Source organism: Sphingopyxis sp., from assembly GCF_050725655.1.
Lineage (GTDB): Bacteria > Pseudomonadota > Alphaproteobacteria > Sphingomonadales > Sphingomonadaceae > Sphingopyxis.
Genome location: NZ_JBOHHT010000039.1, coordinates 1 through 42031, shown reverse-complemented (window position 1 = coordinate 42031; position 42031 = coordinate 1). Strand labels below are relative to the sequence as shown.

Genomic DNA, 42031 nt, shown 5'->3' with positions numbered 1-42031 from the left:
GGTGGCAGCGCGCAGCGCTGACGGAGGGGCTTTGGCGCACCGTTGTCGCCCCTCCACCACGCCCTGCGGGCGCGGTCCCCCTCCCCATGCCTGCGGCACGGGGAGGATTTATGCCCCTTCCGGTCGTCAGCGGTCATTCCCCCGGTCTGACACCTACTCCCCCGGGGTCGCGCAGAAGAAATTTCTGCACCTTCCCGGCGGCGTTCATCGGCAGCGCGTCGACGATGACCACCTGACGCGGCACCTTGTAATTCGCCATATTCTCGCGGCACCAGGCGACGATCTCTTCGGGGCTGGCGCTCGCACCGGGGCGCAGGACGACATAGGCATTGGGCACCTCGCCCAGACGTTCGTCGGGCACGCCAATGACCGCCGACTGCATGACCGCCGGGTTGGCCGCGAGCAGCCCTTCGATCTCGGCCGGATAGGCGTTGAAGCCGCCGACGATGAAGATGTCCTTGGCGCGGTCAGTGATCTTCACATTGCCGCTGGCGTCCTGCACCGCGATGTCGCCCGTGCGCAGCCAGCCTTCACCGTCGATCGCCGCTGCGGTCGCCGCCGGATCGTTGAAATAGCCCTGCATCACATTGGGTCCGCGCACGAGCAGTTCGCCCGCCCCGCCCGGCGCCACCAATTCGCCCGCCTCGTCGATCAGCTTGACCTCGATCCCGTCGAGCGGGCGGCCCGCGGTGTTGGCAATCGTCGCGGCGTCGTCGCCGGCGCCGCACATCGTCACGACGCCGCAGGTTTCGGTGAGGCCATAAGCGGTGAGCACGACGTCGATCCCGAGTTTTCCGCGCATCTCCTCGATCAAGGTGACGGGCACCGACGCCGCGCCCGTGATCGCTACACGCAGCGACGAAATGTCGAACCTGTCATAAGGACCGGCGAGCAGGCTTTGAAAGATGGTCGGCGGCCCGGGGAGCAGTGTGACGCGCTCGCGCTCGATCCGTTCGAGTATCTTGTCGGTCTGGAACACAGCGTGGGGTAGCACGGTCACCCCGCGCATCAGCGCGACCAACCAACCAGCCTTGTAGCCGAAGCTGTGGAAAAACGGGTTGATGATCAGGAAATTGTCGCCTGGCCCATAGGTCAGCGTTTCTCCATAGGCGAGATACAGCCGGACATTCTGGCCGTGCGTCGTCACCGCGCCCTTCGGATTGCCCGTCGTGCCCGAGGTAAAGAGGATGTCGCAGACCTGATCCTCGCCCAGCGCATCCATCCGCGCGCCGACCGCGGCATCGGAAAGTGCCGCGCCGCGATCGAGGAAGGTCTGCCAAGCCGTGCCACCCTTGTCGCCCTCCATCAGGACGATTCCGCGCAAATCGGGCAGATCCTCATCTGCGATCAATTCCGGATAGGCGGTGCCGAGAAAATCAGCGACGGTAAGCAGCAGCTTGGCACCGCTGGTGCGCAGGATGTACCCCGCCTCGCGCCCCTTCAGCCGAGTGTTAAGCGGTACGATCGCGGCGCCCGCCGCCTGCGCTCCGATGGCGGCGATGATCCAGTTGATCGCATTGGGCGCCCAGATCGCGATACGGTCCCCCGCCACGATCCCCGCGGCGATAAAGCCCTTGGCGGCGGCACGCACCAGCGGTTCGAGATCGCGATAGCGAATCTCGGTCCGGTCCTCGCCCCGGATCGCGACGGCATCGCCATGCGCGCGTGCCGCCGCGAAGATTTTATCGGGTATCGTGAACTTGGCTTCGGCCACGGCAGATCGTCTCCTGCGCCGGGCAGCCATGGACAAGCCGTCCATTTGCCCGATCGATTTGCTCCTCGCTGCGTTACGCGCGGGTGCGGCCGCGACAACCCCTATTCGGGGGGCGCGCGATTTGCGCTCCGCCCCTTGCCGCGCACGTCCCGACAGGTCATTGCCGGTTGGAGCCCGACTCCCCATAAATGTGGACGGCGGGACGCGAACAGGAAGCGAAGCCGGAATGCGGATCGGGAAACCTCTGGCCGAAGTCGATGAACTGGTGACCCTGCTCTATCGCGGGCCGCTCGAAGCGACGCCGTGGCTGGGCTTCCTCGAAGCGCTGAGCCGGCGGATGCGCTGCGCCAGCGCGGCGATCACGTTGCGGCTCAGCCGGCAGGGTACGCCGCCGCTGATCATCTGGGGGCCGCCTCCGGTGATCGACGAGCGCGAGGCGCGGCGGATTCATGCGGTCCATGCCGAGCTCGGCGATCTCGACCCGCTGCGCAACGCGCTGACGAAAGCCGGCGACATCTTCAGGCTGAGCGAAGTGATCTCGCCGGGCGACCTTCGCGGCAATCGCTTCTATCGCGAGATATTGCAGCCCTATGGCATCGAATATCAGCTCGGCATGTATATTTCCGAACCCGGCGGCTGGGAGGGCAATGTCGGCCTCACCAACGGCCCGGATGAAGCGGATTTCGCCGACGACGACAAGCAGGTGCTGCTCGCGCTGCGCCCGCATCTCGAACAGTCGCTCGCGCTCTTCTCGCGCATCCGCCGCGACGAAACCGAGCTGCAGGTGATGATCGACACGCTCGACCGGCTGACGCTCTGCACCTTCATCCTCGATGGCGCGGGCCGCATCCTGCGCACCAACAGCGCCGGCCGCGCGCTGATCAAATCGAGCAGCGCGCTGCGCGCCGCGGATGACCGGCTTGTGCTCGCGAGCAAGACGGGCAATGCGCAGCTCCAGCAACTGATCGGCAAGGCTCTCTCGGTGCGCCGCGACGGCGGCAGCTTCGCCGAAGGGCTGCGTGTCGAGGCGGACATCGACCGGCATCTGGGGGTGCTCGTGCGCACGATCGAGACGCCTTCGCGCTACAGTAACGAGGCCGGTCCCGCCGCGGTTGTCTATGTCTCGGGACTCGACAACAACCAGCCGCTCGAAAGACTGGTCAGCCAGATCTTCGACCTCACGCCGTCCGAAGCGCATCTGGCGGCGCTGCTCGCGACCGGGCTCAGCCTCGCCGAAGCGGCGGCCAGGCTGGAGCTCACCGAAAATACCGTGCGCAGCTATTGCAAGACGATCCTCAGCAAGACCGGGGTCAGCCGGCAGGCCGATCTCGTCCGCCTGATCCTGCGCAGCGTCGCCGTTCTCGGGTGACGCGCCCCCAAAAGGGGGTGGCGGCGCGCGGGCCAAAGCCGCAATCCGGGCGTCCTATCTAGTCCAATTGAGCGATGCGCGGCCGGGACCGGGCGATAGGGTCGATATGTACCCGCCCATCAGACGCGGCCGGATGAGGAGCAAAAAGGTTATGGCCGCCAATCCCGACGCCATCGCATATCGGAGCGCACTCGGCGCGTTCGCGACCGGGGTCACGATCGTCACGACACGGACCGGCGCGGGCGAAGATTGCGGGCTGACTGCCAACAGCTTCAACTCGGTCTCGCTCGATCCGCCGATGGTGCTGTGGAGCCTCGCGCGCACATCGCAGAGCATGAACGCGTTTCAGGGCGCCGCGCATTTCGCAGTGCATATCCTCGCCGCCGATCAGGAGGCGCTCTCCAACGGCTTCGCCAAGCGCGGCGCGGACAAGTTCGCCGGCACCAAAATCGAGCGCGGCGAAGCCGATGTACCGCTGCTCACCGGCTGCACCGCGCGTTTCCAGTGCCGCACCGCCTATCAATATGAAGGCGGCGATCACATCATCTTCGTGGGCGAAGTCATTGCCTTCGACCATGAGGACCGTGCCCCGTTGCTCTTCCATGGCGGCCGCTATGCGCTGGCCGCGCGCAAGGCCGCGATGCTCACCGCCTGCGATACCGGCACGCAGCCCGCGGGCAGCTTTGGCGAGGATTTTCTCGGCTATTTGCTCGGCCGCGCGCATTTCCAGCTCTATGGGCGAATGCAGAAAAGCCTGAGCGAACATTGCCTCGACGCCACCGATCACTTCATCCTGAGCGTGCTCGGCATCAACGATGGGCGCACGGCGGCCGGGGTCGAGGGCGTGATCGGCTATACCGGCGCGCGCATCACGCCCGATCGCATCGCATCGCTCGCGACACGCGGCATCGTCCGGATCGATCCGACCGACCGGATCTGGCTGACCGAGACCGGTCGGCGCACCCTCGTCGAACTCGCCGCCGCCGCCAAGGCCGCCGAAGAGGATGCGCTGGGCGCTTTCGACGAGAATGAAACCGCACTGCTCAAGCATCTGCTCAAGCACGTCATCCGCAGCACCGATCCCGGCCTTCCCGATCCGTGGGCAGCGCCGGAGACGCCGTAAACCACGCACAGAATGAGGGAGCGCCCGAGGATGGAGAGGATACGGACAATTGCGGGTCATGGCCCGATCCGCCAGATCGCCTGGCTGACCGAGAATCTGGATCGTGCGATCGACCAATGGCGCCTCCTCGCGGGCGTCGGCCCCTGGACCGTCTATCGCAATGTCCCGCTCGACGGCATATATCGCGGCGCGCCCGCAAGGATCGGGATCGATGTCGGGCTTGCGTATCAAGGCGAGACCCAGATCGAGCTGATCGCACCGCACGGCACCGGCCCGTCACCCTATCATGACCAAAATGGCCGCGTGCGCGTGGGTATGCATCATGTCGCCTGGCTGGTCGACGATGTCGCGGCCGCCGCGAAGGATGCCGCCGCCGCGGGCCTCGTGCCCGTGTTCAGCGCCGAGAGCGGCGGCGGTGCGACGCGCGTCGCCTATCTCGAGGCTCCCGACGAGCCCGCGATCCTGCTCGAACTGATCGAGGCGACGCCGATGATCCGCGAAGGCTTTGTGGCAGGAACAGCCGCCGCCCGCGACTGGGACGGCAGCAACCCCCTTACCGTTTTCGACTTCGCAGCCTGAGGAAGCATCATGGAAAAGATCATTTACGCTCTGTGGAAAGTCAGCGCGGAGGAAGACGCGCGCTTTACCGCGCGGCTGTTGGGCGAGATCGCGCCGCGGCTCGGCGGACTGGCGCACGCGATGCGCATCAATGTCCAGGACGACAGCGTCGCGACCGGCACCTCGCCGCGCATGACCTCGACCCGCCCGCAGATGGATGCCGTGGTCCAGCTCTGGCTGCCGAGCGCAAACGAGCCCGAGCGCGCCGCCGTCGATGCGATCATCGCGGACGCCGCGCCGCGCCATGCCGCCTGGCTGGCGAGCGAATCCACCATCATCGCCAACACGCTGCATCCGCCGACGCCCGGTGCGCGTACCGAAGGCTTTTCCCAGATTGTCTTTCTCGGCCTGCCGCCAAGGCTGAGCTGGCACGCTTGGCGCGACGCCTGGCAGCGCCAGCATTCGGCGGTCGCGGTCGATACGCAAAGCAACTTTGAATATGTCCAGAATCTGATCGTGCGGCCGCTGAGCTATGGCGCACCCGCCTATGTCGCGATGGTCGAGGAATGCTTCCCCGCCGCCGCGCTGACCGACGAGGCGGTCTATTTCGACGCGGCGGGCGACGCCGCGCGGCTGGCGGAGAACCAGCGGCTGATGATGGAAAGCTGCGCGCGCTTCATCGATTTCGACCGGATCGACTGCATCCCGACCAGCCAGTTCGATATTCGGCCGTTCCAGCCCTAGCCAATAAGTCGCGCATCGTTCGCGGCAGGAACCGAAAAGGATATAACATGCGCAACGTCGATGAATCGCTGAACTATGTCGATCCCGACGCGATCGTCCGCTCGGAGCGCGTCGAAATCGACGCCCCCGCAGCGGTGGTGTGGGAGATATTGGTCGACCTGCCCCGCTACGGCGAATGGAACCCCTTCTGCATCGCCGCGGAATCGACGCTCGAAATGGGCGCGCCGGTCCAGATGACCCTGAAAAACTATACCGACCCCGACGCGACCTTTCCCAATTGCGAATATGTCTGCGCGTTCGAACCCGAGCGTCTGCTGTCTTGGGCATTGCCGCACGACGATGCATGGCCCTATCCGGCGCGGCGCGACCAAGTCGTCGAGGTGCTGGGCGACGAGGCGTGCGCCTATCATTCGACCGACGCCTTTCTGGGGCCGAACGGCATCCATGTCATGCGCTTCGCCGGCCCGTGGGTGAAGCGCGCCTTCGACGACACCGCTTATGCGCTCAAGGCGCGCGCCGAGGCGATGCACAAGGCCAGCAACGCCGCATCATAAGACCAGCGTAGCTGCCGCCACCTTTTGGGGCGGCGCCATCATGGCAAAAAAAGAAGCCGGATGCCGATCGCTCGGTATCCGGCTCTTTCAGTTTCACCCGAACAAGGTCGGGTCAGAATTTGAGCGCCAACTCGATGCCATAGCTGCGCGGGTCGCCGTACATGACGCCGGCAAAGCCCAGCGAGCCGAAGTCGATCCCCGAAAGCAGATAATCTTCCTTCGTGAGATTCCGGCCCCAGACCGCGATCGAAGCTTTTGCGCCACCGATCGCAATGTCCGAGATCGACAGGCGCGCGTTCAGCAGGCCGACGCCGCCATCGGCGATCTCCTCATTAAACGGGTTGACCGGATGCCAATAGACCTTGCTGCGATAGCTCCAGTCGGCGCGCGCGATGAAATTGCCGAAATCGCCAAGCGCGGTTTCATATTGCGCGCCGATATTCGCGGTCGTCGCGGCCGAATATTGAAACTTGGCGACGTCCGAAATGTCGGCAGCAATGCCGGTGAACGGATCGACATACATGAATTTTTTGAACTTGCGGTCGGTATAGCCGACCGAGGCGTCGATGGTGAAGCCATCGGCGACCTGCGCCAGGATTTCCGCCTCGATCCCGGTATACGTGGCCTTCGCGGCGTTGACCGTCGTGCTCGCCGCCCCGCCCGTCCCGGCAAGGAGCTGCTGCACCTGCAGATCGTCGTAGATCGCATGGAAGGCCGCGATGTTGAGGCGGACACGACGGTCGAAGAGTTCGCTCTTGAACCCGACCTCATAGGAGGTCAGGTCCTCGGGATCGAAGCCGTTGTTGTCCGCGGCGCGTGCGTTGAAACCACCCGCCTTGTAGCCCGTGCTGGCACGGACATAGGTCATGATGTCATCGCTCCAGTCGTAAGAGATGTTCGCCAGCCAGTTGAGGCGGCTGAACTTGCGCATCAGGTCGCGCGGCGCCGGCGGCATGGGCGCCGACTGGATCAGATGCTTCCTGTCCTCGGTATAGCGCAGCCCTCCGGTGATGGTGAGCCGGCTGTCGAGCGCGGCGGGCTTCCAGCTGATCTGGCTGAACGCCGCCATCGATTTCGAAATATGACGATAGGACAGCAGCGTGCCGAGGTTGACGCCAAAGCTGTTGAGATTGACTCCCGGCGCGATCGAGATCGGCACCGGCGACGGGAGGACCAGCGTGAAGCCCTGCGGATTATCCTCGGTCGCGCGCTCGCGGAAATAATAGGCGCCAAGCACATAGTCGAACTCGTCACCGATCGAACCGATCAGGTTGAATTCCTGCGAAAATTGCTTTTGATGCCGTTCGTTGCTGGTGTGGAACAGGTCGATCGGGCCGATGCCTTCGGGAATGAAGGCGTTGGGCGGCACGAGGATCGCGGGGTTGACGAGGAAGCCGACCAGCCCGCCATTGCCGTCGATGTCCGAACTGTCGTTCACATTGTCCCACTTGCGATAGCCGGTGATCGAACGCAGCGTCGCGTCGCCAATCTCCCAGTTGATCGTCAGCGAATGGCCCTGGACCTTGTCATGAGCATTGCCGTCATTGTCGAGGCGCACCTGCGAAAGCCTGTCCTGCGACACCTGCGGCGCCGTCCCGCCGAGTGCGGGCGAGGCGTTCAGGTAATCGAGAATGTCCTGGCGAACCGCACGAAGCTGGAAGGCGTTGGCGCGGCCGTTGCGATCGCTCGAATCAAAGACATAATCGACAGTGAAGCCGGTGCCCTTGTCGAAACGGACCGCCGCGCGCACCGCGTCGGTGTTGCGCGCCCCGGGGTCGCGCTTGTCCGAAGGTTCGAGCAGGTTGTCGACCGTCCCGTCGCGCTGGCTGTGGTAATAGCCGAGCTTCAGCGCGAGCCCCGTATCGCCGAGCTCACCGGTATCGATCAGCGCCTTGACCACGCGCTCGTCGAACTTGCCATAGCCGACCTGCAACTTGCCGCCGAAATCCTTCGACGGCTTGGCCGAGATCAGGTTGACCGCGCCGCCCGTCGTGTTGCGGCCATAGAGCGTCCCCTGCGGCCCGCGCAGGATCTCGACGCGCTCGAGGTCCATCATGTCGAACAGCGCGCCCGCCGAACGGCCGACGATGACGCCGTCGACATAAAGCCCCACCGCGGGATCGGCGGTCAGGATCGGGTCGTTGTCGACGATGCCGCGGATCGAAATCGACGGGTTGGCCGTCGCCGACGGCGTTTCGGTGATGATGAGGTTGGGCGCCGCGCTGCCAAGCGCGGCGACGCTGGTGATACCGCGCTGCTCGATCGCTTCGGCGTTGATCGCGCTGATCGCAAGCGGCGTGTCCTGCAGGCTCTCCGCGCGCTTCTGCGCCGTGACGATGATTTCGCCCAGTCCTTCGGACGCGGCACCCTCGGCCTGCGGCGCCTGTTCGGCCTGCTGCGCTTGCGCGGCGCTGGCCATCCAGGGCGCGATCAGCGCAATGGCGGCCATCTGCGTGCGGCGATGTGTGCGTGCCTTCATCAGTCCCATCCCTTTCGCTTATCGATTATGGCGTATTATGTGCCACTTTTTATCAATTTTCACATGATGCGTAATATATGCAATACATACCTACGCAAGAAGGTAATTCAACACCCCCTTTTGGGGGTGGGTATACGGACAAAAAAAGGGCGGCAAAGCCGCCCCAGTTTCCGCCCCTAACGCATTTAAATTCCGGGCTGTTCTTTGGGGATATGAACCCTCAACCCGTCCAGTTCCTCGGTGATATGGATCTGGCAGCTCAGCCGGCTGCCCGGCGTGACCTCGATAAAATCGGCCAGCGCATCGAGCATGATGGCCTCCTCCTCGCCTGGCGGCCCGACTCGGTCGACCCAGGCATCGTCGACATAGACATGGCAGGTGCCGCACTGGCGGACGCCGCCGCACAAGGCATCGATTCCGTCGACCAGATTGCCGATGGCGAGGTGCATGACCGCCATGCCCTCGAAGTTGGTGCAGGTCTTTTCGCTCCCGTCGGGCTGGACATAGGTGACGCGGGCCATCAGTTCGCGCCCTTCGCGTGCATCGGGCAGCCCGCAGCGCCGGCAAGCGCATCGAGATCGGCGGCGGAACGGGCGGCGATCGTCCGCCGTTTGTAGCGCACCCGGCACGGCTGTTCGGGCCAATAGGTGCCCGCACCGGCGATCGGGCGCGGCGTGTCGATCAATTCCATGTCGTAGCGCTGGAGCAGGATGGCAATCAGCGCCTTCATCTCCATTCGCGCGAAGTTGACCCCGGCACAGCGGTGCATGCCGCCGCCAAAGCCGATCAGGCTGTTCGATTCGACCTTGCTGTCCGCCCGTTCGGTGTTGAAGCGTTCGGGATCATAGTCGTCGGGCCGGTCGAAGATCTCGCTCATCCGATGGCTGACCGAAGGCGCGAGCAATATCCAGTCGCCTTCGCGAATCTGATAGCCGTCGCGCTGGAAGTCGGCGGCCGCCTTGCGGATCATCGTGAAGGCCACCGGATGTAGCCGTTCGGTTTCGCGCAGCGCAAGGTCCATCTTCTGCATCGCGATCGCCTGTTCCCAGCTGAGATCGGCGCCCGAGGCCGAACCCAATATGGTCGCGATTTCGTCGCGGAGAACGCCCTGATACTCACGGTTCTGAAGAACATCGATCATCGCCCAGCTGACCTGCCCCGCGGTCGTCTCATGCCCCGCCCAGACGAGGAGCAGGATCATGTGGATGATCAACTCGTCGGGGATCGGCCGGCCGTCAGGATAGGTCGATGCGACCATGTCCTGGAAGAAGTCGGCGGGCTCGATCGGATGCGCGCGGCGCTGCCTGATCCAGTCGCCGAGGATCTGGTGCAGTTTTTTCTTGGCGGCCTGGCTGCGCCGCATCTTCTTCGTCGGGAGCCACAGCGGCAGGACAAATTCCATCCCGCCGGAGAAGTCGCGGAACAGTTCGAAAAATTCATGGCCCAGCTTCTGCTTGAAATCGCGCCCCATGAAGCTGTGCGCCGCGATGTCCATGACGACCGGCCCGAGGGTCGAGACGAGATCGAACTCCCCATTGTCGCCGAGCCGGTGACAGAGCGCCATCGCCTCTTCGGCCATCACCGGGACATATTGCTTCATCGCCGAAGCCTTGAAGCGCGGCATGATCACCGCGCGCTGGTTCAGATACTCCTCCATCTCGGCGAAGGAGTAGAAGTTGGGCGAGAACATCTTGTGGAAGAAGGGCATCGATTCGCGGATCGACAGCAGCTTGTCGGTTTCCTGAAAGACGAAGCGATTATTGTCGGGGCCGAGCATCACGACCATGTTCCGCCCGCCCATGCGGAACGAATAGATCGGGCCATGTTCCTGATAGCCCCTGCGCAGCAATCCGACGGGATCCTTGAAGAAGCTGGTCAGGTGGCCGAGGAACGGCATCCCTCCGCCCATCGCGGGCGGGTTCATCGCGATTGCCGACATCCTGATTCTCCTCTCAACGCCGTCTTCGCGGCCGAACGGGAAGGATCATCGCGCGCGGGCGGCCGGCGGCCGAGCGTGTCACGCCTGAATAGCGAATTTCAATCCTTTAAGGATTGTTTGGCGCGCCTTTCAGTACCGAGCGAGCCCGATCCGACGTCGCGCGCGACCATCGGCAGCGGAATCGGGGTCGACGCGATCAGCAGCCCGACGTTGGTCTTGACCGCGGGCGGCAACGGCGCGTCGCGCGCGACGAGGTCGCGGACCTCGCGGAACAGGCTGGCGAGCCGCCGTTCGAGCAGCGCGCGCGATGCGTCCGACAGCTCGCCGATCTCGAATTCCCAGATCGATCCCGGCGCCGAGAAATCATATTGCAGGAACTCCTCCTTCACGCGCCGGTCGAAAAAGCGTCGCATCGGCCCGCCTCGCCGCCAGCCGATGCTGCGCGCGGTCATCAGGCGGATCGCATTGCCGGGGAGAAGCTGGATCAGCCCGATCCGTTCGAGTTTCATGAGCGCGGGGATGAGCTGGGTCTGATCGATCGCATAGTCGGCCTCGATCCGGTCGACCGTCCAGCCGCCGAGCGCGAGGTGAAAGCAGAAGAGCGCGAGCGGCTCGTCGACCAGCGCCTGTTCCTGCGCGTCGGTCAGCGTCGCCGGCATCGCGGGCCGCATCTCGTCGGCCATCCGCGCGAGCGCGAGGAAATCGACGCCGGCCAGTTCGCAAATCTCGTCGATCCGCGCGAGCGTGAAGCTATTCTGCGCGAAGGTGCGCCGGACGCTCGCATGGCTGATGCCGAGCGCACCCGCGACATCGGCATAGGTCATCCCGCGCTCTTTCAGGATGCGCTTCAGCGCGTCGACCAGATAGATGCTTTGCGTATGCAGGGGCGCGGGCGGGGTCATCGCGCGCTTATCGCCCTAAAGGATCGACGCCTCAAGCGCGCAGAAACTGTGACAGAGCCGCGCATCGACGATGCGATCGGGGCATTCGGGGTCGAACCAGCGGTCGATCCGCGCCCAATGATAGGGGTGGAGCATATAGGGGCCGAGCAACCCCTCGATGCCGGCATATTCCTGCTCCCAGACGTGCGTCCAGCGGCGTTCGCCGACTGCCGCGTCGGCGCGGCTGAGCTGCCAGTTGCGGATCGCGGGGATGTAATGCGGCATCATCCGCGTTTCGGCTTCGAACTCGGCAACGGTTTCGGGATCGCTGCGTTCGTCCACGCTGAGCAACAGCACGCGATAGACGCCGTTCACAAGGTCGGGATCGTGCTTGCCGCCCGGTGCGCCCTGATAATCGGCGCCATCGGCCGAGGCGACAGGCGCCCGGGCGAGCAGCGGCACCAGCGCCGCGCCGAACGCATCGCGCTGCTCCGCGCTGTCGAACGCACAATGGACGATCAGGTCGCCGCCGAAATGGCTGCCGGGCAAGGTGGGGGCGACGAGCAGACGATACGCCATATGCGCGCTGCCGAGTGCGCGCGCGTCTTTGGCGAGAGACGCCAGACCGGCAGGATCGGCGAGCGTGACAAGGCGGGTCAGCTTAAACATCGCAAATGCCTTCAATATCGGCGGGATCGGCCGCGAAGAATCGCCGGCGACTGACCGCGCGCAAATCGGCCTCGGCCCACCAGGCGGCGACCGCGGGGTCGTTGCCGCCGACGAACCGCATCTGCCACCAGCCGCCCGTATCGGCAATCGACCAGCGGAAACTCAGTGTGTTGGGCTGGTCATCAAGCCACATCGGCGGACTGACGAGCACTTGTTCGAGGTGCATGCCGCGCTCACGCGCGCCGGGCGCATAGCGCGCCATATAGTCCTCCAGCAGCGCCTTGCCGTCGCCCGGCTTCGCGACGATCTCGTCGATCGCGTGGATGGTCCGCCGTTCAGCGCGCGTCATGGTCGGCCACATCGAGGATGAGCTTGCCCCGGACATGTTGCGCCTCGACCCGGCGGTGCGCCTCGGCGACCTCGCCGAGCGGCAGGGCCTCGATCGCGGGAGGCTTCACGCCGCGCGAAGCGCAGAGCATGGCGAGCCCCTTCAGATGTTCGGGCAGCCGCGCGACCGCGACCATGTTCGACAGGATGCTGATGCTCCGTGCCGCGGCCTCTGCGACCAGCGCGTTGTCCGCGCGCGACACCAGCGTCTCGATCTCGACATAACGGCCGCCGGGCGCGACGATGTCGAGCGCGGCGGGAAGCAACGTATCGAGACCGACCGCATCGAGCACCAGATCGACACCGGCCGGCGCCCATTTTCGGACCCTGTCCGCGACGTCGCCGCCGCGATAGTCGATCGCGAGTTCGGCGCCGAGCCCGCGGACATAGGCATGATTGTCCACGCCGCAGGTCACCGCGACGCGCGCTCCAAGCGCCTTCGCCACCTGGATGCCGATGCTGCCAACGCCGCCAGCGCCGCCGTTGATCAGGACGAGTTGGCCTTTGCGCAGTTCGCCGACGTCGACAATTCCGCCATAGGCAGTCGTGCCCGCGACCGGCAGCGCCGCCGCCTGCGCAAAGCTCCACCCCGGCGGCAACGGCGCAAGAAAGGCGGCATCGGCGATGCAATATTCGGCGTAGGAGCCATCGAGTCCCTGCCCTTGCCGCGACATGCCGAAGACGCGGTCGCCGGGCCGGAACGCATCGATGCCCTCGCCCACCGTCTCGACGATGCCCGCGAGATCGAAGCCGAGCACGAAGGGAAAATGATAGTCGATATAGGCGGAGAGCTTGCCCTCGCGCGTCTTCCAGTCCGCGGGATTCACCCCCGCGCAGACGACGCGCACAAGCACCTCGCCCGGCCCGGGTTCGGGCGTAGGCAATTCACTCCAGTGCAGCACGTCGGCATCGCCAAAACCGTCGATCACCATCGCACGCATTCGCATCTCCTCCCTGTCGTTCGCCAGCTCGCCTCAGCGCCGAAAGCTGAGCGTCACCGAATAACGGCGCGGATCGTTGAAATAGCCCTCGACGAAGCCGAAGCTGGACGAGGCGTCGTAACCCGCGGTCAGCACGCGCTTGTCGGTGATGTTGTCAACCGCGAGCCGCAGCGACAGCCCGCGCGCGGGCAGCGTGAATTCGGCGCTGGCGTTCAGGATCGCATGATCGGGCGCGCGCATCAGCGGCGAATTTTCGACATCGATCCAGGTGAGGCTGCGATAGGCGGCGTCGAGCCGGAAGCTCGCATCGACGCTGCCCGACAGCGCGGTCGAATAGACGATGCTGCCGCTCGCGGTGAGATCGGGCGCCTGCTTCGGATTGCGGAAGCTGACATCGGTCGGAACCCCGCCGATCACCGAGGTGTAGCGCAGATATTTCGCATCGAGATAACCGAACGAACCGCTCAGCCGAAGCTCGCGCGAAACGCGAACGTCGGCCTCCAGTTCGATCCCCTGGATCCGCGACTTGCCGGCGTTGTCGGTGCGCACCACGATCAGGCCAGTGTTTGGGCTGACCGTCGAGATCAGTAGCTGCTGATCCTTGTAATCGTTGCGGAAGGCCGAGAGGTTCAATGTCACACGCCCGCCCAGCGTGGTCTTGAGCCCTGCCTCGTACGCGGTCAGATATTCGGGATCGTAGGACCCGATTTCCTCGACCGAAGTCGGCCGCCCGTTGAAGCCGCCGCTGCGGAAGCCGCGCGACCAGGAGACATAACCGAGGATGTCTGGGGTGAATTTATACGCGAGCGAAGCGCGCGGCGTGAACGCCTTCCAGTCCTCGCTCAACCGGTACGAGGGCATGCCCGCGAGTAGCGGCTGCTGGCTGTAGAACCGCATCGCGGCCTGATCCCAGACCTTTTTCTCCCAAGTGTAGCGCGCGCCGAGTTCGAGCGTCAGCGCATCGGTAACGTCGAAGGTGGCGTTGCCGAAGAGCGCATAATTGGTCGTCTTCTGGCGGTTGGCGAAGTCGATGTTGAAATCGAGCGCGGTGGCGAGCGCGGGATCGAAACCCGCCGCGATCAACCGGGGATAGAGCCCGTCGGCGACGTAGAGCAGCGTATCGTCGCGCGATTTCTCGCGGAAATAATAGGCACCGAGCAGCAGCGTGCCACGATCGCCGAACAGGCTGGTCGCATATTGCAGTTCCTGCGAGAGCTGGCGTGCGCTCTCGTCATGGATGTCGCCCGCATAATTGACGTCCGCCGACGCATCGCCGTCGCGCCCGAAGATCGCATGGACCCAGCGATAGGCACTGATCGACTTCAACGTGCCGCCGCCCAGATCGGCCGAGAGCGTCAGCGTCGCGTTTGCCGAATCGGTATCGTCGCGGTTGAGGAAATCGGTGGTGTCGGTGCGGTTGATGCTGCCGGGAGCGGTGCAGCACGGCGCGATGAAGGTCGATTGCAGCCCCGAGAAGAAGGTCGGAGTGAAGGACAGCATGCTGTGCGGCGTGCTGTTCTGACGCCGGCGCAGCCCGTCGACGGTCAGCACCGCATCGATCGGCGACGCATCATAGTGGAGCGTCAGCCGGCCCGCCTGAACATTGCGGTTGCCGAGATTCTTGCCCGACGGCACTTTCTGCCAGCCCTCGCCCCATTCGCCGAGCGCGGCGACGCCAATCGCGAGATTGTCCGACAGCCCCGCCTCGACATTGGCGCGCAGCCGGAGATCGTTGAACGAGCCGTAGCGGATGTCGCCTTCGAGCCGGTCACCCGTCGGCACGCGCGAGACGACGCTGATCGCGCCGCCGATCGTGTTCTTGCCAAACAGCGACCCCTGCGGCCCGCGCAGCACCTCGATCCGGTCGATGCCCAGAAGCTCGGTGGTCGCGCCAAAGCTGCGCGCGACATAGACGCCGTCGATATAGAGCGCGACCGCGGGATCGGAGGTGATGATGAAATCATTCTCGCCGACACCGCGGATGAAGGCCGAGACGCCGCCGCTGTTGCCGCCCTGCCCCGGGGTGAACTGGAGATTGGGCGCGACCTGGCCGACGTCGGTGACCCCGTCGAAGCCGCGCGAGTCGAGCTGCGCACCGCCGATCGCGGTGATCGCGATCGGCACGTCCTGCAGCTTTTCCTCGCGCCGGCGCGCGGTGACGACGATCTCGGTGGATTCAGCTTCGCTCGCCATGTCCGCGGCGGCAGCGGGCGTCTGCTCCTGCGCGAAAAGGGGATGCGCCGCCGCGAGCGCTACCAGCGCGACCGACGCGCGCGCGAAATGCCTGTAATTTTTCATGATTGCCCCTCTGCGACCCGGAATATTTCCGAGATAATGCCTCTCTTATGCATCGCAATTGACACTCCATTAAACGCATTTCAACATCAAATGGTAATTATATATATATTCTGCGTTTATCAGATGGGGTTTTCTGTCATATTTCATCGCTTTATGTCGAGGTCGCCCGGCGACGTCACTCGCCGGGCCGGTACGGAAACCGCTATTGTGCGGCGACCGCGGCCTGCACCCTGAAATGCGGGATCACATGCGTTCCGATGTTGCGGATGGTTTCCAGGATCACGTCGTGCGGCACCGCGCCCATCTGGAAGAGGAAGAGTATCTCGTCGGCCCCGGCGTCGAACAGGCGCTGGACGTAGCGGATGCAATCGTCGGGGGTGCCATAGGCGTCCTGCACTTCTTCATAAGCGCCGGTATGTTCGGACCCGATGGTGATCTTTTCCTCGGATAGATAGGCGACGACCGCCTCCTTCTCTTGCTGGAGGATCGCCGCCTGCTCGTCGCCCGACAGATCCTCGACCGTCGGCTTGGGACCGCCCTGATACCAATAGCCGAGCGATTCGACGAAGAAGCGCTGGCCGCGAAGGCCAATGCGCCGCGCCTTTTCGCGATCACCCAGCACCAGCGCCGGACAAAGTGCCGCAAGATGTTCGGTCGGGCGAAAGCCTACCTGATCCTCGGCCGTGCGATTGGCCCACGCCGCGCGATAGATCGCGTTCTTCGCGGCAATGTCGTCGGGTCCGGCAAAGCCGAGCACGAGCGCACCGATCCCGCGTGATCCGGCGGTGGTCAGCGCGTCGGCGCGCGTGCACGCCATATAGAGCGGCGGGTGCGGGTCCTGATAGGGCTTGGGATGGATCGGACGGCGCGGTATCTGAATATATTCGCCGTCATGTTCGATCTCGTCCTGCACCATGATTTTCGGGATCAGGTACATCGATTCATCGATCATCGGCTGAAGTGCGCCCAGATCATAGCCGAAGGTTCCCGCTTCCTGCTGCGTGCCGCCCTTGCCCATGCCGAAATGGACGCGGCCTTTGGACAGGATGTCGAGCGTCGCAATCCGTTCGGCGACCTTGACCGGATGGTTCATCGCAGGGGGGAGGCAGACGACGCCATGGCCTATGCCGAGGCGCGTGGTCTTGCCGGCGAGGAAGGCGAGGAAGGTCTCGGGCGCCGACATATGCGCATATTGGGTGAGCGCAGTGTGCTCGACCGCCCAGACGGTGTCGAACCCCATTTCCTCGGCCAGCAGAGATTGTTCGATAATCTCGTGAAAGCAGCGCGCTTCGTTTGCACGCGATGTGTCCACCATCTGCGCTTCGTAAATAATCGAAAATTTCATGAGCGTCCGATCCTCTCCGTTATCCCGCATTTTTTGCGAGCATAAGGCGCCCGTTCGCGGCCGTTCCTCGTCCAATTGGATCAATTCGCCTGACCCCGCCGGTGCTACGAAATCGGGCAACAAGGGATGGAGAGAGGATCGAGATGGGCATGTTCGAGGGCAAGGTCGCGCTGGTAACCGGCGGCGCTTCGGGAATTGGCGTCGCGGCAGCACTCCGCTTTGCCGAAGAGGGCGCCGCGGTCGTGGTCGCCGACATCAACGAAGCCGGCGCCGAGGCGATCGCCGCGGCGATCCGCGCCAAGGGCGGCCGCGCGCGCGCTATCCGTTGCGACGTCGCCAGCGCCGCCGACAATGATGCGATGGTCGCCGCCGCAAAGCAGGATTTCGGGCGGCTCGACGCTGCTTTCCTGAATGCGGGCGCCTATGCGCAGACGGGTTTCGAAGAATCGGGCACCGCGACCTTCGACAATATGGTCGCGATCAACCTGAAGGGCGCGTGGCTGGGGCTGCAATCGGTGATGCCCGCGCTCGAAGCGGGCGGCGCGGCGGTGGTGACCGCCTCGACCTCGGGCGTCATCGGACTGAATGTCGCGGCCGCCTATAGCGCCGCCAAGCACGGCGTGATCGGGCTGGTGCGATCGACGTCACAGAGCTTCGCGGCGCGCGGCCTGCGCGTCAACGCGATCTGCCCCGGGCCGGTCGCGACCGCGATCCTCGGGGTGGCGGAGCAGGCCCCGATCCAGCCGGCCGATACGCTCGCGCTCCCCGATTATGGCGGCGTGCTGTTGCCCCAGCATATCGCGGAGGTCGCGCTGTTCCTCGCAAGCCCGCGCTCGGGCGGGATCAACGGGCAGTCGCATATCGTCGATGCGGGCTATCTGGCCAGCTATCCGCCGATGCCCGAATGAGCCGGAGGGCGCGTCAGTCACGCACGACGCGGATGCGGCTGAGCCGGGTCCTGGCGATCAGCCAGCGTCCGCGCGCCTTGCGGTAGCAATCGTGATAATGCCCGAAACCGTGGCGCGAGCGGCCTGCAAGGTCGCTTCCCTCGCCCGCCCAGAAATGATCGTCCATCGCCCAGATGCCCTCGGCGTCGCGCGCGCCGGTGAAGCGGATCTCGAAGCTGTGGACGTGATGAACCGTCGTCGCATTTTCGAGCGTGGCGGCGACCCCTGCGACAAAAGCCTCGGCACCGGTGGTCAGCAATCCTTCATCGGTTTCACCCGGCATTTCGCGAAAGTCGCCGACCATGTCGTCGGTGAGCAGGCTGCGCAACAGCACCCAGTCCTTGGTGTCGAGCGCGCGCAGATAGCGCGCCTTGAGCAACCGGATTTCCTCGATCGCAGCGAGGTTGACGGCTTCGGTCATCATCTATTCCCCTCCCAGGAAGGCGGCTCGATAGGCCGCGAAACGCTGTTCTACATCCGAGCGGTCAAGACCGAAATCTTCAAGTGCATATTTGTGCGGCGCGCGATCCTCGCGCTTGTTCGCTTCGATCCATTCGGCCATGCCCGCACGCACAGCGTCGGTGACATCGACCCCCGCGGCCGCGAGCACCCGCACGCCCTCACCGATCGGATCGCCCAGCAGATCGGCGTAGCGGACGTCGATGAAATTCTGTCCCGCGACCTGTCCGCGCACCGCCATGAAACGGTCGAGCAGATCGGCGAGCCGCGGCACCCAGAAGGCGGCGACGCTCGCCGGATCAACGCTGTCGGACACCATCCGATAAAGACTGTGCTCCATGCTGCTATAGCTCGGGACCGTAGCGACCGGATCGCGATGCGTCATCACGATCTTCGCCTCGGGAAAAACCGCGATCACGGCGTCGAGCGCCAGCAGGTGGCCGGGGGTCTTGAGCACCCATTTCGCGCCTTTGCGGCTTTGGTCCTGCCATTGCAACGACTGGAGAATCTGCTTGAGATCGCGATAGCATTGGACGCGATCATGTTCGGTCAGCCAGCGCGCGAAGCTCGGGACATAATAGGTTCCCTCGATCATCGTGCTCGAAAAGAGCTGGCCGAGGATGATGAGTTCCTCGTCGGGCTGATCGATGCTCATCGGATGGATCGACATGAGGTCGGGAATCGCCCTGAGCATATAGTCGAGGAAGCCCCGCGCCGCTTCGCGCCGCGCTTCGGGCTTGCCGCGCTCCTCTTCGGGAAAGGGGGCGTAATTCTGTGTCTCGAACCAGCGCGTCCCGGTCATCCCCGGCGCCGAGGCGAGCATGCGGTGAAGCATGGTGCTACCCGTTCGCGGCAGGCCGACGACGACCGCCGCAACCTCGACCTGCTCATCGAGGATTTCGGGGTGGCGCTTGACCAGATCGACATGGCGCAGGCGGTTGACGAGGCCATTGACGATCATTGCCGAAGCGCTCGCCACCCCCGCCTCGCTGAGCCGGGCTTCGGTATTGAGCGCGGGGATCAGTGCGTCGAGATTGGCGAAGAACCAGGTGTTGCCGAAATCCGAAAGCCCCGTCTGTTCGCACGCCCGCGCGACAAGCACGTCGCGATCCGGCACTTGGCCAATTGCCTCTTTCACGGCACATCCTCTCTGCATTATGATAGCAATTTTATATATCACATACGATATTCGTACAAGACAATGCTATCATCTACGCAGAAAGAAGCAATACCCTTAGGTGGTGGAACCACCCAATTCGGTCATTCCGGCGTGGAGCAGGTGCACAAGCTGCGACTGGCGCCGGGCGCCGGTCTTGGCGAAGATCGAGCGCAGGTGCGAGCGGGCGGTGTTGTGCGCGATGCCCAGCCGGTCGGCGGCTTCGACCAGCGAACCGCCACCCGCGAGCGCCGCGGCGAGCAGCGCCTCCATCCGCGTCAACTGGAACAGGTCGCGGATCGCTTCGGGATCGGGCGCCGCATCCTGTCCCGGATCGCTGATGAACAAAGCCAGCGCCGCGCCTTTGCCACCGCGCATGAAGGCCGGCGTCGTCACCGCCTTCGCGACCACGCCCAGATCGCGCTGCCCCGAGGGCCGCTCGATGCGGAAGCGCTGGGGCGGCGAGGCGGCGGGATCGGTCTCCGCATCGAGCATTTTAAGCAGCTTTTCGAGGGTGCGGTGAGCCGTACCCGCCGCCAGCCGGAGCCGCCCGCCCGCCAGCGTCAGCCCGTCGCCCTCGGCAAGCAGGCGCTCGGCGACCGCGTTGGTGCGGATCACCTTTCCGTCGTGGTCGAGCGTGATCGCCGCCACGCCCATCTGTTCGACAACGCCACGATAGACGCCATGTTCGGCGCCCGACGCCTGCAGCCGTTCGAACAGCTGGATGGCGTGGCGCAGATGCGGAACGAGCGCCTGCAACGCATCGCGCTCGGCGACGCCGAAATCGTGCCGGCTGCGGTCGCGCGTCACGCGCAGCCGCGCCTCGAAACCGCTGTCGAAACGCAGGTCCACCCCGAGAATCTGGTCGCCTCCCGCGGCCTCGAGGAAGTCGCGCCAAAAATCGCTCGCGCGCGCAGCGCCCTGCACAAAGTCGCTGAAGGACAAGACCTTGCCTTCGGGCAATCCCTTGAACGGGTCGCTGGCAAAGAAGCTTTCGGCATAGTCTTCGCTGGTTTGCGGATCGGCGTCGGGGGTGACGATCGTTCCCGGTTTGCGCGTGCCCGGCATCGTCAGGATCAGCGTCGCGTAAGTGCCGTCGAGATGGAGCGCGAGGCCGCGCAGAAAATCCTCCCACGGCGTGTCGGTCAGCAAGCCGCCGAACAGGTCGGTGAGCAGCTTCGAAAATTCTGCGGTCGGTCCGCCTGCCTTCGTCATCGCACCTTCATTTCCATCCATTCCATCCCACAAGCCGGAGAGTTTTGCCATGCCCATTGATCCTGCCCTCGCGCCGTTGCTCGATATGATGAACGCGCTGCCGCACATGAACGCGCCCTTCGATCCCGCCGCGCTGCGGCTGGCCGACGAGCAGCCGATGCCCGTACCCAAGGCCGGCGTCGCCGAAGTTCGCGACGTGACGCTCGATACCCGCGCGGGCGCCGTGAAGGCGCGCCTTTATCACCCGATGCCCGGGGTGACGCTGCCGCTGCTCGTCTTCGTTCACGGCGGCGGCTGGGTGTTCGGGACGCTCGACACCCATGACCCGCTGTGCCGCGCGCTCGCCGCGGCGGCCGAGATCGCGGTGCTCTCGCTCGAATATCCGCTCTCGCCCGAGCATCGTTACCCGGCCGCGCTCGACACCGTCCGCGCCGCCGTCGTCGCCGCGGTGGCGCAGGCCAGCACCCTCGGTATCGACGCCGGCCGGATCGCGATCGGCGGCGACAGCGCGGGCGGCAACTTGTCCGCGGCGCTGTGCCTCGCGGCGCGCGACGAGGGCGGGCCCGCGATCGCGCACCAGCTGCTGCTCTATCCCGTCGTCGACAATGATTTCACCCGTGCTTCCCATATCGAGAACGCCACCGGCTATATGCTGAGCAGCGAAATGATGCAGTGGTTCTGGGCGCAATATCTGGGCGATGCCGGTCGCACCGCCGGCGCCCTTGCGACCCCGATCCGCGCCGACAGCCTGGCCGGCCTGCCGTCGGCGACGATCGTCACCGCCGAGTTCGACCCGCTGCGCGACGAGGGCATCGCCTATGCCGAAGCGCTGAAGGCGGCGGGCGTGACGGTGACGCATGACCATTTCCCCGGTGTGATCCATGGCTTTGCCAGCATGCTGGGCATGCTGCCGCAGGCCGATGTCGCGGTGGGAACGGCGGCGCGGGGATTGCGGGCCGCTTTCGCGATGGAAGCCGTGGCGTAACAAGGGTGCCGGGGTCTGCGCCGTCGCGTCAGACCCCGTAACCGCCCGCGACCGCAATCTGCTGCCCCGTGATGTAGGCAGCTTTGGACGAGGCAAGGAAGACCGCGGCATGACCGATTTCTTCGGGGCGACCCCAACGCTTGAGTGCGAGATTCTTGTGGACCTCGGCGGCCCATGCGTCGTCGAACACGCCCTGTTTCGAAAGTTCGAGGAACATGCCGGCCTCGATCACGCCGACGAGGATGGAGTTGGCGCGGATGCCGTGCTTCCCCTCCTCGCGCGCGATGCCGCGGACCAGCGCTTCGTTCGCGGCCTTGGGCGCAACCGACAGGCCGTCCTTGTCGGGCCAGCGCAAGTCACCCGCCGACCCCAGATGAACGAACGAGCCGCCGCCCTGCTCGCGCATGTGCGGAAGGATGCGGTGCGTGGCGTTGAAAAAGCCGTGGACCTCGACATCGATCGCCCGGCGCCATTGTTCGGGCGTCGTGTCGGCAAGGTGGACCTGCGCGACGAGCGGGCCGGCACCCCACAGCATGGTGTGGATGCGGCCGTGTGTGGTGATCGCGTCGGCGATGGCGGCGGACAACGCCATATCGTCGGTGACGTCGCATTGGTGCAGGCTGGCATTACGCCCTCCCGATTCGACGGTTCGGGCCAGCGCTTCGGCTTCCGATCGTTTCGATCGCCATGCGATCGCCACGTCGCTCCCCGCCGCGGCGAACTCGCCGGCAACCGCCGCGCCGATGCCGCCGGTGGCGCCGAAAATCAGCGTCGCGCCTTCGGGAAACTGCGGACATGCACTCATCTTCGCCCTCCTTGATCCACAAAATATTGCATAACGTCGCAAATGATGAAATATGTTATCGAAATGCGATGAGATCGCAAGTTTTCAAAACGCATAGTGACAATGCCTGATGCGAAACCGGGCAGATGGGAGATTTCCAATGGCGACAACCGCAGACTATGGACTGGGCGACCAGGCTTTTCCGCGCGGCTGGTTCATGATCGCCGCCGCCGCCGAACTGGAAGGGACGAAACCGCTCGCCGTCCGCTTTTTCGGGCGTGACCGGGTGCTGTACCGCGGCGAGTCGGGGCAGGTTTATCTGGTCGACGCCTATTGCCCGCACATGGGCGCGCACCTGGCGAAGAACGAAACGAGCTTCGTGATCCGCGACAATGAGCATGTGCAGGGGGAATCGATCCGCTGCCCCTATCATGGCTGGCGCTTTGGCCCCGACGGCAAGTGCAACCAGATCCCCTATTCGCCGCAAAAGATCCCGGCGGCGGCGAAGCTCGAAAACTGGCCGGTGATCGAACGCGCGGGCTGCATCTGGATGTGGCACGACCCCGAGGGACTCGAACCCGAATATGAGCTGCCGCCGTTCGAGGAATATTATCAGCCGCATTGGGTGAAATGGGAACTCGACCGGTTGGGCGAACTCGCCAGCCATCCGGTCGAGATCCTCGACAATATGGCCGACCGCGCGCATTTCGAGCCTGTGCACGGCAACGAGGCCGTCGATGTGTTCGAGAATGACTTCGACGGCCATCGCATCGTTCAGCGGCTGAAGGCCGGACACCGCACGCTCCAGGGCGACGCGCCGCTCGAAACCGACACCTGGTATACCGGTCCGGGCATTCTGCAGTCGCGCATGTCGGGGCAATTCCCCTCGATCATCATGATCGCGCACACCCCCGTCGACGACGGGGTAGTGAAGGTGTGGCACGCGCTGCTGGTCAAGGTGCCCAATGCCGAGCCGACCGCCGATGATGTCGCGATGGCGCGCGCCTATCAGGCCGCGGCGTGCGCCGCCTTTGCGCAGGATTTCGAAATCTGGTCGAACAAGAAACCGTGCATCAATCCGATGGCGGTGCAGGGCGACGGCCCGATCGGCAAATTGCGTATCTGGTATCGCCAATTCTACAACAGCCGTGCTCGCGCCGAGGAATTCCAGAAGCGCGTCAACGGCACGCATGTCACCCGCGGCACCTTGTCCGCACCTTTCGAACAGAAGGTCGCCTGAGGGCGGCAGCACAGACAGAAATCAGGAGAAAATGCGTGGCAAGACTCGCAGGTAAAGTCGCGATTATTACGGGTGCGGCGCAGGGCATGGGCGCTGCGACCGCGCGGCTCTTCGCGGCCGAGGGCGCCAAGGTGGTGCTCTGCGACGTGATCGAGGACAAGGGACAGGAAACCGCGAGCGAAATCGGCGAGAGTGCCGTCTTCGAGAAGCTCGACGTGCGGTCCGAAGCCGACTGGGAACGCGTCGTCGCCGCGACGGTCCAGCGCTTCGGCAAGCTCGACATCCTGATCAACAATGCCGCGATCGTGCATTTCAGCCCGATCGAGGCGATGCCCGCCGAGGACATCGAGCGCGTCCTTGCGATCAATGTGATGGGAACGATGCTCGGCGCCAAATACGCCGCGCGCGCGATGATCGAGGCCGGGCGTGGCGTGATCGTCAACATCTCTTCGGTCGACGGCCTGCGCGGCTGCAACGGCCTGTCGGCCTACACCGCGAGCAAATGGGCGGTGCGCGGGCTGTCGAAATCGCTCGCCTATGAGCTGGGGCCGCGCGGCATTCGTGTCTGCACCGTCCATCCCGGCGGCGTGAACACCCAGATGGGCAATCCGACCGGCCTGACCGGCGACGCGGTCAATATCGGCTATGAGCGTGTGCCGCTCCAGCGCATCGGCGAACCCGAGGAGATCGCGCGCGCCAGCCTGTTCATCGCCTCCGACGATGCCAGCTATATCAGCGGCGCCGAGCTGGCGGTCGATGGTGGATGGTCGGCGGGCTATTACCAGCCCTTCCTGCCCGGCGCGCCGGCAAGCCTGACCGGGCAACCGTGATGCGCGCGAATCTCGGCTAAGGGACAGGCGGCGATGCAAACGGCCTTGGACATCATCGAAATCCAGCAATTGCTCGCCGCCTATGTCTTTGCGATCGACGCCAAGGATTATGACGCGCTCGACGCGGTGTTTACGCCAGACGCCGCGATCGACTATCGCGTCACCGGCGGCGCGCAGGGCAGTTGGGCGGAGATCAAGCCCTGGCTGGCCAAGGCGCTCGCCCCCTTCCCCCTCACCCAGCATCTGATCGGGCTGCCGCTGATCCGGCTCGACGGCGACCGCGCGACCGCAAAGACGATGCTGTTCAACCCGATGCAGCTTGCGCGGCGGGAAGGCGATCATCTGTTCCTGCTCGGCTGCACCTATGTCGACGATCTGGTGCGGACGCCCGCTGGCTGGCGGATCGCGAGCCGCACCGAAGCCGATTTCTGGGTCAAGGACCCGCCCGCCGATTTCACGCCCGAGCCCGCGCCATGAGCACGGCCGATCCCTTCGACCCGGTCCGGATCGGGCCGGCCACCCTGCGCAACCGCTTCATCCGTTCGGGGGCGAACGAGATGATGAGCAAGGAGACGTTCCCCACCCGCGCGCTCCTCGATTTTCACCGTGCCTATGCACGCGGCGGCGTGGGGATGACGACGCTCGCCTATCTCGCGGTCTCGCCCGATGGGCGCACGCTGCCCGGGCAGGGAATGCTGAGCCGCGAAAGCGTGCCGCATTACCGCGCGGTCACCGATGCGATCCATGCCGAGGGCGCCAAGGCTTCGGCGCAGATCACCCATGGCGGCAGCTTCTGCCAGATCGACGACCTGTCGACCCCGCGCGCGATGTCGGCGTCGGCGGGGATCGACAAGATGGGGGTGCTCAAGGGCCGCTTCCTTCAGCGCGCGATGACACGCGCCGACATGGAGATGGTGACGGGCGAGTTCGAGCGCGCCGCAGAGCGGGCCGAAGAGGCGGGTTTCGACGCGCTCGAAATCCATATGGGGCATGGTTATCTTCTCAACCAGTTCATCTCTCCGCTCTCCAACTTCCGCAAGGATGGTTATGGCGGATCGGCCGCGAACCGCGCGCGCTTTCCGGCCGAGGTGCTGGCGGCGGTCAAGCGGGCGACCGGCGGACGGCTCGCGATCCTCGCCAAGATCAACCTGACCGATGCGGTGCGGGGCGGCGCGACGGTCGACGACGCGATTGTGACCGCGCGCGCGCTCGAAGCGGCCGGGGCGGACATGCTGGTCCTGTCGGCGGGGCGCAATATCGAAAGCACATGGGCGATGTTCGGCAGCGCGCTGCCCTATGACGATCTCGCCGCGATGCAGGGCGGGCTGCTGGCGAAGCTGCAATTTGCGATCCTCAAGCGTAGCGTTCCCACACTGCCGCCATTCCGCGAAAATTATCTGATGGAGCCCGCGCTGAAGCTGAAGGCGGCGCTGGGCCGGACGCCGATGAAGCTCGCCTATCTGGGGGGCATCCAGTCGCTCGCCGGGGCGCGGCAGGCGGCGGCCGAAGGGTTTGAGGCGATCGCATTGGCGCGCGCGTTGATCCACGATCCGGCGCTGATCGCGAAATGGCAGAGCGGGGCCTCCGATGTTTCGGGCTGCACCGCGTGCAACCGCTGCGTCGCCGCGATGTACGGCGCGTCAGGAACGCATTGCCCGGAGGTCGGCAACGCGCTCGACCCCGAACTCAAATCCATATTTGCGGGAGAGAAATATGCCGAGCCTACTTGAGAACAAGGTCATCATTATCAGCGGCGTCGGCCCCGGCATGGGGCAAGCGATGGCGCGGATTGCCGCCGCCGAGGGCGCCAGGGTCGGGATCGGCGCGCGCAACAAGGATTTCATCGACGCGGTCGCCGATGAGATTCGCGCGAGCGGCGGCGAGGCGATCGCGGTGCCGACCGATGTCGGCGATGCCGGCCAGTGCGCGGCGCTCGCCAAAGCGACGGCCGACGCGTTCGGGCGGATCGACGGGCTGGTCAACACCGCCTATATCCACGGCGCGTGGGTGACGGTGGACGAGGCCGATCCCGAGGATTGGGCCAAGGTGTTCGACGTCAATTGCCTCGGCGCGCTACGGATGACGCAGGCGGTGCTTCCCGCGATGAAAGCGCAGGGCGGCGGCGCGGTGGTTAACGTCGCCACCATGTCGCAGGTCAGCCCCTTCTCCGGCGAGGGCGGTTATGCCACCGGCAAAGGCGGCCTCACCACGATGACCAAGCATATGGCCAATGATCTTGGCCGCTTCAACATCCGGGTCAATGCGACGCGGATGGGCTGGATCGGCGGCAAGCCCGTCTATGACTATATCGACCGCGCCGCCGCGGGCGGGCAGGACCGCGATACGGTGATCGGCGAGATCACCGGGCGCATCCCGCTCGGCATCATTCCGCCCGAGGAGGACTGCGCCAAGAGCGTGCTCTTCTTCCTTTCCGATTATGCGAAAATGGTCACCGGCGCGACGCTCGACGTCAACGGCGGCCAGTATATGGCGCCATGACGATGACGAGCGACCGCATGCTTTCGCCCGATGTCTGGCGCGATTTCTGCCGCCGGTTGGAAGCCGCGGGCGAGATCGTCACCGGCGCCGGGGCGGCCGCCAATCCGCTCGACCGCGCCGAGGGCTATCGCTATCTGACCCGGCTGCTGCGCATCGCGCTCGACATGCAGCTCGAACATGCCGATCCCGATTTTCCAAGCTTCTACGCCGCCTCGCACGAAACGGCGAAGATCGGCGCCGACAATCCCGACAATATCTATATGAACGCGAGCGTTTCGGGCGCGCGGCGCTATCGCATCCGGGGCACACGCGGCAGCGTGCCGATCCTGAGCTTTGGCACCAAGGCCAATCGCTATGCCGTCGATGGCACGATGGCCTCGACCGGCGAGATCGATTCGGCCGACATGGCGGTCGCGCCCGACGGGTCGTTCGAGATCATCGTCAGCCGCGAGAAGGCGGACGGCAACTGGCTGCCGCTGGCCGACGACAGTTCGATGGTGATCGTGCGCCAGACCTTTCTCGACCGCGCGAACGAAGTACCGGCAGCGGTGGCGATCGAGGCGATCGATGGCCCCGCCCACCCCGCGCCGCTGTCCGCCGACACGCTCGCGGCGGCGCTGGAGCGCACCACCGCCTTTGTTGCCGGCACGGCGCGGACCTTCGTTCAGTGGACCGAGGATTTTCGTGCGAACCAGATGAACAAGCTCGCGACGATCGACCAGACGCCTTTTTTTCGCGCGGGCGGCGATCCGACGATCTTTTACCTCCATGGCTGGTGGCAGCTCGAACCCGGCGAGGCGCTGCGGATCGATACGCGCGTGCCCCAATGCAGCTTCTGGAATTTTCAGCTCGACAATTACTGGATGGAATCGCTCGATTATCGCCATCACCGCATCCATGTGAACGGACATAGCGCGCGGCTGAACGACGACGGCACGCTGACGCTGGTCGTCGGCCCGCACGATCCGGGTTTCGGCAACTGGATCGACACCGCGGGGCACCATCAGGGCACCATGTTGCTGCGCTGGATCGGCGCCACCGACCACCCCGTCCCCGAAACCAGGATAATCCTTACCGATGACCGACCTTGAATCCCGTATCGCGCGGCTCGAAGCCGAAAGCGACATCCGCCGCCTGAAGGCGCGTTACCTGAATGCCTGCGACGCCAAGGATGTGGGCGCGATCCGCGCCTGCTTCACCGAGGATGCGGTGATCGACTTTCCGCCCGTCGGGGAATTCGACCTCGACGGGCTGATCGGTGTGTTCACGCAGATGGCGGCGACCACGCCGATCACCGACGTGCATCAGGGGCATAATGCGGAGATCGAGGTGAAGGGCGACGAGGCCAGCGCGCGCTGGAATCTGGGCTATGCGACCTATGACCCGCGCGCCAAAAGCTTCCGGCTGCTCGCCAATTTCTATCACGACCGCTATCGCCGCACCCCCGAGGGGTGGCGGATCAGCTATAGCCGTTCCGAACCGCGCGCGATCGTCGACGGCATGCTCGCCGACGACGGGATCAGCGCGAACTGGGTAGCGGGATAGATTGTCGGCTCAATCGACCAGCGCGCACCAGCGATAGTCGTGCTTGATGAAATGCTGTCCCAGGCTGTAGCGAACGCGCCGGACGCCGGGGATCTTGTCGATCGTCTGATGCAGGAAATCGGTGAGTTCATTGCCGTTTTCGACCAGCGTCATCGCGAGCACGTCGGCGCGGCCCAGCGTCGTCGCGACAAAGCCGATCTCGGGCAGGCTCGCGAGGCTCTCCGCGACCTTCTCGATGTCGGCGGCGCTGTCCGCCTCGACCCAGAGATAGGCGAGGATCGGGTTGCGGAGCCGGTTGGCGTTGGTGACCGCGGCGACGCGGATCACCCTGTTGTCGAGCAACCGCTTGAGACGCGAGCGGATCGTCCCTTCGGTCAGGTCGAATTCGCGGCCGATCTCGCGGTTCGAAACCCGCGCGTCGTGGCCGAGCCGTTCGATGATCTTGTGATCGAGCTCGTCGAGACTGATCCTGGCGCTCATAGCGGTGCCCATTCCGGATTATATTTGAAAACCTTGAGCGCAAGGCTGGGGAACAGCCGTTCGACCCCGTCGATCTTGGCGATCACACCGGTCAGAAGATGCTGCATCTCCTCCAGCGTTTCGGCGACCACCTGGATTTCGAGGTCATGCGTTCCGATCGCGACGTTGACGGTGATGACGCGTTCCAGCTCGGCGATCTCGGCGCCGACCTCGCCCGCAGACCGCCCTTTCACCTGCACGCCGACGGGCGCCAGATAGCCAAAGCCCATCGCCGAAAGATCGCGCATCGCGACGACGCGCACCATGCTGGCATCCTCGAGCCGGCGCAGGCGCGTGCGCACCGTCGCTTCGTTCAGCCCCATCTCGCGCGCGATGTCGCGGTTTGCGATCCGGCCGTTCTTGCGAAGCGCGGCGATAATCTGCTCATCGACATCGTCGAGCGCGGGCAGCCCGTCACCCTGGTTCGCGTTCGCGGCCTTGCCCCGCGTCCTTTTCCCGGCCTTGGTTGCGGTTCGCAACGCCCATTCTCCCAAGCTAAACCTGCACCCCGTGCGACGGCGCATCGACACCATCGATAGGCATCCACAGACCGTATCGCCGCGTCCCTGTCAACATTCATCGCTTGCGGCGCATAATATATAACAGTTTGCGTAAAGATTTTCTCTTTCAAAAACGCAATCCTTATGTAGAACGGAATGCAGGTCGAAAAGAGCGAGTTTTTCGAGGTAGGAGCGATAAGGGTGGCCGTTCACGAAGTCGATATTCTGGTGATCGGATCGGGCGCGGGCGCGTTGACCGCGGCTTTCACCGCGGCCGATGCCGGCGCCGATGTGCTGGTTGTCGAGAAAAGCGCACGTTATGGCGGGACCTCGGCGACCTCGGGCGGCGGCATCTGGATTCCGAACAGCGACGACGCGCGCGCCAAGGGGCATGCCGACGATCCCGAAGAAGCGCTGGGCTATATCAAGACGCTGATCGGCGACGACGTGCCCGAAACCAAGCTCGCGACCTATGTCGACAATGCGCACCGGATGCTGAGCTATCTCGAAGAGCGGTCGCAGGTCCATTACACCGCCTATGCCTATTCCGACTATCATATGGACGTTGCAGGCGCGCGCGACGGGTGGCGGACGCACGACCCCATCCCGCTGATGGCCGACAAGCTGGGTCCGGATTTCGAGCGGATGGAACCGCCGCACACGCTGACGCTGACCTTTGGCCGCTTCACCTGGACGATGGAGGAGGCGAAGCTGCTCCTGACCATGAGCCCCGGCGCCAAGCCGCTGCTGTTCAAGCTGATGCTCAAATATATGTTCGACCTGCCCTGGCGCTTCAAAACCAAGCGCTCGCGGCGGCTGACCGGCGGCAACGCGCTGATCGGACGGCTCAAGCTGTCGATCGACGAAAAGGGCGTGCCGCTCTGGCTGAATGCGCCGATGGTCGAACTGGTTCAGGACAAGAGCGGGATCACGGGCGCGATCGTCGAACGCGACGGCCAGCGGATCGAGGTCCGCGCGCGCCGCGGCGTGATTATTGCGAGCGGCGGTTTCGACCATGATGCGGCGCTGCGCGCGAAATATCTGCCGCAACCGACCTCGGCCGACTGGAGCGCCGGGGTGCCGAGCAACACCGGCGACGGCCTGAAGACCGGACTCGCGGCGGGCGCCGCGACCGCGCTGATGGATTCGGCCTGGTGGGGGCCGGGCTTCCTCCTCGAAGGTGAGGACCGCGCACGGATCATGTTCGTCGAGCGCGCATTGCCCTCCTCGATCATCATCAATCAGGCGGGTCGCCGCTACATGAACGAGGCGGCGTCCTATCACGTCGCGGGGGGCGAGATGCACCGCTGCAACACCCCCGAAGCGCCCACGGCCCCCTCATGGTTCGTGTTCGATGCGCGCTATCGCGGCAAATATATGCTGGGCCCGATGATGGCGGGCAAGCCGTCGGCCGATGGTCGCATCCCCGAGGCGATGCGCAAGATATTGAAGAAGGCCGGAACGATTGCCGGGCTGGCGAAGGAGATCGGCGTCGATGCCGCCATACTCTCCAAAGAAATCGCACGCTTCAACGCCCACGCGGCAAAGGGCGAGGATCCCGACTTCGGCCGCGGCGCCTCCGCCTATGACCGGCATTATGGCGATGCGTCGGTGACGCCGAATCCGACGCTCGCGCCGATCGCCGAAGTGCCCTTTTACGCCATCCCCATCTATCCGTGCGACCTTGGCACCAACGGCGGACTGCTCACCGACGACAACGGCCGGGTGCTGGGCGAGGACGGCAGGCCGCTCGGCGGCCTCTATGCGATCGGCAACGCCTCGGCGGCGGCGATGGGACGGACCTATCCGGGCGCGGGCGCCACGCTGGGCCCCGCGATGACCTTCGGCTGGCTCGCCGCGCGCCACGCGACGCGGGGGAATGCATAACACCAACGTCATCCGGGCGAGAGCCGGGGCCCATGGCGTCAAAAAGCCGGCGTTGCCTGTTTACGCGCTGGGCCCCGGCTTCGCCGGGGAACAGGAATGACAGCTTTCGACCGGTAGTTGCCGTAGCGCCATTAAGCCCCTCCCCTTCAGGGGAGGGGTTGGGGTGGGGGCCATCGGCCTTGCGCAAGGTTGCGAGCCCCCACCCCGCTGCGACTAGGGAGCAAGCTCCCAAGTCTCGCTGCCCCTCCCCTGAAGGAGAGGGGTTGGGGCAATGGAAGGTCCGCTTCCCACCCCATAGCGGTGGTTCGAGCCTGCTCATACTTGGACGACCGCAAACGACCCAAATCCGTCATTCCGATGATGGCCCGGATGACGGCTGTTTGCTCAGCGCGCCAGATAGCCGCCGTCGACCGCGAGCGGGTGGCCGGTGATGAAGCTCGCCCTGTCCGAGCAGAGGAAGATCACCGCGTCAGCGATTTCATGCGCTTCGCCGATGCGGTTCATCGGATGCATTTCGGCCACGAAGCGCGCCGCGGCTTCCTCTTTCACCACCGCATCGACCATCGGGGTGCGGATCGCACCGGGGCAGACCGCGTTGATGCGGATGCCTTGCGCGGCGTAGCGCATCGCCGCCGAGCGCGTGAGCCCGACGACCGCATGCTTCGACCCGCAATAGCCCGCGCCGCCCGCACCCGCCATGCCCGCGATCGACGCGGTGTTGACGATCGCGCCGCGCCCCGCCTTTTCCATATGGCGAAGTTCGGCGGCCATGCAGAGCAGCAGCCCGCGCTGGTTGACCGCGATGGTGCGGTCATAGGCGGCAAGGTCGCCCCACGGCGTTTCCATCCCCTCGAGCGAGACCCCCGCATTGTTGAAAGCGCAGTCGAGCCGTCCCCAGCGCAGCACGACATCGTCGACAAAGGCATCGACCGCACCCCCGTCGGTGACGTCGAGCGCGCCATGATGCGCCTCGCCGCCCTCGGCGCGGATCAACGCGGCGGTTTCGGCGGCGCTGTCGCCATTGAGGTCGCCGATCGCGACCTTCGCGCCCTCGGCGGCAAAGGCCAGCGCGGCGGCGCGGCCGATGCCGCTGCCCCCGCCGGTCACGAATGCGATTTTTCCTTCGAACAACGGCGTCATCGCTGCCTCCTTCTTCAGACGATTTCGAACAGGCCCGCGGCGCCCATGCCGCCGGCGACGCACATCGAGACCACGGCATAGCGGATGCCGCGACGCTTGCCCTCGATCAGTGCATGGCCGACGAGGCGCGAACCCGTCATCCCGAAGGGATGGCCGATCGCGATGCCCCCGCCGTTGACGTTGAGCTTACCCGGATCGATGCCGAGCGTGTCGCGGCAGTAAAGCGCCTGGCTGGCGAATGCCTCGTTGATCTCCCATAGCCCGATGTCGTCGACCTTCAGGCCAGCGCGTTCGAGCAGCTTGGGGATGGCGAAGACCGGGCCGATGCCCATTTCCTCGGCCTTGCAGCCCGCGACCTGAAAACCGCGATAGATGCCGAGGATCGGCAGTCCCTCCTTCTCGGCCATCGCGCGGTCCATCACGACCTGCGCCGAGGCACCGTCAGACAGCTGGCTGGCGTTGCCCGCGGTGATATGGCGGCCCTCCTTGACGACCAGCCCGTCCTTGAACACGGGCTTCAGGCCCGCGAGCTTGTCTGCGGTGGTGTCGCCGCGCACGCCCTCATCATGCGCCAGCGTCACATCTTCCTTGCCGGTTTCATTGCCTTCCTTGTCGAACAGCGCCCTGGCGACGGTGATCGGCACGATTTCTTGCGTGAAGCGGCCCGCGGCCTGCGCCGCACCCGCGCGCTGCTGGCTGGCCGCGGCGAACGCGTCCTGCGCCTCGCGGCTGACGCCATAGCGGTCGGCGACGATCTCGGCGGTCTCGATCATCGCCATATAGGCATGATTGTCGGCGGCCTTGATGAACTCGGAACGGTTGCGAAAGGCCGGGGTGTGTTTGTTAAGTGTGAGCGAGATGCTTTCCATCCCGCCCGCCACCGCGACGTCGATCTCGTTGCACATGATGCCGCGCGCGGCGAGCGCGAGCGCGTTGAGCCCCGACGAGCATTTGCGGTCGAGCGTGAAGCCCCCGGTCGAATCGGGGAGCACCGAACCATGGACGGCCAGCCGGCCGAGATTATAGCTCTGCGTGTTCCAGTGATTGCCGACCCCCAGATAGACGTCGTCGATCCGCGCCGGATCGATCCCGGCGCGTTCGATCGCGGCGTTGACGACATGCGCCGCCAGCACCGGTGCCTCGGTGTCGTTGAAAGCACCGCGATAGGCTTTGCCGACGCCGGTGCGCGCGGTCGAAACGATGGCGGCTTCGCGCATCGTCATTCCGTCCCGCTGCTGCGCATGTTGGCAGGGCTCCAATAGGCGCGCATCTCGGTCACCTTGCCCTCGGCATCGAATTTGAAAGTGTCGATCACCTCGATCTCCTTCGGCCCGCCGAAATCGACGAGCACGGTGAAGGCGAAGGCGGCAGTGTCACCGCCGGTGCGCACCGGGCCGTCGAGGCGAAGCTTGGCGCCCGCCTGCATGGACATCGCATAAAAGGCGTGGATCGCGTCGCGTCCCTTGTGGATCGGGGTGCCGATCGGATCCTCGACCGTCGCGTCGGCGGCGTAGAGGTTCGACGCCATGTCGGCGTCACCCTTGTCGAACGCCTCGACATAGCGCTCGACGGCGCGGACCATATCCTCGTGGCTGGGCATGATGTCTCTCTCCAAATTTGGGGTGGGGGGTTCAGCGCGACGTCAGCCGCCAAAATCCCAATGATGACCCCATTCGTCTTCCTTGAGGCTGATCGTCGGGGTGAAGCTGGCCCAGTCGGGCTGGATGCCGCCGAAGCCATATTCGATGTCGAAGCCGCCGGGGCTGCGCATGTAAAAGCTGACCATCTTGTCGTTCATATGCTTGCCGAGGCTCGACGAGATATGGACATTCGCCGCCTTCGCGCGGTCTAGCGCGCGGCCGACATCGTCGAGGCCCGGCACTTCGACCATCATGTGGACGAGCCCGCTCGGCACGGGGAATTCGGCGAGCGCGACGCTATGGTGGCGCGGATTGTCGCAGTGGAGGAAATGGAGGCCGAGCCCCGGATCCTCGGGTCCGCCGCCCTGCATATAGACGCGCATCTCGTCGCTGTCGCCGAAGCCGAGCAGGTCGACATAGAAAGCGCGCGTCTCCGCAAGCTTCGCCGCGGGGAAGACGACATGCCCCATCCCCATCTCGCCGGTGACGAATTCGGATACGCCCGCGGGCGAGACGAACGGGTTGCCGTCGACGACGCGGCCCCAGCCGAGTTCGAGCCGGTTGCCCGAAGGATCGGTGCAGCGCACGAACTCGACGACATGGCGATCCTTCGCCTCTTCCTCCGACGCCGGCTCGACCGCGATGCCTGCGTCGCGGAGCCCCGCGATGCCGCGATCGAATGCGGCTTTGTCGGGATAAACCAGGCCGGCGGCGTGGAAGCCTTCGCCATCCGCCTTGCGAATCAGCATGCGGAACGGGCGCTCGTCCATGCGCAGGCGCAGCCCGCCCTCATGGTCGATCGCCTGCATTCCCAGCACCTGCTCGGCATAGGCGCGCCAGGCTTCGACATCGGCCGTATCGACCACAACATAGGCCAGTGACCTGATTGCCATTCACTCATCCCCTGCGGACGGGTGCTCCGGCACCCTGAATCGAGCGCAAGCTACAAGCGAATATACGTCACATCAAGTATGATACGTAGAAATTTGCGTTAAAAAATACGCAAACCGTATATTTAGCCTCATCAAACCGCACTTATCGCTGTCAATCGATCAATCCGAAGCCCTGAACGCCGCTACGGCAAGCGACACTTTGCGTATCACCGCCGCCCGCCCCGATACGCAGCCCGCCCCTTCGAATGGCCCGAAGCGGCATTTTGCATAGAATCCGGATTGACAGCTTGCGTAGAGAAATGCATCATTCACTACGAATACAGGAGTGATATCGCAACGCGGCCTCCCGCAAGCGCATGAATATCCCGAGGAGAGCATATGGCCACCGCCCCGCAGCAAACCGCCGACACCGCCCTGCCCACCCCCGCCGCGCTGATCGAGCGCGCGCGCGCGATGATCCCGACGCTGAAGGCGCGCGCGCGCCAGACGACGCTCGACGGCAACGTCCCGGCAGCGACCGTTGCCGAGATGCAGGGCGCCGGATTTTTCCGTATCCTGCAGCCGAAGCGCTGGGGCGGCTATGAGATGCACCCCAATGTCTTTTTCGAGGTGCAGAAGGCGCTCGCCGAAGGTTGCATGTCGACGGGCTGGATCTATGGCGTCCTCGGCTGCCACCCCTATGAACTCGCGCTCTTCCACGACGAAGCGCAGCGCGAGGTATGGGGCGACAATGGCGGCGCGATGCTCGTCTCGTCGACCTATCAGCCGGTGGGCAAGGTCGAGAAGGTCGAGGGCGGCTTTTACCTCTCGGGCCGCTGGGGCTTTTCCTCGGGCTCGACGCATTGCGGCTGGGTGCTGCTCGGCGCGCTCAACTTCGACACCGACGGCGGCCCGCCCGATATGCGCACCTTCCTGCTTCCGCGCGGCGACTATCAGGTCATCGAGGGGACGTGGGATGTCTTTGGGCTGCAGGGCACCGGCAGCTTCGACATCCTCGTCGAGCGCATCTTCGTCCCCGAGCATCGCACCCACCGGGCGAGCGACGGGTTCGCCTGCACCAATCCCGGCCAGGCCGAGAATGACGGCCCGCTCTATCGCCTGCCCTGGGCGCAGATCTTCGTCCGCTCGGTGTCGACCGCGGCGTTCGGCGGCGCGCGCGCGGCGGTGAATGCCGCGATGGAGATCATGCAGGGCCGCATTTCGACCAACACCGGCAAGGCGTCGAAAGCCGATCCGCTGCTCCACGGCGCGATCGCAAAGGCGCATGCGCAGATCCTCGAGATGGAGCTGACGCACCAGACGACATTCGACCGGTTGATGGCGAAAGCGACAAGCGGCGAGCCGATCACGCTCGAGGAACGCGCGCTCTATGCCTACCAGTCCTCGACCGTCGTGCGGCGGCTCGCCGAACTCGTCGACGGCGTGGTCCAGCTCCTCGGCGGCCGCGCCGTCTATATGTCGAGCGCGATCATCCAGCCGTGGCTCGACCTCAACGCGGCGCGCGCGCACGTCGCGAACGACCCGGGCAACCGCACCACCGACGTCGTGATGACGATGCTCGGCGAACCGCCCGCCTTCACATTCATGTAAGAGGAAACCGCCATGGGAGAGATGAAGGAAACGACTCGCCGCGTCGCGGGCGGATATGACATCCATATCAAGGAGGTCGGCGAAGGCCGCCCCGTCATATTCATCCACGGCAGCGGCCCCGGCGCGTCGGGACTGTCGAATTTCCGGCAGAATGTCGACGCGTTCGTCGCGGCCGGCTACCGCGTCATCCTGCCCGACCTGATCGGCTATGGCGCCTCGTCGAAACCCGAAGACATCGACTATACGCTCGCGCTCTTCACCGACACGCTGTTCGAGGCGCTGACCCAGGCCGGCGTCACCGAAGCGATCCTCGTCGGCAATTCGCTCGGCGGCGGGGTCGCGGTGCAGATGGCGCTCGATCATCCCGGTTTCGCGACAAAGCTAGTGCTGATGGCGCCGGGCTGCATCGAGGAGTTGCCCGTCTATTTCGCGATGCCCGGCATCGCCAAGATGGTCGGGGATTTCACCAGCCCCGATTTCACGGTCGAGGATCAGAAAAAACTCGTCTCCAACCTCGTCTACGACGCCTCGGCGATTACCGATGAACTCGTCGCCGAACGTTATGCCGTTGCGCGCACCCAGCCCAAGGATGTGCTCGCGCGGATGCGCACCCCCAACCTCGCCCCACGGCTCGGCGAGCTGCCGATGCCGATCCTCGGTTTCTGGGGCCTCAACGACGAATTTTGCCCCGCCTCCGGCGCGCAACGCTTTCTCGACGCCTGTCCCGACGCGCGCTTCATGACCTTCAACAAGGTCGGCCACTGGGTGCAGGTCGAACGCGCGAGCGAGTTCAACCGCTATGCAATCGAGTTCCTCGATGAGCATCGCTGAAACCTACGGGCGCGAGCTCTATGACGCACTGCGCGGTCGGCGCACCGTCGCACCGCTGATCGCGCGCGAGGCGGCGCTGACGATCGGCGACGCCTATGCGATCAGCCTCGACTTCCTGTCGCGGCGCTTGAAGGACGGCGAGCGCGTCGTCGGCAAGAAGATCGGCGTCACGTCGAAGGCGGTGCAGGACATGCTGGGCGTCCACCAGCCCGACTTCGGCTTCCTGACCGACTGGATGCATGTCGAGGGCGACATCGACATCGACGCGAAGGCGCTGATCGCCCCGCGCGCGGAGGCAGAGATCGCCTTCATCCTGAAGGAAAGCCTGAACGGTCCGGGCGTCACCGCCGCCGACGTGATCGCGGCGACCGAATACATCGCTCCTTGTTTCGAGATCGTCGACAGCCGCATCACCGACTGGAAGATCGGTATCGTCGACACCGTCGCCGACAACGCCTCGTGCGGGGTCTTCGTGCTCGGCAAGGAACGCATCGACCCGCGCGGGCTCGACCTGCCGAACCTGCATGTCGCGGTGGCGCAGAACGGCTCAGCGCTGTCCGAAGGATATGGCCGTGCCGTGCAGGGCAACCCTGCACAGGCGGTTGCCTGGCTCGCAAACACGCTCGGCGCGCATGGCGTGACGCTCGACGCGGGCGACATCATCCTGTCGGGCAGCCTCGTGCCGCTCGCGCCCGCAACCAAGGGCGACACGTTTGAAATGATCCTCGGCGACGGCCGCCGCACGCTCGGCCATTGCGTCGCGCGCTTTGTATAAGGAAGATCCATGACCCGCGTGAAAGCAGCGATCATCGGTTCGGGCAATATCGGCACCGACCTGATGATCAAGATGATCAAATATCCGCAGAATATGGAACTGGTGGCGGTGGTCGGCATCGATGAGAAATCCGAAGGTCTCGCGATGGCGCGCGAACGCGGCGTCGCGACGACGCACGAGGGGATCGATGGGCTCAAAGCGATGGACGTCTATCCCGAGATCGGCATCGTCTTCGATGCGACCAGTGCCTATGCGCACAAGGTGCATGACGCGGCGCTGCGCGCCGACGGCAAGCAGGTCGTCGACCTGACACCCGCCGCGATCGGCCCCTATACGATCCCGACCGTCAACGGCGAAGACAATCTCGATGCCGGCAACGTCAATATGGTGACGTGCGGCGGGCAGGCGACGATCCCGATGGTCGCCGCGGTGAGCCAGGTCGCGACGGTCCATTATGCCGAGATCGTCGCATCGGTGTCGTCGCGCTCGGCGGGGCCGGGCACGCGCGCCAATATCGACGAGTTCACCCGCACCACCGCGGGCGCGATCGAAAAGGTCGGCGGCGCGGCGCAGGGCAAGGCGATCATCATCCTCAATCCCGCCGAACCGCCGATGATCATGCGCGACACCGTCTTCACCCTGTCCGAAGGCGCCGATGAAGAAACGATCCGCGCCAGCGTCGAGGCGATGGTGAAGAAGGTGCAGTCCTATGTGCCCGGTTACCGTCTGAAGCAGGAAGTGCAGTTCGAACGCTTCGGCGACAACAACAAGCTGAAGATTCCCGGCCGCGGCGAGTTCACCGGCATCAAGACGATGATCCTGCTCGAGGTCGAAGGCGCGGGCGATTACCTGCCCCCCTATTCGGGCAATCTCGACATCATGACCGCCGCCGCCAAGGCGACTGGCGAACTGCTCGCAGAGCGCATCCGCAAAGGAAAGAAGGTGGTCGCATGACGAAGACATTCAACGTCGAGGCGGGCGACAAGCTCTATATCCAGGACGTCACGCTGCGCGACGGGATGCACGCGATCCGCCACATGTACGGCATCGACCATGTCCGCTCGATCGCCAAGGCACTCGACGAAGCGGGGGTCGATGCGATCGAGGTCGCGCATGGCGACGGGCTTTCAGGCGCCAGCTTCAACTATGGCTTTGGCGCGCACACCGATTGGGAATGGATCGAGGCGGTCGCCGACGTCCTCACCAACTCGGTACTGACGACGCTGATCCTGCCCGGCGTCGGCACGGTCGAGGAACTCCGCCGCGCCTATGACCTTGGCGTTCGCTCGGTCCGCGTCGCGACGCATTGCACCGAGGCCGATGTCTCGAAACAGCATATCGGCATCGCGCGCGACCTTGGCATGGATGTCGCGGGCTTCCTGATGATGAGCCATATGATCGAACCCGAGGCGCTTGCGGCGCAGGCTGCCCTCATGGAAAGCTATGGCGTCCAGTGCGTCTATGTCACCGATAGCGGCGGCGCGCTTGACATGGACGGCGTCAAGGCGCGGCTCGACGCCTATGACCGCGTGCTAAAGCCCGAGACGCAGCGCGGCATGCACGCGCATCATAATCTCTCGCTCGGCACCGCGAACAGCATCGTCGCGGCGCAGGCGGGTGCGGTGCGCATCGACGCCTCACTTACCGGCATGGGCGCGGGCGCGGGCAACGCGCCGCTCGAAGTCTTCATCGCCGCCGCCGACCGCAAGGGCTGGAACCATGGCTGCGACGTCAACGCGTTGATGGACGCGGCCGAGGATCTGGTACGCCCGCTGCAGGATCGCCCGGTCCGCGTCGACCGCGAAACGCTCGCGCTCGGCTATGCGGGCGTCTATTCAAGCTTCCTGCGTCACGCCGAGAAAGCCGCCGAAACCTACGGCCTCGACACGCGCACGATCCTCGTCGAACTCGGCCGCCGTAAGATGGTCGGCGGGCAGGAGGATATGATCGTCGACGTCGCACTCGACATGCTGAAGGCGCGCGAGACCGCCGCATGAGCGACGTCTCCGCCGCTCGCCCCTTCGCCCACGAACAGGTCGAGCGCTGGGACGCCGAGACCGATGTCGCGATCGTCGGCTTCGGCGCTGCGGGCGCCTGCGCGGCGATCGAGGCCGCCGGGGCCGGCGCCGCGGTGATGCTGTTCGAGGCCGCCTCGGGCAGCGGCGGCGCCTCGGCGCTGTCGGGCGGCGAAATCTATCTCGGCGGCGGCGGCGGCACCGACGCGCAGCGCGCCGCCGGTTTCGACGATAGCACCGACGCGCTCGAAGCCTATCTGACGATGGCGGGCGGTCCCGACGCCGACGCCGCGAAGATCGCGCTCTACGCGCGCGAAAGCCTGAACCATTATCAATGGCTCAAGGATCAGGGCGTCCCCTACAAGGGGACATTCCTTCCCGGCAAGATCATCGAGCCCGCCGAAGACGACACGCTGATCTGGTCGGGCAGCGAGGCGGCGTGGCCCTTTTGCGAAACCGCCGCCCCCGCGCCGCGCGGACACACGATCCAGTTCATGGGCTGGGGTGGCGGGCGCAAGCTCATGGACATATTCGAAGCGCGTGTCCGGGCGCTCGAGGTCGAGGTGCGGTGCGACGCGCGCGCGCTGTCGCTGATCGCCGACACACATGGCCGCGTCACCGGTCTGGTCGTCCGCATCGACGGCCAGCCCCGATATATTCGCGCGCGCAAGGGCGTGGTGCTGGCGACCGGCGGGTTCTGCATGAACGAGGACATGCTACGCCGCCATGCGCCGCAGACGCTGCGCCTCGCGAACCCGATCGGCGAAAATGACAATGGGTCGGGCATCGTGATGGGCATGGGCGTCGGCGGCGACGCGATCCACATGGATGAATTTTTCACCACCTGCCCGTGGATCATGCCCGAAAGTCTGGTGAAAGGCATTTTCGTCAACGAACGCGGGCAGCGCTTCATCAACGAGGATTGCTATCACGGGCGCGTCAGCCGGACGATGCTCGACCAGCCGGGCGACCGCGTCTTCCTGCTCGTCGACAACGCGATTTTCGCGCGACCGCTCGACCTTGCGCGGATCGAGATTGCCGCCGTCGGCGACAGCTGGGAGGAGGTCGAACGCGAACTCGGCCTGCCCAAAGATACGCTGGCTCCTACGGTTCACACCTTCAACCGCTACGCCGCCGAAGGCCATGACCCGATCTTCAACAAGGCGCCCGAATGGCTGAAAGTGCTGGACGAAGGGCCTTTTGCGGCGCTGGAACTCAATATCCGCACCAGCTTCTTTTCCTTCTTCACGCTCGGCGGCCTCAACACCCGTCCGTCGGGCGAGGTGCTCGATCGCGCCGGCCATATCGTTTCAGGCATCTATGCCGCGGGCCGCGCCACGTCGGGTCTGCCGCGCTGGGGGCATGGCTATAGCTCGGGCCTCAGCCTCGCCGACTGCACCTTCTTCGGGCGCATGGCGGGGCGGCAGGCGGCAACCGCTACGCCCGACCAGCCCGACTAGGACCAATCGACATTCAGCTCAGGGTGAGTCGAAAATGGTGGTTTTCCGTGACCCGGAGCGCAGCGTACATCTGGTACGTGAGCACCGGAAGCACGGGAAATTGCCATTTGCAGACCGCCA

General features: G+C 64.9%; 41 protein-coding genes. 21 read left to right on the top strand and 20 right to left on the bottom strand.

The window, feature by feature from the left end; all coding sequences use genetic code 11:
• Positions 1–133: 133 nt before the first annotated feature.
• On the bottom strand, positions 134–1714 hold the full coding sequence (locus ACREBX_RS05555; protein WP_431560761.1) for a FadD3 family acyl-CoA ligase: 1581 nt from the start codon (positions 1712–1714) through the stop codon (positions 134–136).
• 226 nt (positions 1715–1940) lie between these two features.
• Here ACREBX_RS05555 and ACREBX_RS05550 point away from each other — a divergent pair, with 226 nt between their 5' ends.
• The 5 genes from ACREBX_RS05550 to ACREBX_RS05530 all read left to right on the top strand — a co-directional run bounded on the left by ACREBX_RS05550 (position 1941) and on the right by ACREBX_RS05530 (position 6062).
• The gene (locus ACREBX_RS05550) at positions 1941–3083 is read left to right on the top strand and encodes a helix-turn-helix transcriptional regulator (RefSeq protein WP_431560760.1); all 1143 of its coding nucleotides are present in this window, start codon (positions 1941–1943) and stop codon (positions 3081–3083) included.
• 151 nt (positions 3084–3234) lie between these two features.
• The gene (locus ACREBX_RS05545) at positions 3235–4206 is read left to right on the top strand and encodes a flavin reductase (RefSeq protein ID WP_431560759.1); all 972 of its coding nucleotides are present in this window, start codon (positions 3235–3237) and stop codon (positions 4204–4206) included.
• 30 nt (positions 4207–4236) lie between these two features.
• Positions 4237–4785 (top strand): VOC family protein, encoded by a 549-nt coding sequence (locus ACREBX_RS05540; protein ID WP_431560758.1) that lies wholly within the window; start codon positions 4237–4239, stop codon positions 4783–4785.
• A 9-nt stretch (positions 4786–4794) separates the two neighbouring features.
• Complete coding sequence (locus ACREBX_RS05535) at positions 4795–5508, top strand: EthD domain-containing protein (protein WP_431560757.1); 714 nt, start codon at positions 4795–4797, stop codon at positions 5506–5508.
• Between the two features lie 47 nt (positions 5509–5555).
• Positions 5556–6062 carry an SRPBCC domain-containing protein gene (locus ACREBX_RS05530; RefSeq protein ID WP_431560756.1) on the top strand — a complete coding sequence of 169 codons (507 nt, stop codon included), beginning with the start codon at positions 5556–5558 and terminating at the stop codon, positions 6060–6062.
• Between the two features lie 112 nt (positions 6063–6174).
• Here ACREBX_RS05530 and ACREBX_RS05525 read toward each other — a convergent pair whose 3' ends face one another.
• From ACREBX_RS05525 to ACREBX_RS05485, 9 genes are all read right to left on the bottom strand, one after another.
• Positions 6175–8541, bottom strand: a complete 2367-nt coding sequence (locus tag ACREBX_RS05525; protein WP_431560755.1) for a TonB-dependent receptor — start codon at positions 8539–8541, stop codon at positions 6175–6177.
• A 185-nt stretch (positions 8542–8726) separates the two neighbouring features.
• Positions 8727–9062 carry a 2Fe-2S iron-sulfur cluster-binding protein gene (locus tag ACREBX_RS05520; protein WP_431560754.1) on the bottom strand — a complete coding sequence of 112 codons (336 nt, stop codon included), beginning with the start codon at positions 9060–9062 and terminating at the stop codon, positions 8727–8729.
• The gene (locus tag ACREBX_RS05515) at positions 9062–10480 is read right to left on the bottom strand and encodes a cytochrome P450 (protein ID WP_431560753.1); all 1419 of its coding nucleotides are present in this window, start codon (positions 10478–10480) and stop codon (positions 9062–9064) included. Before ACREBX_RS05515 ends, ACREBX_RS05520 begins: the two co-directional genes overlap by 1 nt.
• 98 nt (positions 10481–10578) lie before the next feature.
• Positions 10579–11382 (bottom strand): helix-turn-helix domain-containing protein, encoded by an 804-nt coding sequence (locus ACREBX_RS05510; RefSeq protein WP_431560752.1) that lies wholly within the window; start codon positions 11380–11382, stop codon positions 10579–10581.
• A 15-nt stretch (positions 11383–11397) separates the two neighbouring features.
• Positions 11398–12030 (bottom strand): Dabb family protein, encoded by a 633-nt coding sequence (locus tag ACREBX_RS05505; protein ID WP_431560751.1) that lies wholly within the window; start codon positions 12028–12030, stop codon positions 11398–11400.
• Positions 12023–12379 (bottom strand): hypothetical protein, encoded by a 357-nt coding sequence (locus ACREBX_RS05500; protein WP_431560750.1) that lies wholly within the window; start codon positions 12377–12379, stop codon positions 12023–12025. The genes ACREBX_RS05505 and ACREBX_RS05500 overlap by 8 nt, the downstream gene beginning before the upstream one ends.
• The gene (locus ACREBX_RS05495; RefSeq protein ID WP_431560749.1) at positions 12366–13358 is read right to left on the bottom strand and encodes a quinone oxidoreductase family protein; all 993 of its coding nucleotides are present in this window, start codon (positions 13356–13358) and stop codon (positions 12366–12368) included. Before ACREBX_RS05495 ends, ACREBX_RS05500 begins: the two co-directional genes overlap by 14 nt.
• 33 nt (positions 13359–13391) lie before the next feature.
• Complete coding sequence (locus ACREBX_RS05490) at positions 13392–15656, bottom strand: TonB-dependent receptor (protein WP_431560748.1); 2265 nt, start codon at positions 15654–15656, stop codon at positions 13392–13394.
• A 202-nt stretch (positions 15657–15858) separates the two neighbouring features.
• The gene (locus ACREBX_RS05485) at positions 15859–17001 is read right to left on the bottom strand and encodes an LLM class flavin-dependent oxidoreductase (protein ID WP_431560747.1); all 1143 of its coding nucleotides are present in this window, start codon (positions 16999–17001) and stop codon (positions 15859–15861) included.
• Between the two features lie 143 nt (positions 17002–17144).
• On the opposite strand from ACREBX_RS05485, the gene ACREBX_RS05480 reads away from it, so the two are divergent.
• Complete coding sequence (locus tag ACREBX_RS05480) at positions 17145–17909, top strand: SDR family NAD(P)-dependent oxidoreductase (protein ID WP_431560746.1); 765 nt, start codon at positions 17145–17147, stop codon at positions 17907–17909.
• 13 nt (positions 17910–17922) lie between these two features.
• Here the strand turns inward: ACREBX_RS05480 and ACREBX_RS05475 are convergent, their stop codons facing one another.
• The 3 genes from ACREBX_RS05475 to ACREBX_RS05465 all read right to left on the bottom strand — a co-directional run bounded on the left by ACREBX_RS05475 (position 17923) and on the right by ACREBX_RS05465 (position 20829).
• Entirely contained in the window at positions 17923–18372 is a 450-nt protein-coding gene (locus ACREBX_RS05475; RefSeq protein WP_431560745.1) for a nuclear transport factor 2 family protein, read from the bottom strand.
• Positions 18373–19545, bottom strand: coding sequence for a sulfotransferase family protein (locus ACREBX_RS05470; protein WP_431560744.1), 1173 nt, complete (start codon positions 19543–19545; stop codon positions 18373–18375).
• 96 nt (positions 19546–19641) lie between these two features.
• Positions 19642–20829 (bottom strand): helix-turn-helix transcriptional regulator, encoded by a 1188-nt coding sequence (locus ACREBX_RS05465; RefSeq protein ID WP_431560743.1) that lies wholly within the window; start codon positions 20827–20829, stop codon positions 19642–19644.
• On the opposite strand from ACREBX_RS05465, the gene ACREBX_RS05460 reads away from it, so the two are divergent.
• Positions 20828–21763, top strand: a complete 936-nt coding sequence (locus tag ACREBX_RS05460; protein ID WP_431560742.1) for an alpha/beta hydrolase — start codon at positions 20828–20830, stop codon at positions 21761–21763. The two genes, ACREBX_RS05465 and ACREBX_RS05460, sit on opposite strands and share 2 nt — an antisense overlap.
• Before the next feature lie 28 nt (positions 21764–21791).
• Here ACREBX_RS05460 and ACREBX_RS05455 read toward each other — a convergent pair whose 3' ends face one another.
• Positions 21792–22568 carry an SDR family oxidoreductase gene (locus ACREBX_RS05455; protein ID WP_431560741.1) on the bottom strand — a complete coding sequence of 259 codons (777 nt, stop codon included), beginning with the start codon at positions 22566–22568 and terminating at the stop codon, positions 21792–21794.
• Positions 22569–22707: 139 nt separating this feature from the next.
• Between ACREBX_RS05455 and ACREBX_RS05450 the strand changes: the two genes are divergently transcribed.
• The 7 genes from ACREBX_RS05450 to ACREBX_RS05420 are packed head-to-tail and all read left to right on the top strand — an operon-like array spanning position 22708 to position 28661.
• The gene (locus ACREBX_RS05450) at positions 22708–23787 is read left to right on the top strand and encodes a Rieske 2Fe-2S domain-containing protein (RefSeq protein ID WP_431560740.1); all 1080 of its coding nucleotides are present in this window, start codon (positions 22708–22710) and stop codon (positions 23785–23787) included.
• Between the two features lie 35 nt (positions 23788–23822).
• The gene (locus ACREBX_RS05445) at positions 23823–24617 is read left to right on the top strand and encodes an SDR family NAD(P)-dependent oxidoreductase (RefSeq protein WP_431560739.1); all 795 of its coding nucleotides are present in this window, start codon (positions 23823–23825) and stop codon (positions 24615–24617) included.
• 33 nt (positions 24618–24650) lie between these two features.
• The gene (locus ACREBX_RS05440; protein WP_431560738.1) at positions 24651–25094 is read left to right on the top strand and encodes a nuclear transport factor 2 family protein; all 444 of its coding nucleotides are present in this window, start codon (positions 24651–24653) and stop codon (positions 25092–25094) included.
• A complete protein-coding gene (locus ACREBX_RS05435) occupies positions 25091–26347 on the top strand; it encodes an NADH:flavin oxidoreductase (RefSeq protein WP_431560737.1) in 1257 nt (418 codons plus the stop codon). The genes ACREBX_RS05440 and ACREBX_RS05435 overlap by 4 nt, the downstream gene beginning before the upstream one ends.
• The gene (locus ACREBX_RS05430) at positions 26331–27116 is read left to right on the top strand and encodes an SDR family oxidoreductase (RefSeq protein ID WP_431560736.1); all 786 of its coding nucleotides are present in this window, start codon (positions 26331–26333) and stop codon (positions 27114–27116) included. Before ACREBX_RS05435 ends, ACREBX_RS05430 begins: the two co-directional genes overlap by 17 nt.
• A gap of 2 nt (positions 27117–27118) precedes the next feature.
• Positions 27119–28207 carry a DUF1214 domain-containing protein gene (locus ACREBX_RS05425; RefSeq protein ID WP_431560735.1) on the top strand — a complete coding sequence of 363 codons (1089 nt, stop codon included), beginning with the start codon at positions 27119–27121 and terminating at the stop codon, positions 28205–28207.
• Positions 28194–28661, top strand: a complete 468-nt coding sequence (locus tag ACREBX_RS05420; protein WP_431560734.1) for a nuclear transport factor 2 family protein — start codon at positions 28194–28196, stop codon at positions 28659–28661. Before ACREBX_RS05425 ends, ACREBX_RS05420 begins: the two co-directional genes overlap by 14 nt.
• A 9-nt stretch (positions 28662–28670) precedes the next feature.
• Here the strand turns inward: ACREBX_RS05420 and ACREBX_RS05415 are convergent, their stop codons facing one another.
• Both ACREBX_RS05415 and ACREBX_RS05410 read right to left on the bottom strand, forming a co-directional pair.
• Complete coding sequence (locus ACREBX_RS05415) at positions 28671–29141, bottom strand: Lrp/AsnC family transcriptional regulator (protein WP_431560733.1); 471 nt, start codon at positions 29139–29141, stop codon at positions 28671–28673.
• Entirely contained in the window at positions 29138–29659 is a 522-nt protein-coding gene (locus ACREBX_RS05410; protein ID WP_431560732.1) for an Lrp/AsnC family transcriptional regulator, read from the bottom strand. Before ACREBX_RS05410 ends, ACREBX_RS05415 begins: the two co-directional genes overlap by 4 nt.
• Positions 29660–29881: 222 nt before the next feature.
• Between ACREBX_RS05410 and ACREBX_RS05405 the strand changes: the two genes are divergently transcribed.
• Positions 29882–31567 (top strand): FAD-dependent oxidoreductase, encoded by a 1686-nt coding sequence (locus tag ACREBX_RS05405; RefSeq protein ID WP_431560731.1) that lies wholly within the window; start codon positions 29882–29884, stop codon positions 31565–31567.
• Positions 31568–31951: 384 nt separating this feature from the next.
• Here the strand turns inward: ACREBX_RS05405 and ACREBX_RS05400 are convergent, their stop codons facing one another.
• Genes ACREBX_RS05400 through ACREBX_RS05385 form a run of 4 tightly spaced genes read right to left on the bottom strand, consistent with a single transcriptional unit; the run spans position 31952 to position 35240 of the window.
• On the bottom strand, positions 31952–32707 hold the full coding sequence (locus ACREBX_RS05400) for a glucose 1-dehydrogenase (RefSeq protein ID WP_431560730.1): 756 nt from the start codon (positions 32705–32707) through the stop codon (positions 31952–31954).
• A 14-nt stretch (positions 32708–32721) separates the two neighbouring features.
• Entirely contained in the window at positions 32722–33924 is a 1203-nt protein-coding gene (locus ACREBX_RS05395) for an acetyl-CoA C-acyltransferase (RefSeq protein ID WP_431560729.1), read from the bottom strand.
• Positions 33925–33926: 2 nt separating this feature from the next.
• Complete coding sequence (locus ACREBX_RS05390) at positions 33927–34307, bottom strand: nuclear transport factor 2 family protein (RefSeq protein WP_431560728.1); 381 nt, start codon at positions 34305–34307, stop codon at positions 33927–33929.
• 42 nt (positions 34308–34349) lie between these two features.
• On the bottom strand, positions 34350–35240 hold the full coding sequence (locus ACREBX_RS05385; protein WP_431560727.1) for a VOC family protein: 891 nt from the start codon (positions 35238–35240) through the stop codon (positions 34350–34352).
• Positions 35241–35618: 378 nt separating this feature from the next.
• On the opposite strand from ACREBX_RS05385, the gene ACREBX_RS05380 reads away from it, so the two are divergent.
• From ACREBX_RS05380 to ACREBX_RS05355, 6 genes are read left to right on the top strand one after another with little or no spacing between them, the layout of a single operon-like run.
• On the top strand, positions 35619–36830 hold the full coding sequence (locus tag ACREBX_RS05380) for an acyl-CoA dehydrogenase family protein (RefSeq protein ID WP_431560726.1): 1212 nt from the start codon (positions 35619–35621) through the stop codon (positions 36828–36830).
• A gap of 12 nt (positions 36831–36842) precedes the next feature.
• A complete protein-coding gene (locus ACREBX_RS05375; RefSeq protein WP_431560725.1) occupies positions 36843–37661 on the top strand; it encodes an alpha/beta fold hydrolase in 819 nt (272 codons plus the stop codon).
• Complete coding sequence (locus tag ACREBX_RS05370; protein WP_431560724.1) at positions 37648–38436, top strand: fumarylacetoacetate hydrolase family protein; 789 nt, start codon at positions 37648–37650, stop codon at positions 38434–38436. The genes ACREBX_RS05375 and ACREBX_RS05370 overlap by 14 nt, the downstream gene beginning before the upstream one ends.
• A 9-nt stretch (positions 38437–38445) precedes the next feature.
• Positions 38446–39390, top strand: coding sequence for an acetaldehyde dehydrogenase (acetylating) (locus tag ACREBX_RS05365; protein WP_431560723.1), 945 nt, complete (start codon positions 38446–38448; stop codon positions 39388–39390).
• Positions 39387–40433 carry a 4-hydroxy-2-oxovalerate aldolase gene (gene dmpG, locus ACREBX_RS05360; RefSeq protein WP_431560722.1) on the top strand — a complete coding sequence of 349 codons (1047 nt, stop codon included), beginning with the start codon at positions 39387–39389 and terminating at the stop codon, positions 40431–40433. Before ACREBX_RS05365 ends, dmpG begins: the two co-directional genes overlap by 4 nt.
• On the top strand, positions 40430–41911 hold the full coding sequence (locus tag ACREBX_RS05355) for an FAD-dependent oxidoreductase (protein ID WP_431560721.1): 1482 nt from the start codon (positions 40430–40432) through the stop codon (positions 41909–41911). Before dmpG ends, ACREBX_RS05355 begins: the two co-directional genes overlap by 4 nt.
• The last annotated feature ends 120 nt before the right edge of the window (positions 41912–42031 follow it).

Excerpts from the sequence above, each read along its gene's own strand:
- ACREBX_RS05525 (WP_431560755.1), bottom strand. The coding sequence starts at position 8,541 with ATGAAGGCACGCACACATCGCCGCACGCAGATGGCCGCCATTGCGCTG.
- ACREBX_RS05545 (WP_431560759.1), top strand. The coding sequence starts at position 3,235 with ATGGCCGCCAATCCCGACGCCATCGCATATCGGAGCGCACTCGGCGCG.
- ACREBX_RS05380 (WP_431560726.1), top strand. The coding sequence starts at position 35,619 with ATGGCCACCGCCCCGCAGCAAACCGCCGACACCGCCCTGCCCACCCCC.
- ACREBX_RS05400 (WP_431560730.1), bottom strand. The coding sequence starts at position 32,707 with ATGACGCCGTTGTTCGAAGGAAAAATCGCATTCGTGACCGGCGGGGGC.
- ACREBX_RS05415 (WP_431560733.1), bottom strand. The coding sequence starts at position 29,141 with ATGAGCGCCAGGATCAGTCTCGACGAGCTCGATCACAAGATCATCGAA.
- ACREBX_RS05365 (WP_431560723.1), top strand. The coding sequence starts at position 38,446 with ATGACCCGCGTGAAAGCAGCGATCATCGGTTCGGGCAATATCGGCACC.
- ACREBX_RS05475 (WP_431560745.1), bottom strand. The coding sequence starts at position 18,372 with ATGATGACCGAAGCCGTCAACCTCGCTGCGATCGAGGAAATCCGGTTG.
- ACREBX_RS05440 (WP_431560738.1), top strand. The coding sequence starts at position 24,651 with ATGCAAACGGCCTTGGACATCATCGAAATCCAGCAATTGCTCGCCGCC.
- ACREBX_RS05500 (WP_431560750.1), bottom strand. The coding sequence starts at position 12,379 with ATGACGCGCGCTGAACGGCGGACCATCCACGCGATCGACGAGATCGTC.
- dmpG (WP_431560722.1), top strand. The coding sequence starts at position 39,387 with ATGACGAAGACATTCAACGTCGAGGCGGGCGACAAGCTCTATATCCAG.
- ACREBX_RS05485 (WP_431560747.1), bottom strand. The coding sequence starts at position 17,001 with ATGAAATTTTCGATTATTTACGAAGCGCAGATGGTGGACACATCGCGT.
- ACREBX_RS05355 (WP_431560721.1), top strand. The coding sequence starts at position 40,430 with ATGAGCGACGTCTCCGCCGCTCGCCCCTTCGCCCACGAACAGGTCGAG.
- ACREBX_RS05540 (WP_431560758.1), top strand. The coding sequence starts at position 4,237 with ATGGAGAGGATACGGACAATTGCGGGTCATGGCCCGATCCGCCAGATC.
- ACREBX_RS05425 (WP_431560735.1), top strand. The coding sequence starts at position 27,119 with ATGACGAGCGACCGCATGCTTTCGCCCGATGTCTGGCGCGATTTCTGC.
- ACREBX_RS05530 (WP_431560756.1), top strand. The coding sequence starts at position 5,556 with ATGCGCAACGTCGATGAATCGCTGAACTATGTCGATCCCGACGCGATC.
- ACREBX_RS05535 (WP_431560757.1), top strand. The coding sequence starts at position 4,795 with ATGGAAAAGATCATTTACGCTCTGTGGAAAGTCAGCGCGGAGGAAGAC.
- ACREBX_RS05430 (WP_431560736.1), top strand. The coding sequence starts at position 26,331 with ATGCCGAGCCTACTTGAGAACAAGGTCATCATTATCAGCGGCGTCGGC.
- ACREBX_RS05370 (WP_431560724.1), top strand. The coding sequence starts at position 37,648 with ATGAGCATCGCTGAAACCTACGGGCGCGAGCTCTATGACGCACTGCGC.
- ACREBX_RS05450 (WP_431560740.1), top strand. The coding sequence starts at position 22,708 with ATGGCGACAACCGCAGACTATGGACTGGGCGACCAGGCTTTTCCGCGC.
- ACREBX_RS05495 (WP_431560749.1), bottom strand. The coding sequence starts at position 13,358 with ATGCGTGCGATGGTGATCGACGGTTTTGGCGATGCCGACGTGCTGCAC.
- ACREBX_RS05515 (WP_431560753.1), bottom strand. The coding sequence starts at position 10,480 with ATGTCGGCAATCGCGATGAACCCGCCCGCGATGGGCGGAGGGATGCCG.
- ACREBX_RS05520 (WP_431560754.1), bottom strand. The coding sequence starts at position 9,062 with ATGGCCCGCGTCACCTATGTCCAGCCCGACGGGAGCGAAAAGACCTGC.
- ACREBX_RS05455 (WP_431560741.1), bottom strand. The coding sequence starts at position 22,568 with ATGAGTGCATGTCCGCAGTTTCCCGAAGGCGCGACGCTGATTTTCGGC.
- ACREBX_RS05420 (WP_431560734.1), top strand. The coding sequence starts at position 28,194 with ATGACCGACCTTGAATCCCGTATCGCGCGGCTCGAAGCCGAAAGCGAC.
- ACREBX_RS05490 (WP_431560748.1), bottom strand. The coding sequence starts at position 15,656 with ATGAAAAATTACAGGCATTTCGCGCGCGCGTCGGTCGCGCTGGTAGCG.
- ACREBX_RS05550 (WP_431560760.1), top strand. The coding sequence starts at position 1,941 with ATGCGGATCGGGAAACCTCTGGCCGAAGTCGATGAACTGGTGACCCTG.
- ACREBX_RS05510 (WP_431560752.1), bottom strand. The coding sequence starts at position 11,382 with ATGACCCCGCCCGCGCCCCTGCATACGCAAAGCATCTATCTGGTCGAC.
- ACREBX_RS05395 (WP_431560729.1), bottom strand. The coding sequence starts at position 33,924 with ATGCGCGAAGCCGCCATCGTTTCGACCGCGCGCACCGGCGTCGGCAAA.
- ACREBX_RS05480 (WP_431560746.1), top strand. The coding sequence starts at position 17,145 with ATGGGCATGTTCGAGGGCAAGGTCGCGCTGGTAACCGGCGGCGCTTCG.
- ACREBX_RS05460 (WP_431560742.1), top strand. The coding sequence starts at position 20,828 with ATGCCCATTGATCCTGCCCTCGCGCCGTTGCTCGATATGATGAACGCG.
- ACREBX_RS05505 (WP_431560751.1), bottom strand. The coding sequence starts at position 12,030 with ATGTTTAAGCTGACCCGCCTTGTCACGCTCGCCGATCCTGCCGGTCTG.
- ACREBX_RS05375 (WP_431560725.1), top strand. The coding sequence starts at position 36,843 with ATGGGAGAGATGAAGGAAACGACTCGCCGCGTCGCGGGCGGATATGAC.
- ACREBX_RS05435 (WP_431560737.1), top strand. The coding sequence starts at position 25,091 with ATGAGCACGGCCGATCCCTTCGACCCGGTCCGGATCGGGCCGGCCACC.
- ACREBX_RS05385 (WP_431560727.1), bottom strand. The coding sequence starts at position 35,240 with ATGGCAATCAGGTCACTGGCCTATGTTGTGGTCGATACGGCCGATGTC.
- ACREBX_RS05390 (WP_431560728.1), bottom strand. The coding sequence starts at position 34,307 with ATGCCCAGCCACGAGGATATGGTCCGCGCCGTCGAGCGCTATGTCGAG.
- ACREBX_RS05465 (WP_431560743.1), bottom strand. The coding sequence starts at position 20,829 with ATGGCAAAACTCTCCGGCTTGTGGGATGGAATGGATGGAAATGAAGGT.